This window comes from Vibrio spartinae, assembly GCF_024347135.1.
GTDB classification, from domain to species: domain Bacteria; phylum Pseudomonadota; class Gammaproteobacteria; order Enterobacterales; family Vibrionaceae; genus Vibrio; species Vibrio spartinae.
On the sequence record NZ_AP024908.1, the window covers coordinates 346030 to 403700 of the forward strand.

At 46.3% G+C, this 57671-nt stretch carries 42 protein-coding genes and 3 pseudogenes (2 of these 45 only partly in view); 30 read left to right on the forward strand and 15 right to left on the reverse strand.

From position 1 onward, the window contains the following. On the forward strand, window positions 1-276 hold the 3' portion of the coding sequence (locus OCU60_RS19405; protein ID WP_074371319.1) for a hypothetical protein. The gene continues 207 nt to the left of window position 1, outside the view; 276 of the gene's 483 nt are visible here — the last part of the coding sequence; the start codon falls outside the window, past its left edge; its stop codon occupies window positions 274-276. Between the two features lie 63 nt (window positions 277-339). Here OCU60_RS19405 and OCU60_RS19410 read toward each other — a convergent pair whose 3' ends face one another. After that, entirely contained in the window at window positions 340-477 is a 138-nt protein-coding gene (locus OCU60_RS19410) for a hypothetical protein (protein ID WP_159439433.1), read from the reverse strand. A gap of 201 nt (window positions 478-678) precedes the next feature. Between OCU60_RS19410 and OCU60_RS19415 the strand changes: the two genes are divergently transcribed. The 3 genes from OCU60_RS19415 to OCU60_RS19425 are packed head-to-tail and all read left to right on the forward strand — an operon-like array spanning window position 679 to window position 2388. Further along, complete coding sequence (locus tag OCU60_RS19415) at window positions 679-1176, forward strand: type VI secretion system PAAR protein (protein ID WP_074371320.1); 498 nt, start codon at window positions 679-681, stop codon at window positions 1174-1176. Further along, window positions 1176-1979, forward strand: a complete 804-nt coding sequence (locus OCU60_RS19420; RefSeq protein WP_074371321.1) for a polymorphic toxin type 44 domain-containing protein — start codon at window positions 1176-1178, stop codon at window positions 1977-1979. The genes OCU60_RS19415 and OCU60_RS19420 overlap by 1 nt, the downstream gene beginning before the upstream one ends. Further along, a complete protein-coding gene (locus OCU60_RS19425) occupies window positions 1969-2388 on the forward strand; it encodes a hypothetical protein (RefSeq protein WP_074371322.1) in 420 nt (139 codons plus the stop codon). The genes OCU60_RS19420 and OCU60_RS19425 overlap by 11 nt, the downstream gene beginning before the upstream one ends. Window positions 2389-2578: 190 nt before the next feature. Here OCU60_RS19425 and OCU60_RS19430 read toward each other — a convergent pair whose 3' ends face one another. Together OCU60_RS19430 and OCU60_RS19435 are read right to left on the reverse strand one after the other, a co-directional pair. Continuing rightward, a complete protein-coding gene (locus OCU60_RS19430) occupies window positions 2579-5617 on the reverse strand; it encodes an AAA family ATPase (protein ID WP_074371323.1) in 3039 nt (1012 codons plus the stop codon). A 9-nt stretch (window positions 5618-5626) separates the two neighbouring features. Next, window positions 5627-6760 carry an exonuclease SbcCD subunit D gene (locus OCU60_RS19435; RefSeq protein ID WP_074371324.1) on the reverse strand — a complete coding sequence of 378 codons (1134 nt, stop codon included), beginning with the start codon at window positions 6758-6760 and terminating at the stop codon, window positions 5627-5629. Window positions 6761-7266: 506 nt separating this feature from the next. Here OCU60_RS19435 and OCU60_RS19440 point away from each other — a divergent pair. The 4 genes from OCU60_RS19440 to OCU60_RS19455 all read left to right on the forward strand — a co-directional run bounded on the left by OCU60_RS19440 (window position 7267) and on the right by OCU60_RS19455 (window position 17824). Beyond that, window positions 7267-9525 (forward strand): two-partner secretion domain-containing protein, encoded by a 2259-nt coding sequence (locus OCU60_RS19440; protein ID WP_074371325.1) that lies wholly within the window; start codon window positions 7267-7269, stop codon window positions 9523-9525. A gap of 70 nt (window positions 9526-9595) precedes the next feature. After that, complete coding sequence (locus OCU60_RS19445; protein ID WP_159439434.1) at window positions 9596-12430, forward strand: DUF637 domain-containing protein; 2835 nt, start codon at window positions 9596-9598, stop codon at window positions 12428-12430. A 221-nt stretch (window positions 12431-12651) separates the two neighbouring features. Next, on the forward strand, window positions 12652-17394 hold the full coding sequence (locus tag OCU60_RS19450; protein WP_159439435.1) for an RHS repeat-associated core domain-containing protein: 4743 nt from the start codon (window positions 12652-12654) through the stop codon (window positions 17392-17394). Further along, window positions 17387-17824, forward strand: a complete 438-nt coding sequence (locus OCU60_RS19455; RefSeq protein WP_083602558.1) for a hypothetical protein — start codon at window positions 17387-17389, stop codon at window positions 17822-17824. The genes OCU60_RS19450 and OCU60_RS19455 overlap by 8 nt, the downstream gene beginning before the upstream one ends. A gap of 97 nt (window positions 17825-17921) precedes the next feature. On the opposite strand, the gene OCU60_RS19460 is transcribed toward OCU60_RS19455, so the two are convergent. The 6 genes from OCU60_RS19460 to OCU60_RS19485 all read right to left on the reverse strand — a co-directional run bounded on the left by OCU60_RS19460 (window position 17922) and on the right by OCU60_RS19485 (window position 26794). Beyond that, window positions 17922-19130 (reverse strand): IS256 family transposase, encoded by a 1209-nt coding sequence (locus tag OCU60_RS19460; protein ID WP_261854759.1) that lies wholly within the window; start codon window positions 19128-19130, stop codon window positions 17922-17924. A 231-nt stretch (window positions 19131-19361) separates the two neighbouring features. Continuing rightward, a complete protein-coding gene (locus OCU60_RS19465; protein WP_074373012.1) occupies window positions 19362-21182 on the reverse strand; it encodes a DUF3732 domain-containing protein in 1821 nt (606 codons plus the stop codon). Beyond that, window positions 21179-21622 (reverse strand): three component ABC system middle component, encoded by a 444-nt coding sequence (locus tag OCU60_RS19470; protein ID WP_074373013.1) that lies wholly within the window; start codon window positions 21620-21622, stop codon window positions 21179-21181. The genes OCU60_RS19465 and OCU60_RS19470 overlap by 4 nt, the downstream gene beginning before the upstream one ends. Next, entirely contained in the window at window positions 21619-22821 is a 1203-nt protein-coding gene (locus OCU60_RS19475; RefSeq protein ID WP_074373014.1) for a hypothetical protein, read from the reverse strand. The genes OCU60_RS19470 and OCU60_RS19475 overlap by 4 nt, the downstream gene beginning before the upstream one ends. A 381-nt stretch (window positions 22822-23202) precedes the next feature. Continuing rightward, window positions 23203-24081: a HEPN domain-containing protein gene (locus tag OCU60_RS19480; RefSeq protein WP_074373015.1), complete on the reverse strand. Its 879-nt coding sequence runs from the start codon at window positions 24079-24081 to the stop codon at window positions 23203-23205. A gap of 355 nt (window positions 24082-24436) precedes the next feature. Beyond that, entirely contained in the window at window positions 24437-26794 is a 2358-nt protein-coding gene (locus OCU60_RS19485) for a glycoside hydrolase family 3 N-terminal domain-containing protein (protein ID WP_074373016.1), read from the reverse strand. A gap of 528 nt (window positions 26795-27322) precedes the next feature. On the opposite strand from OCU60_RS19485, the gene OCU60_RS19490 reads away from it, so the two are divergent. Both OCU60_RS19490 and OCU60_RS19495 read left to right on the forward strand, forming a co-directional pair. After that, window positions 27323-28495, forward strand: coding sequence for a carbohydrate-binding protein (locus OCU60_RS19490; protein ID WP_083602641.1), 1173 nt, complete (start codon window positions 27323-27325; stop codon window positions 28493-28495). 107 nt (window positions 28496-28602) lie between these two features. Next, window positions 28603-30804, forward strand: a complete 2202-nt coding sequence (locus OCU60_RS19495; protein ID WP_074373017.1) for an RICIN domain-containing protein — start codon at window positions 28603-28605, stop codon at window positions 30802-30804. Window positions 30805-30853: 49 nt separating this feature from the next. On the opposite strand, the pseudogene OCU60_RS23090 reads toward OCU60_RS19495, so the two are convergent. The 3 genes and pseudogenes from OCU60_RS23090 to OCU60_RS19510 form a co-directional block, all read right to left on the reverse strand. Beyond that, a pseudogene (locus OCU60_RS23090) lies at window positions 30854-30988 on the reverse strand (IS5/IS1182 family transposase); the annotation flags it as partial. 126 nt (window positions 30989-31114) lie between these two features. Then, a complete protein-coding gene (puuE, locus tag OCU60_RS19505; protein ID WP_074373018.1) occupies window positions 31115-32029 on the reverse strand; it encodes an allantoinase PuuE in 915 nt (304 codons plus the stop codon). A 24-nt stretch (window positions 32030-32053) separates the two neighbouring features. After that, window positions 32054-32728 carry a GntR family transcriptional regulator gene (locus tag OCU60_RS19510; protein ID WP_074373019.1) on the reverse strand — a complete coding sequence of 225 codons (675 nt, stop codon included), beginning with the start codon at window positions 32726-32728 and terminating at the stop codon, window positions 32054-32056. 407 nt (window positions 32729-33135) lie between these two features. On the opposite strand from OCU60_RS19510, the gene OCU60_RS19515 reads away from it, so the two are divergent. The 13 genes from OCU60_RS19515 (at window position 33136) to OCU60_RS19575 (ending at window position 47644) form a co-directional block, all read left to right on the forward strand. Then, on the forward strand, window positions 33136-34584 hold the full coding sequence (locus tag OCU60_RS19515) for an NCS1 family nucleobase:cation symporter-1 (RefSeq protein WP_228449048.1): 1449 nt from the start codon (window positions 33136-33138) through the stop codon (window positions 34582-34584). A gap of 423 nt (window positions 34585-35007) precedes the next feature. Beyond that, the gene (locus tag OCU60_RS19520) at window positions 35008-36114 is read left to right on the forward strand and encodes an AAA family ATPase (protein WP_074373020.1); all 1107 of its coding nucleotides are present in this window, start codon (window positions 35008-35010) and stop codon (window positions 36112-36114) included. After that, a complete protein-coding gene (locus OCU60_RS19525) occupies window positions 36107-36781 on the forward strand; it encodes a DUF4276 family protein (RefSeq protein WP_074373021.1) in 675 nt (224 codons plus the stop codon). The genes OCU60_RS19520 and OCU60_RS19525 overlap by 8 nt, the downstream gene beginning before the upstream one ends. 379 nt (window positions 36782-37160) lie before the next feature. Further along, window positions 37161-37952: a transporter substrate-binding domain-containing protein gene (locus OCU60_RS19530; RefSeq protein ID WP_074373022.1), complete on the forward strand. Its 792-nt coding sequence runs from the start codon at window positions 37161-37163 to the stop codon at window positions 37950-37952. Between the two features lie 16 nt (window positions 37953-37968). Next, window positions 37969-38637 (forward strand): amino acid ABC transporter permease, encoded by a 669-nt coding sequence (locus OCU60_RS19535; RefSeq protein ID WP_074373023.1) that lies wholly within the window; start codon window positions 37969-37971, stop codon window positions 38635-38637. 12 nt (window positions 38638-38649) lie between these two features. Then, window positions 38650-39291: an amino acid ABC transporter permease gene (locus OCU60_RS19540; protein WP_074373024.1), complete on the forward strand. Its 642-nt coding sequence runs from the start codon at window positions 38650-38652 to the stop codon at window positions 39289-39291. 99 nt (window positions 39292-39390) lie between these two features. Continuing rightward, the gene (locus OCU60_RS19545; protein ID WP_074373025.1) at window positions 39391-40119 is read left to right on the forward strand and encodes an amino acid ABC transporter ATP-binding protein; all 729 of its coding nucleotides are present in this window, start codon (window positions 39391-39393) and stop codon (window positions 40117-40119) included. A 177-nt stretch (window positions 40120-40296) separates the two neighbouring features. Continuing rightward, window positions 40297-41154 (forward strand): MurR/RpiR family transcriptional regulator, encoded by an 858-nt coding sequence (locus OCU60_RS19550; protein ID WP_074373026.1) that lies wholly within the window; start codon window positions 40297-40299, stop codon window positions 41152-41154. Window positions 41155-41286: 132 nt separating this feature from the next. Then, window positions 41287-42291: a bile acid:sodium symporter family protein gene (locus OCU60_RS19555; protein ID WP_074373027.1), complete on the forward strand. Its 1005-nt coding sequence runs from the start codon at window positions 41287-41289 to the stop codon at window positions 42289-42291. A 14-nt stretch (window positions 42292-42305) separates the two neighbouring features. Beyond that, window positions 42306-43511 (forward strand): amidase, encoded by a 1206-nt coding sequence (locus OCU60_RS19560; protein WP_074373028.1) that lies wholly within the window; start codon window positions 42306-42308, stop codon window positions 43509-43511. Then, on the forward strand, window positions 43508-45076 hold the full coding sequence (locus OCU60_RS19565) for a gamma-glutamyltransferase family protein (protein WP_074373029.1): 1569 nt from the start codon (window positions 43508-43510) through the stop codon (window positions 45074-45076). The genes OCU60_RS19560 and OCU60_RS19565 overlap by 4 nt, the downstream gene beginning before the upstream one ends. Before the next feature lie 35 nt (window positions 45077-45111). Beyond that, window positions 45112-46344 carry a pyridoxal-phosphate-dependent aminotransferase family protein gene (locus OCU60_RS19570; protein WP_074373030.1) on the forward strand — a complete coding sequence of 411 codons (1233 nt, stop codon included), beginning with the start codon at window positions 45112-45114 and terminating at the stop codon, window positions 46342-46344. A gap of 61 nt (window positions 46345-46405) precedes the next feature. Next, complete coding sequence (locus OCU60_RS19575) at window positions 46406-47644, forward strand: allantoate amidohydrolase (protein WP_095533303.1); 1239 nt, start codon at window positions 46406-46408, stop codon at window positions 47642-47644. 148 nt (window positions 47645-47792) lie between these two features. On the opposite strand, the gene OCU60_RS19580 is transcribed toward OCU60_RS19575, so the two are convergent. Both OCU60_RS19580 and OCU60_RS19585 read right to left on the reverse strand, forming a co-directional pair. Next, a complete protein-coding gene (locus OCU60_RS19580) occupies window positions 47793-48548 on the reverse strand; it encodes a DUF3307 domain-containing protein (protein ID WP_074373032.1) in 756 nt (251 codons plus the stop codon). Further along, window positions 48541-49191, reverse strand: coding sequence for a hypothetical protein (locus tag OCU60_RS19585; protein WP_074373033.1), 651 nt, complete (start codon window positions 49189-49191; stop codon window positions 48541-48543). Before OCU60_RS19585 ends, OCU60_RS19580 begins: the two co-directional genes overlap by 8 nt. Before the next feature lie 323 nt (window positions 49192-49514). Here OCU60_RS19585 and OCU60_RS19590 point away from each other — a divergent pair, with 323 nt between their 5' ends. The 7 genes and pseudogenes from OCU60_RS19590 (at window position 49515) to OCU60_RS19620 (ending at window position 57432) form a co-directional block, all read left to right on the forward strand. Beyond that, entirely contained in the window at window positions 49515-49856 is a 342-nt protein-coding gene (locus OCU60_RS19590) for a GNAT family N-acetyltransferase (RefSeq protein WP_074373034.1), read from the forward strand. Between the two features lie 105 nt (window positions 49857-49961). Then, window positions 49962-50117: a hypothetical protein gene (locus tag OCU60_RS19595; RefSeq protein ID WP_159439460.1), complete on the forward strand. Its 156-nt coding sequence runs from the start codon at window positions 49962-49964 to the stop codon at window positions 50115-50117. A 438-nt stretch (window positions 50118-50555) separates the two neighbouring features. Continuing rightward, window positions 50556-52127: an ABC transporter substrate-binding protein gene (locus OCU60_RS19600; RefSeq protein WP_074373035.1), complete on the forward strand. Its 1572-nt coding sequence runs from the start codon at window positions 50556-50558 to the stop codon at window positions 52125-52127. Window positions 52128-52187: 60 nt separating this feature from the next. Next, entirely contained in the window at window positions 52188-54296 is a 2109-nt protein-coding gene (locus OCU60_RS19605; protein WP_074373036.1) for a methyl-accepting chemotaxis protein, read from the forward strand. 73 nt (window positions 54297-54369) lie between these two features. Next, a pseudogene (locus tag OCU60_RS19610) lies at window positions 54370-54762 on the forward strand (AAA family ATPase); the annotation flags it as partial. Window positions 54763-55348: 586 nt separating this feature from the next. Then, entirely contained in the window at window positions 55349-56899 is a 1551-nt protein-coding gene (locus OCU60_RS19615; protein ID WP_074373037.1) for an S-type pyocin domain-containing protein, read from the forward strand. A gap of 2 nt (window positions 56900-56901) precedes the next feature. Next, window positions 56902-57432 carry an ankyrin repeat domain-containing protein gene (locus tag OCU60_RS19620; RefSeq protein ID WP_074373038.1) on the forward strand — a complete coding sequence of 177 codons (531 nt, stop codon included), beginning with the start codon at window positions 56902-56904 and terminating at the stop codon, window positions 57430-57432. 122 nt (window positions 57433-57554) lie between these two features. Here the strand turns inward: OCU60_RS19620 and OCU60_RS19625 are convergent. Then, a pseudogene (locus OCU60_RS19625) lies at window positions 57555-57671 on the reverse strand (IS3 family transposase) (its annotated part continues 170 nt past the right edge of the window); the annotation flags it as partial.

The following is a 57671-nucleotide window of genomic DNA, read 5'->3' on the forward strand; positions in this document are numbered from 1 at the left end:
AAAGTAATGGTCGTTTCTATTTTGAGTGAAATGGCTAATGATAAATGTGTCGCAGCAGAGAAAGCTCGCTACAGCCAGGATCTACTGAATTATGTCGCGGAAAGCGGAGATAAAACAAGATTGGATGAATGGCTGAAAATGCAGAAAACATATCGTCCGCAAGCGCTGGAGCCTGCATTTCAGCAACTCGATATGCAGCAGATAGAAAAATTGTCTGCAACACCACCGTTCAATACGCCATTTAATCCGCTGCAACTTATGGGTGTGTATCAGTGAGCCCTAATGGCACTCAAATGTACCATAGGGCAATCATGATCCGGCTGATGTTCACCCCAGCGCTTAACCCCGAATGGTGACGGTCGATCCGGTCAATGCAGGTTCGACGTCAATCCGCAGCGCCATTTGCTCTTTCAGATCCGCAACGTGGGAGATGATGCTGATCATCCGCCCGGTTTGTTGGCGCTCTACCAGTGGCAATGATATGACACGATCAGTCCCAGCTTTGATCTGTTCAGATTGAACCGGATAGTGACTTAATCATGAAATGAATGAATAAGTGATAAAAGTTTCTGACATCATCTCTCAAAAAATAAAACCAGTCGCATACTCAGATTGTTGCGTTATGTTCAATATGATATTTAAAAATATCATTCATAGTTATTGGGTCCAATAAAAGTTATGGCTAAAGCTGTTCGTGTCGGAGACACCGGAACTGCTCATGATGGATTTCCACCAACACCTGTCACTTCCGGCTCTCCCGATGTTTCTATTGATGGTATTCCCGCTGCTCGGGTCGGGGATCCACTCGAGTCACATTCCAAACCAAAGCATCCTCCCCACGCACGAAAAATATCATCGGGTTCTTCTACTGTGATGATTAACAATAAACCAGCAGCGATTACAGGCGGTTCGGTGAATTGTGGTGGGGTAACAATGGGCGGTGGTACGGTTAATATTGGTGATGAGGTCCCACAACCACAACTGATGAAAAAACTGCATGATCGTGCCTTTATTATTAAAGATGAAACGGGACAACCGCTTCGGGATGTGGAATATCGTATTGTTGTTGATGGCGAAACGGTTGCTCAGGGAAAAACCGATCACAGTGGACAATTACCGATCACAGATACAGGTACTCAACCGAAAAAAGTCCAAATATTTATTAAGGAAATATAATGTCAGATACATCGGGTTGGGTACTGAAAAAAGAAGTTGTTTCAACCTCTGCCTCTACGCATGATCCCGTGTCTATTTTGTTACCGTGTCAACATTCAAATGGTGCTTTACTGGTTGCTGAATATATTATTGGTGAAATGAAAACGAATATTCAGAGTAAGACTTGTGAAACGATTCGATATCTGTTGGATTATAAGTATGAACGGCTGCAAGAGTGGCGGCAATTACCGTGGTATAAACAACTGTTTGTACCTGTGCCAAGGCCTGATTTGATCACGGCAAGCGCATTGTGGCTCGAAAAAGTATATAAAGGGCATTCGTGGGATCATAAGCCATTAATTCGTGATAACCCAAGTTTAAAAGCTGTTGCGGTACATCGTAAATTATGGACATTAGCGAAAATACGAGCATATCGGCAAAATAAAAATCCTAATGATAAACCACCGACTGACTCTAAAAGTTATTGGCATAAATATAAAAGACATGATTATTTTTATGATATTTGGTCCAATGTGCATTATGGCTATGTCGGTTTGGCTTGCGGTTTTAGCCAAGAGCTTTTGTTACGAGGTGCAGGCGGAGCTCAGTTCCTCGATAATATGACGACCTCGGGCGATGCTCCGGATGATGTGGTTGCTGTGAAGGTCGGCTTCGAACTATATCAGGATTACGGAGATTCGTTAGCAACATTGACCCCATCAGATTTAATGAAACGGTTGGAGCAAGCGAGTTTTTCTGACGCAGCGCGTGACATTCATTTATGTTTTCACCCACACAGAAAAGAATTAGAAAATGAAAGCTAGTCCAGTCAAAATAATTCGAATGATTCTTTTATTGATATGCATCGGTTTTGTCGTTGCTTTTTTCTTTCCGAAACGGATGTACATTCATTACAACAACCCAGATAAACCAATCCAGGTTTGGCTATATCAGTATGACGATACATCAGAAATAAAAGATGTTTCACAAGGGCCAGTGATGTTTGTCATTAAACGGCCATGGCTAGCGACTTTTTTCTCACCGGATATTTTGGCCTCAGTCAGTTGGTCTTACAAAAATCAGCGTTCAGTGATTGATGCGCTGGATATGATAGCCGAAGAAGGGCAGCCTGATTTACACCATGTGTGTCGATTGGATCTCTATCTTGACGGCCATGCAAAACTGCTTCGTTATGAAGAGACCGACTTCCTGTTTTTGAATTTCTGTTGGTGAGTTTTTGTAGATAAAACGGGAAGCGTTGCTCTCTTTTGACGGATAAAGAGAGCAGCGTTTGGGCGTGTGTTTACCATGCGTTTGTAAAGCATGAACGTGTATCAGTGAGCCCTAATGGCACTCAAATGTACCATAGGGCAATCATGGACCATTAGGGCAATCATGATCCGGCTGATGTTCACCCCAGCGCTTAACCCCGAATGGTGACGGTCGATCCGGTCAATGCAGGTTCGACGTCAATCCGCAGCGCCATTTGCTCTTTCAGATCCGCAACGTGGGAGATGATACCGATCATCCGCCCGGTTTGTTGGAGATCCACCAGTGTCTGTATCGCCAGATCGAGCGACTCCGGATCTAAACTCCCGAAACCTTCATCAATGAATAATGTTTCCAGCCGGATGCCACCACTGTAGGACTGCACGACATCAGACAAGCCCAAAGCGAGCGCCAGCGCCGCCATAAAAGACTCCCCCCCGGACAGCGTTGCCACATCGCGGTTTTTACCGGTGTAACCATCTTCCACCACCAAATCGAGCCCCCGGCCGGCAATGCCTTTGAACCCCTCTGTTTTCCGCACCAGCGTATAGCGACCTTTGCTCATGATACTCAGTCGCTGAGAGGCCTGAATCAGGACGTCATCGAGTAATACTCCCAGCACAAAGCGGTGCAGACTAATCCGGCTCCCCGTTTTGCCGCTGGCAACATCATAGAGGGTGCCGTAGACCTGATACGCTTGTTCCAGTTTGGCGTTTTGCGCATGTAGCTGAGCAATATCCTGGCGCACTTTTTCCACCCGTTTGAAGGTTGAATAGATGGTGTCGAGCTGCTGGCGTGCGTCGGTATAGGTTTGTTGTGTCTGCGTCAGGGTCGCATCCAGTGCTGCTAAGTCCGGTCTTTGGGCATCTTTCAAGGTTGCCGTTAAGTCAGCCAGCGTCTGTTCCAAGCGGGTTTGTGTCTGTTTGAACTCATCCAGCTCTTGTTGCCAGCGCTGGATCTCCTGCTCGGTGCGTTGACTGTCGAGGTAGTGTTGTTCATCGTTAAAATGACTTGCCGCTAATGCTTGGTGCCATTCGGTTTCTGCCACAGTCAATTGTGTTTTGGCCTGTTGCAGTAACTCCTGATTGGTAGTGATCTGGCTGTTAAGGTTCGCATGGGTCAGTGTTGCTTGTTGCAGTTCCGTCTGTGCGGTCGTGAATGTTTGATTGAGCGTGTCGATTTGCTGCTGTGTTGCCGCAATTTCTTGGTTCACCTTGGTGACGCTGTCACGTTTGGGGTCGATTGATTCACTGAGCTGACGTAACTGTTCCTGACTGGTACTCAGCCGTGAATCGTTGGCAACGATTTGTTGTTGGAGTTCGGTTAGTTTGCGATCTCCGGCTTCACAGCGTTGATTGAGCGTTGTGACAGCTTGCGTCATTTGTTCCAGATTGAGAGTGGATAAATATTGCAGGCGGTCATGTTTGGCCTGTAAATCTTGCTGGAGCTGTGCCGGTTGCATCGAGGCTTGCTCGCCGAGTTGTGTGGTTAACTCATTCAGGCGCTGCTCGGTTTGGGTAATCAGTGTCTGGTGTTGGTCCAGTTGCGCTGAGCATTGATGAGCGTGTTGCCATGCCTGTTGCTGTTCAGTGCGGGCTTGCTGGATGTGCGCTTTGGTCACTTCTGTCTCGGTCAAAACCGCAGGGGACGGATGATCACAACTGCCGCAGACCGGACACGCCTCTCCGGGGTGAAGTTTCTGGGCGAGAATGGCCGCTTGCGCACTGTGCCACTGCATTTCTAACCGGTCGGCTTGTTGCTGGGCCGCTGTAAAATCTTGCTGGGCTTGTTCGACCGCTGCTGTCTTTTGCGGCGTCTGTTCCAGCGCTTGCTGATGCTGTTTTCTGAGCGTTTCCAGTTGATTGAGATCCGTCGCTAAACGCTGCATTCGGGCAATGTCAGCGTCAATCACTGGTTTTTCAGCCACTTCAGTTTGCGCTTTCTCGAATGCTTGGCGGGCTTGTTCCGCTTCGCGGAGCAATTTTTCTTTATGAGCAATATATTGGGTCTGGGTGGTCTCAAGCTTCTGCTTCTGGCTGATATGTTCCGCGATTTTTGCTTCGAGTGCTTGCTTTTCAGCCAGTTTGGTTGTGAGGCTGTCTAACTGATAGACCGTCTTGGTCAGTTCAGGGAGCAGCTTGGCTTGTTCCGTTGCGGCATCGAGTGCGACCTGTTTGCGCTGTTGTTCCGTCTGCGCGGTGTCGCGGGCCTTTTCCTGAGTGATGATTTTCTGCTGAAACTCGTCTGCCTGCTTGGCTGCATTGACCCGATTGACATAAGGCAGCTGGATTTTGGCTGCATTGCGCGCAGTATCCAATTGTTGTTGCTTGGTGGCCATATGCGCACTTTGTTCAAGATGCGTGTTCAGCGCCGATTGTGCTTGGCTGAAGCGATCAAAACCCTGATTGAGTGCTTGGGCTTTCTGAATCTCGGATTTGAGTTGATTGAGTGCCGACAGGGCGTTCTGCTCTTGATGACGCGCCGCTTCGAGTTGTCGGGCAAACGCTGTCTGTTGTTCGTCAAGTGCCTGTTCAGAGGTGACGCCGGCAACCTGTAAAGCCCCGCGAATCTGATTATCAAATTCGTTTTTAGCCTGGCTGATATCACTGGCCTTATCTTTGAGTGCAAATTCGATTTTCTTGTAGATATCGGTTTGAAACAGTTGGCCGAAAATGGCTTCCCGATCTTTAGAGCTGGCCAGTAATAGCTCGCGGAATTGGCCTTGTGGCAGCACCATCACCTGACGAAACTGGGTATCGTTGAGGCCAATCAAAGCCGTCACGTCGGTTTTGACCTGTGCGGTCTTGGCTGTGATGAGTTTCTCTGCGTCAGTGATGTCGTACAGCGCTGCGCTGTGTTTACGAACGGTCGTCCCTTCGCCGCGACTTTTGGGCACTTGTTGTTCCGGGCTGCGGGTGACCCGGTAGATTTTATCATGCAGGGCAAAAGTCAGGATGATTTCAGTCGGGGTGTCCGCACTGGCGAGATCACTGCGCATTTGGCTGCCCTGACGTTCATTGCCGGTGGTTTCGCCATACAGCGCAAAGCAGATCGCATCCAAAATCGATGTTTTTCCTGAACCGGTCGGGCCATTAATCAGAAACAGCGGATGACGCCCCAGTCGCGTAAAGTCAATTTGTGCGGTATGCGCAAAAGGGCCAAAGGCCTGCATTGTCAGTTTTAATGGTGTCATGCGTGTCTCTTACTGCCGGGTGAGTTGGTTGATAATGTCGCTGATAGCACGCTCTTGTTCTGCCGATAAGTCGCAGTCTTGCACTTCAACAAAGAAATCACGGAACATGTCAATCTCGCTGCGGGACAATCTGGCTGAGGCCATGTCCTGTTCTACGCCAATTAACATGCCCGGTTTTTCTAAATGCAGCACATTAGGATAGACCGCGCGTAGTTTCTCCATCGGATTGAGAATGGCGTGTTTGTCCATCAGCCGGACCAGCAGATAATCGAGATGTTTCGGATCGGTCTTGCCCTGTTCGAGAATGGTGTTCAGTTCACCTTCGAGGATGCGCATTTCATGCGGTGCAGTAAGTTCGACCGGTTCGGCAGACACAAAACCGTCCTGATTCAATTCAACGAGTGTAAATCCTTTCTTATGATGCTGCTCACTGAAGCTGTACTTCATTAAAGAGCCGGAGTAGCGAATGTGCGCGGCACCTTTTTGTTGAGGCTGATGCAGGTGGCCGAGGGCGACATAATCGAAATCGATAAAATGTTCATGACTGACCCGATCTGAGCCCCCGATAGAGAGCAGCCTTTCTGACTCGGATTCAATCGCCCCATCGACAAAACAGTGACTGATGAGCACCTGTTTTTGGGTGGGGGAGGCGTGCTCGCGCACTTTTTGGGCCAATAATTGATGGGCTTCATCATGCGTTGACACTGAGGTTTGCAAGGCTGCGCGAACGGTTTCAGGATCACTGTAAGGCATGCCATAGAAGGCCACTTCACCGGCGGACTGACTCCGCAGGATGACCGGTTCCAGCATCTGTTCAAAATCACTGATAATGTGTAATCCGGCATTTTTCATCTGTTCAGCCCCGAAGCCGAGCCGTTCGGCACCATCATGATTCCCCGGGATGAGAACCATGGGGGTATTGAGGGTGCCACAAATCTGATGGATGACTTGATTCAACAGTTCGATGGCAATTGTTGGCGGCACGGAACGATCATAGATATCACCGGCAACAATGACTGCATCAACCGGGTTTTCTTCAATAAAAGCAACCAACTGTGCCAATACGGCTCTTTGATCGGCAATCAGTGAAACGCTGTGAAACTGGCGGCCAAGGTGCCAGTCTGAAGTATGGATAAATTTCATGGGTGTTGATTTCTTGATGTGTGGGCCAGAGCGGCATTGATAAAGTCCCGAAGATCAAAGACTAGCTTATCTGAGCTTGGCTGCAAAGGGAATGGTGGCGAGACATCGTTGTTGAACTTTGACGTCTGAGTCGTAAATCGAGATATATGATTGCATGGCCTCATGTGATATGAGCGTGATTTATATATCATTAAGATAAATATAATTACACAGTGATGATTCTATTTTGAATATATGAATGCCAGCGCTGCTTAATGAGATTTTGATCCTGCCGAAAAGGTTATTTTGTACAAAATTTTACCGGAAATGTTTATTTGTCGAAGTGCATATCAGTGATATGATTTGCTCACTGAAATTGACATTCTCATGACATCAAAGCAGTTAATTTTCTCGGGGTTTATCGTGATTTGATAAACATTTTCATTTAAATGTAGAAATATCTCTCAATCGTAGGTATCACATTGGCTAATATAAATAGGAAACTGAACGTCGGATATAGGGCTTCGGTGAAGTACGTATGGCTCATTATTGGTCTCTCTTTGATTTCAATCTGTCACTCGGCTGTGGCAGCGATCAATGCAAAAGATGAAGGCAGTCGTGCTGATCAAACGTCTGTATTGAATCAAACCGGTCAATATTACGTCCGAATTGCGAAGGCAAATGAGCAAGGATTATCGGTTAATAATTTTAGTTCGTTTGATGCGCAAGGAAAAAATATCGTCTTGCTCAACTCACGCGTGATGAATCCGAAAATCGGCAACGCTCCGGCTCAGACAATTGTGTTGATCGTCGATCAGCATCAACGAGCAAATATTCAATCGATTCGGGTTGAAGGACATGCGGCAGACGTGGTATTGGCTGCCCCCGGAGGGATCCAGTGTCAGGGTTGTTCTATCACGAACACCGAGCGGGCGACGCTCGCGACCGGTATTGCTCAGATAGAGAATGGCGAACTGACCGGCATTGATGTGAGCGGTGGCCGTGTCATGATTGGTGGGGCCGGGCTGACAGCAACGGATTTATCATTATTGGATATTGCCGCAGGTCAGGTACTGGTCGATGGCCCGTTACGCACCAATATGAAAGGCAGTCTTTCGACACGCAATCATCAAGAAGTGAAAGAAATTGATGCGGGCGGTAATTTAGAAGTCTCGAACGGTGACGTGCAAATTATTGTGGGTAAAAACCACTTCCGTTATACCGATCGCCGGTCTGATGCGCATTATCAACAGTTTAATCGTAAATCTTATCAAAACGCATCAAACGCCTTAGAGATCACTGAAAAAGGCCATATTTCAGTCGGGAATCTTCACCTCGAATCAACCTATGATTTCGGGACTATTTTAGTGGATGGTTTAATTCGGGCTCGGGGCAACTGGACTTATGTCGGGCGATATAATGAACAGAGTATTATTCCTTTAGAGTCAGTATCGATTAAATCCAATGGCAATATCAAATTATCTGAGCAGATTATTGCTGCCAATAAAGTCGATATTGAATCAACCCGAGCCATTCATATTGCCGCGCTGCCTGCCGGTAATAATTATCTGCTCGACAGTATTCAGGGTGCAGAAATCAAAGTTGTTGCGGTCGGTGATATTAACAACCTCGGCGCGATTTCCGGGGATTCTGTTTATTTTACCGGACAGAATATTGTCAACGAGGGTGATATTGAAGCGACTCGCGATCTTTACCTGAATGGCCAGACTGGGGTAAGAAACCAATATGGCGGTATTATTCTGGGAGAGAATATTGAGTTAACGTCTCAGCAGGATGTGATTAACGGTCAGTATTATCCGTTCAAGCCGGCTAAAATATGTGCAATGCTCCGCATCGTGAATCGCTCTCCTTCGATTGAAGTCGGTGGAAAATTAGCAGTCCCTCCATTTAAAGGGTGTGGCAAAGTCGCAGCAAAATCTTTGAGCGCTTATATTTTAGGGCAGAATATCAAGGTGATTGCGCAGAATTTTACCAATGCCAACCCTTATGAAGTCTCAAAAAACAGCTATACCGATCCCGAACTGACTTTAGATTTGGCTCAGAGTGAGCAAGTGGTTGTGTCTGCGGAATCGATCATGGACATCCGAGTGAATGAACGGTTCTGGAATATGTCTGCCGTTGTTGAATCGTGGACGGGTAATGTCATTGTACAGGCACCGATTATCGATAATGAACGTTACCATATTTGGGCTGACACGCATGTGCAAGTAGTCGGTAACCCGAATGGGACTCACACCAATCAAAGTATTCAGTATCTGAAGGTGCTGTCACCACCGGCAAGACTGAATGTCGGTCAGGATCTGATTCTAAACAGCGACATGCTCAATAACGAGCACAGTAGTGTTGAAGTGAAGCGCGATGTGACCGGCTCGGTCAATAAAATCTGGATGGAAGGGCTGAAAATCCGGGACATCTTTAAAAAGACGACCGTCACGCAACATTCAAAACGTTACTGTAGTAAGCGCATCTTCGGTCACTGTATCAAACATAAGAGAAAGCATTGGACGACGTCTAGCGTTGCACTGACGAAGAATAGTAAAACTGCTGAGTATCCATTCATCTTCTTGGTTGACGGACATATTCATGAGGGCTTCGGCAACGAATACAGCATGTTACAGAATATCACCTTTGGACCTGAAGCTTCTGCTTATGCGCCTAAGCCAATGGACCAGCCTGCGAAGCCCGGCAAACCTGGCAAATTCGTTCCGATTACGGCCGGCGATGTAATCTTCTTTGTCAAAAATCCTGATTATCAAGGAGATTAATCATGATCTATCGTCGTGTATTCGTAAATATCCGTGTAATTGAATGACTCAGAATCAGGTGAAAAAAATTATGAAAAAAACTCAAATACCGTCGTGGCAGCGCCTGACTTCTTCTGCGCTGTTGCCGATTATTTTTACGCATTTTTCTTTCCCTGCTTATGCTGCGGGACAACAGAATATTGCGCTGAACTCGATTACCAATGCGGTGTCCAGTTCAGCACGTTATGAACTGAAAAATCAAGTTCAGGACTATTTGTACGCCGGGGCCATTGAACAAAATGAACTGGCTATTTTTGATGGGTTCGGATTCTTCTTTGAGCAAATTAAAGCCAGCTACCCAGAGATGTTGTCAGCGTATCATGGCAAAAATACAACCTTGAATGATCTGCCGGTGCGCTTCGGGACGCCTTATGTTGAGCGTGGTGTGATTCGTCAACAGATTATCCAGTTGTTGAATAAAAGCTGGATTACGGCCCCCGGTTATTCGAGCTATAACGAACAAACCCAAAAACTGTATGAGAATGCGGTCAGTTATGCGCGATCTCACGCGAAGAAACTGGGACAAACGTTAACTGCCGCTGAAATTACTCAGATTCCGGCAGATATGGTGTGGCCTGAAATCCGCGTGATTAATGGTCGTGACTACATTGTGCCGTTTGTGTACTTAACGCCAGCCACGATTAACAACCAGAAAATCTCTGAGTCAACACTGGCCGCCGGTTCCGCCGACATCAAAACCGATACGTTTGTAGTCAATGATGCCAATGTTCGTTTTACACATCATGCCTTACTGGATATTACGAATGACTTCATTAATACCAAAGGCAGGGTCTCTGGTGGTGAACTGACCATTCGTACCGGTCGTGAACTGCAAAACTTATCCGGTACGATTACCGGTGATGATGTCTCACTCATCGCCAACAAATTGGTGAACGACACGCTGGTGACTCGTTTTGACTACGGTCACGGCTACTCTGAGCATTTTGATCAGGTTGGTTCCATTGTGTCGTTAGGGGATTTGAATATCCGCACTGCCGCTGATGTCGTCAGTCACGGCGGACAGTTCTCAGCGCAGGGCGATTTACGGATCCAGTCGCAAGGCAACGTGATTCTTGTGCCGCAGACGGCGAAAAGCGAGCGGGCGGAATCGGGGAGTCATTGGTCTGACAGTGAATCGTCACTGGTCAACTTGCAAACGCATCTTTCTGCCGTTGATACGTTGTCATTGATCTCCGGTGGAGAGGTGTATATTGAAGGCGGTGTGCTGGAAAGTCAGGGATTATTAGAAGTTCTGGCTGCCCATGGGATTACACTGAAAAGTGCTACGGATATGGAGACCTTTGACCGCCGTTTTGAAGCTGACAGCGGTGGCTTGTTTGGCAGTAAAGAGAGTGAATCAGAGAGTAAGACCGAGTCTAAAATCGTCAAAACCTTGTTGAAAGCCGGCCAAAGTATGGTGCTGCATACGATTCAAGGGGACGTGTCGTTAGAAGCGGTCACGGTTGATAGTCAGGGGCTGACTAAAATCATTTCTGATTATGGCTCTGTTGATTTCAAACTGGCAAAACTGCTTGAAAGTTATAGCTATGCGAAGTCTTACGACGGAGCTCTTGCTTTCCGACATCAGGGCAATGGCTACCAGCGTGAAGTCGCTTACTATTCGGAGTTCATCAATTCCGGCGGCATCATGCTCAATGCTTATAGTGGGGTGCGTATTCAGTACGCCGGGGATAAGCACGATCTGGACACAACTCTGGCAACCTTGGCACAGACACCTGAATTGTCGTGGATGCTCAATGTACGCAATGATCCGTCGATCAATGTGGACTGGCAGCAAGTTCAGTTGGTGATGGAAGACTGGGATTACGATCAGTCTGGCCTGACACCCGCAGCCATGGCGATTATTGCGGTGGCAATGGCGGTTGCGACCAGTGGTGCCGGTATGGCGGTGATTGGTGGCGAAGGACCACTGTATACGGCCATTAATGTCGGCTTCAAATCTTTGGTTTCACAGGCAACGAATGGCCTGATGGCGAATAACTTTGATATCAAAGCAACCTTGAAATCTCTGTCGTCTAAAAAAGCGTTAATTTCATTGGCAACTGCGATGGTGACGGCCGGTGTCTTGAAAAGTGTTGATACACATCTGTTTGCTGAAGGCACCGATGCTGCAAATGCGATTAAAGATGCAACTACGATAGATATTGCGAGTAACAGTATTGAAGCACAGATCATTCGTTCCGTTGTCAATTCAACAGTGAGTATCGGCATTAATACAACGGTTCAGGGCGGCGATCTGAGTGATTTCGGGCAGGCATTTTCGACCAGCTTTGCATCGTCGATGGTCTCCATTATCGGTAGCTCTTTGTCGGAAAAAATCAGTGATGCTGCGGGCCATAAAGGGGTGACAGAAACCAACCCGAGCGGTACACCACAGATCAGTGCAGCGGCCAAGTATATTGCTTATGCGTCGTTAGGATGTGGGATTGGTACTTTCAAATCCTCCATCGGGGGTAGTCAAGTGTCGGATATGGCCATGGGATGTGCAGCGGGCGCGTCAGGCAGCGTGATCGGTGAATATGTCACGGATAAATATAGCGACGTGATTCTAAAACGGGAGCGCCAAGTCGAAGGGTGGACCAAAGACCTTTTAGGCAATGGGCTGCTTTGTCCGAAGCGTATCAAGAAGCTGATTAAAACGTTGCGAAAACAAGCGATCAATGTACCGCGTTATGCGGCTTCAGTGGCAGTCTATGCCTTTGGTCATAAGGGCATCATCACCAATAACGCCGATAATGTTGTACAACAGAACGCGCTGTATCTGCTGAATTTCGCGTTTGATGAAGATAAAGCGACTGACGATAGTAGCAGTAGTGACGACGATGACGATTCTTGTCTGATCTAGTTACATCTGCTGTGATTTGGTGCGGTTAAGCCTCCGAATCTTTGACAGTCACATCATATCAACACAGCCGGGATTAACCTCCCGGCTTTTTTTATGGTGATGCCCGGCTGTGATTTGATATTGGAATCATGATCGACTTTCTTATTGTTGAATATGCATTCATGCGCACTTTGCGACACAATGAACGAATTCCCACACTTCTTTCATACTTTTATCAGCCTATGAGCAACAACAAAAAAGCCGACCTACTCTCGAGTGCAGAAGCGGCAACCCAGAATTTTTCAACCGACAACGTCCTTGATGGTGGGTGTGTCGAGTGTGGCTGTGAAGTATTTATCCGCTATCATTATGATGATAATAAGCCCATACCAGAAGCAGATTTTGTACTGACTGACAGCAATAAAACTGAGATTTCAGGTAAAACCGACAAGCAGGGCATGTGCAAAGTCCAGAACATGGGCTGTGGCGGGTTTGAGCTTCTGCTCGGTGAAGGCAGTGATGAGTTTGAACCCAAAGAAGCGGCAGAAAATAACCCGGTGATTCAATCCAACCCTGAATATGCCGCCAAAGCCGGAGAATATTTTGCCCTGTATACCCTGCTGAGTAAAAAGGGGTATCTGACTTATGATGAAGATGATAGCTCTGACAGCTTTGTGGACGTTGACCGGAAATTGTTTACCTGGATCGATAGTGACTACAAAGAGGCTTATGATCGCTTCTGGGCGCTGGATAAAGAGATCAACCATGGCTCGCTCGAACTGAGAAAAGCGGTCAACAAAATTCACCACAGTCTGGCCGGAGAAATGGCCGGCATGGCGCAGGACAATACGGCCATCTTGCTGTTTTGTGAAATTGCACTCGGCTTTGTCCCGGTGGTGGGGCAGGCGATGGACTTGTATGACTTAGGTTGCTGGGGCTGGGACACTTGTACCAAAGATGAATTGGGCTTCTGGCACTGGGCGACGGGTGCCTTGGTGGTGATTGGTTTTGTGCCGGGGCTGGGGGATGCAACCAAGAAAACCGGCAAAACCATTATCAATGCACTGGAAAAAGCAGACTCGCGCACCATCCAAAAGGCGATGAAGATGCTGCGCAGCCTGTCGAACGGCAATCTGGTCAAGTACCTGAAGAAGTTCGGTGGCTTACTGTCTGAGTACGCCAACAAAGCCAAAAAATTACTCAATGACATTATTGACGGGCTGACCAAAGCGATTAAGAACAGCAAAAGTTGGGCGGTCAAACTGCTGAGCAACTCATTTGAGATGCTGGTCAAGGCAATGAAGTCATTGGAAAAGAAAATCGACGAAATGGTCGGTAAAATCAGTGCCAAAGTTGATGAATTTATCGGCAAAGTCGTGACCCGCAAAACCGGCACACCCCATCCGAAAAAGACCGTGGTCGATGCAGATAATCTCAATGCCGGAAAAGAGCGGGTACCGTCAAACAAACATCCTGCACCGGATGATTCGAGCCCGAAGCAGACTGGCGGTTGCGGTAAAGCGGGGGAAGGTCCGTCGAATCAGTGCACCCGAAAAGGTGAGCCAATCGACCTCAATACAGGGAAAGTGTACGAGGCGCGGCAGGATTTTGTACTGGCAGGCATGTTATCGCTGGAGCACCAGCGTTATTACCACTCCACTGGGTTGAGAGAGACCGGCCTGATGGGCAGTTTGTGGCGCAGTAGTTGGGATATGTCGCTGACCATCGAGGGGATGTTCGCCACCTTTACCGATACCGACTATACCCAGTGTATATTCGCGCTTCCTGAGCCGAATGAAGCAACGACCTCTTTACTCAAACCTCAGTGGCGGTTGACTCGGGGAGAGCAGGCGGAATTACTTCTCCGGCATAAAGATGGTCTGACTTATCATTTTGGTCATGCGATTGGCACAACCTTGCGTCTGTCCCAAATGTCTGATGCTTACGGCAATACCATTCGGTTTGCTTATGAGCGTCGCACGCTCAAATGGATCATTCTCAGTGATGAACGGCTGATTGAGGTCAAAACCGAGCGTAACCGTATTACACAACTGACCTTGTGCGATGCTGACCGAGTGCCATTGCGTGAGCTGGCCCGCTATGACTACGACAAATCCGGCAGACTGCTTTCAGTGCGGGGAGAAGCAGGACGTAATTTCGATTACCAGTACAGTAAAGAAGGTTATTTAACTCGCTGGCAGGATTTGGCGCATACCTGGGTTGAACACGATTATGATGCGCAGGGACGGGCAATTGCCAGCCGCTGTGCTGACGGGTTATGGACCGACCAAATTCGCTACGATGATGATAACCATATTCACTACTACAAGAGCGCTTTTGGTGGCATTGAAGCACACCATTTGGATGAGCATAATCGACCATCTGTCATCATTGATGCGGCAGGGCATCGGGTAGAGAAACAGTGGCAGGACGATTTACTGATTGGCGAAACCAATGCATTGGGGGAGACAACAGCCTACAGCTATGATGCATGGGGCAATGTCACCGCAGTGACTTTGCCGGATTGTACAGTACACAGCTATGGTTACAACGAGCAGGGCTGGCTGACAAGTTACACTGACCCGCTCGGTGCCAGTTGGTTGTATGAACATAACCCTCAGGGCGATGTGATTCAGATTGCTGACCCGGAAGGTCGGGTCTGGCAAATGACTTATACCGAGCACGGCTTGCGTGATTCCGTGACCGAGCCGGACGGCAGCGTGACCCGCTATACCTACAATGAACGCGGTCTGCTGATGAGGCTGGATCCGGCAACTGGCTATGGTATGACCTACCATTATGACCGCTTTGACCGACTGGTGAAACGGGTCAGTGATAAACGGGATAGTCAGGGGTATCTCACCCGTCAGTGGCATTACCATGAATCAAACTCTTTTCCCGATAAAGTTATCTACGAAGACGGCACAGAAGCGCATTTTAGCTACGATATTGAAGGTAATCTGATTTCGGTTACCGATGCACTCGGTCAAACCCAGCGCTTTGAATATGGCGCCTTCGATAAGCTTAAAGCTGTCACCGACCCGCTGGGTGCAACCACGCAGTATCACTACAATGTCGAAGCCGAATTTGCCGGTGTGACCAACAGTCACGGCCAGCAGTGGTTGTACGGATTTGACCAACTGGGGCAGGTTGCCAGTGAGCGTCACTACGACGGCCGTTCTGAAACCTACGCCTATGACCCGGCCGGGCGATTGGTGCAGCGCAGCAAACCGGACGGTCATACCTTCCGCTATCAGTACGATGTGTGCGGACGCCTGCGCCAGAGTGAAAGCTTCGATAATCAGGACAATGCGACCGGGAAAAGCTGGTATGAATATGATGCGGCTTCACGGCTGAGCTATGCAGAAAACGGTGATGCGTGGATTGCACTCACCTATAGCCCGGCAGGGCAATTATTGAATGAAAATATCAACGGCACTGAACTGACCCACCAGTACGATGCAGCCGGGCGGCGCATCCAGTTTAGCGGCACACAGACTGAGCGTAGTTATCAATGGCAGCAGCAACGACTATCTGAGTTGCAAGTCGGTCACCACAATCCGCTGAAGTTTGCTTATCTGCCGGGCGGTGAGGAGCAGTCTCGCCAGACGGATACCGGATTTAATCTGCAACATCAGTGGAGTGCGACCGGATTATTGCTCGGGCAGCAACTGGGCAATCAATCGCTGCGCCGGTATCGCTATGATGCCTTGGATCGATTAACGGGGATTGAGGATAGCCATCGCGGCAGTGCCGAATTCACTCTTAACCCGAACAGTCAGATTACCGCAGTACGCCAGCGTAAATCGTGGGAGACCAAAGCCGGGTTCGTCCACCTGTTCGGATATGACAGCGAGCTGAATCTCAATGAAGAAGGTTTCGGCAGTGAATACGGTGGCAATGTGGTGTCGCTGGCCGACGAGCGGATAAAACGCCAGCAGCGCGACTATGATAAAGCCGGGCGTGTGACTGAAGTTGGCCGCTTTCAATATCGTTACGACGAATGTGGCCGGGTCATCGAGAAAAGCGAATCGAAAGACGGCTTCCGCCCGCAAAGCACGACATTGATCTGGAATGACGAAGACCGCCTGACTCATATTGAGCTGCCGGACGGGCGACGTTACCGCTACCGTTATGACCCGTTCGGGCGACGCATCGCCAAAGAGTGCCTGCAAACCCAACAGCAGACCCATTACCTGTGGGACGGCAGCACGCTGGTACAGCAGAGCCAAATCACCGCCGACGGCACGGCGCTGACTAGCACCGAATATCTGTACGAGCCGGGAACTTTCCGCCCGATGGCGCAGGTGACCACCCGCCACAACAGCAACCGCCAAGACCTGCACTATATCGTTACTGACCATGCCGGGACGCCGCAAGAGTTAGTCCGAGAAGACGGTGAAATCGAATGGCGCGGTGAACAGGCACTGTGGGGCAAATACCAGCAGCAACAGTTTAACCTCAAAATTCAACGCGGTTATCTGGAAGATGTTGCCAACGAAGCCCTGACCTGTGACCTGCGTTATCAGGGACAGATCGAAGATCGGGAATCCGGGCTTTACTACAACCTCAATCGTTACTACGATGCAGACAGTGGCCAGTATCTCAGCTCAGACCCGATAGGATTTGCAGGAGGGTTGCGGCCGCAGGGATATGTGCATAACCCGATGGAATGGGTGGATCCGCTGGGGTTTAATGCATGGCAAATAGACGGTGATAGAACTAGTAAAATATTACAAGGCGGTCCTTTCAAAGAGAAATACTATCAGGATGGTAAAACTAAATTGTGGTGGTCAAAGGATGTTACTGGTCATGGTGGCTCAGCTTATAAGGTGTATGAGCAAAAAGGTGACTCTTTAGAGTGGATCGCTGATGCTGATGCTGATGGGCAATTTTTAGATAACAAACATAAAGGTAATACAGGGAAAAGTATTCCTATGAAAAAGATGAAAAGTATTTCAATTAATAAGAAAAAATGTGGGTAACAAACTTATGATACATAGCGCGAAAGAGTTTATTAGGTTAAGAGGTAGTAGTGAACCAGATGATTACATGAGGGCTGGTACTGAAGAAGCGCCTCTTGATGTTTGGATGGAAGTTATTGAAAAAAATAAAGATATGCGTGTGTGGGTCGCTAGGAATAGGGCTATTCCTACTGAAATAATAAGGAAGTTAGCCTATGATAATGATGATCTGGTAAGACATGCTATAGCGTCAAAATATCCTTTAGAGGAGGAGCTTTATATTCTTTTCTCAAAAGATCCAGATGAGGGAGTTAGAAATAGAATAGCGTGTAATAAAAGAACACCGAGTTATATATTAAAGGAAATGGCTGATAGTGATTCATCAGATTATATAAAAGAAAATGCTCTTGAAAAATATAATGAGCGCTTGAGAAAAGAACACTCCAAATAGATGGAGACTGTTCTGTGTCATGTCCATTTTATAATAGGCAAAGGGGCGAATTAGCCCCCGAAGTGAGACTGTTCATTATTCTGTGTCACGCCCATTTTTATAAATCCAGATATGGAGTGAGTCGGCCTTCAAAGTGGATGCTGAGCTGAGACAGTGTCAGGTTCCAGTTCTGCACCGGATGTGTCCACTTTTCACTGGCTTTCAACATACCTGCATACAACAGCTTGAGCAAGCTGGTTTCATTAGCAAAACCGCCCTTGGTTTTGGTCAGTTTGCGGAACTGACGATGTACCGCCTCAACCGCATTGGTGGTGTAAATGGCTCTGCGAACCTGCTCGGGATATTTGAAATACACCGATAAGTTCTCCCATTTATTGCGCCATGACTGAATCACCAGCGGGTATTGTGGTCCCCATTTGGCTTCCAGCTCATCCAGCTCATGTTCGGCAGCTTTAAGGGTTGCCGCTTTATAAACACATTTTAAATCCGCCATAAACGCTTTCTGATTTTTGCTGGCGACATACTTCATCGAGTTACGGATTTGATGGATAACACAGAGTTGGACTTCAGTCTGCGGGTAAATGGTTTCAATCGCCTGAGGGAACCCTTTGAGGCCATCGACACAAGCAATACAAATATCTTTGACACCGCGATTTTGTAAGTCGGTCAGGACACTGAGCCAGTAATGCGCGCCTTCGGCATCAGAAAGATAAATCCCCAGCAGCTCTTTTTTTCCTTCGATATTGAGTGCAAGGATGGTGTAAATGGCTTTGGAAACAAAGCGACCGTTTTCCTTGATTTTGTAGTGAACGGCATCGAGCCAGACGACCGGATAGACGGGGTCTAAATCCCGCTCCTGCCATGCTCTGAGTTCAGGGATAAGACGGTCGGTGATGGCGTTAATCGTGCCATTGGAAACGCTGATACCATACATATCCAGCAGATATTCCCGGATATGTTGATAGCTGTTGCCAAGGGCAAAGAGGGAGAGGACATTACATTCCATCTCATCGGTCAGTCGGGTCTGGTGCTTCTTGACAGTTTGCGGGTCAAAAGAGCCATTTCGGTCACGGGGCGTTTCAAGTTCAAATTCCCCGGATGAGGTTTTAACGGTTTTGCGGGATTTTCCATTTTTGCGATTGTCGGGCTCAGCTTCAAGGTGCTGTTCGATTTCAGCCCCGAGCGCGGCTTCAGAGATTTGCTTAATCAGCGGGGTGAGCAAACCGTCTTTGCCGTTGAGGCCCTGACCGGATTGCAATGCTTTGGCAAAAGCTTGAATATCAATTTCGAATTTATCGTCAGACATAAGGTGTCATTTCCTTTTTGGTTCAGTTTAAAGAAATGACACAGAAATTTGAACACTACCGATGAAACACACAGCCCGGACCGATTTTTTATTGGGCGCTATTATCATTGACACGGCGAATTTCTATTTCCGCGGCATGTGTATGGCTATTAATCACCGAATTTAGTTAACTCATCACGAAAAAATGGCAAGCAGATAGAATTGCCTACCATCTATAATTAAATCAGATATCTAGTTAATCAACCCATAGTCATCAACCAGTTCACGATCAACAAGTTTAAAGTTCGAAAGCTTTAAGTTTAGCCAATGTGCTTCATGGATGTGTTCCATCAAAATGACCTGAATACCTCCCTTATCTTTCATTTTTTCTACGTACATATTAATCTCCCTCAATGCTAGATCTAGACTTGCGATATCATCCTCGTTTTCTAACGTATAGGGAGTGCTTACCTGATCAAAAACTAAGAAATGTGCAAGCCAAGGGACTGAGTTCTCTCTTGCTACTTTATGCAGCGCCATGAAGTAAGACAAATGTAAGTACAAGTAATTAGATGCACTACCGATATCAATCATCTTCTCGATAGCTTCTCCTTCATTGAGAACTAGATTAATAGCACGCTCTTTTTCTAAAAATACAGCTTGGCTATTTTCATACCCTTTGAGTTTCAGTCGACTTAAATGCAGGTTGATATATCTGTTGAGTTTACCCATAACAAATTCACGCTTAGACTCGATATTTTGAACATGACCACTTAAATCTTCAATTTTTTTGTCAATTTCGGAAAGCTTTTCTTTGTAATCAATCGGAATCGAACGTTCCGAGAAAAGCTCTACTTTCACAGATAACTTTCCTTGATACCTATATATATCTTTAGGAGAAGATAGCGACTTGTTAGTAGACTTAAGCTTACTAATCTTTGCCTTTAGATCGTCCAACTCTTTCTGCAAAGCTTTAGCTTTGGAATTTACATCAACATATAACGGTGATTTCTTTCTTGTCTTCCAACTATCTTTTACTGCTGATAATTGTTCTTCTAACGCAAGCAAGAGAGTGCTTGTGTTAGTGCCCGGAAGTGTCTCTCGATACCTATCGAGAATGTATTTAATTGGAAGGATGGAGTCATCACTTTCCTTTAGAAGAGATTGGTACTTGCTAAAATCTTCATTGAACCGTTTAAACTGTTGTAATTTCCGATTTAACTCTAGCTGTTTAGACTCAAGGTCTTTGAGTTGGATATCCGCTTTGCTAAATTCTTCAATATTTGATTCGGCTATCGACTTTAAACTGCTTAGAGTATCTTTAATATATTCACTAGGTTTGTCGAGAAGCCCAAGTGAAATTGCTTCCTGTTCTAGTTGCTCTACATCTTCTTGAAAATGAAGCTGCTTATTCTGCATCACTTCAGAGCGTTGCTCTAAGCTTAATCGGTTCCTTTTGAGCTTCTCAAGGCGTTCAGTTATTATTGCACCTTCGCTATCAACAACACCTAACGCCATACGAAATGTTCGCTCAATACGTTCTATCGTTTTTAGATCTTCAGGTTTGTTATATAAATAACCTGGTGCAACAAGAGCATTTTGATCTTGATAGCAATAGCTCAAAAAACTACGAAATGATACTTTAGAACCTGCCTTTATGGTTCTGCCCCCATAAGGGACTTTCAATTCACCATCCAAGCCGAAAGACTTATCTAGCACTTTTTTTAGCGTATCAACTTTCATATTATTATATGGGATTTCTGGAATTAGGCCTTGATCTGAAAAATATCCTTCCGTAGTTTCACCTATATGGTAGGCAGGCCTCGCAATAGTTATATCACCATTACGTGTCTGTAATCTAAGCCCATACCAAGAGGACTTTTCGTCAATATTATGCTTGGATATACCGTCCGCCTTTGAAGATAGCAAGCAGTAGTCAATAATGTGAAGAATTGATGATTTACCTTTACCTGACTCACCTGTAATAACATTCACTGAGTTAGGATAAAGTTCAAGATTACGGAGTTTACCACTTTTTTGCCAGATTAATATATTTTTTATTTGAATGGTCATATTTTCAATCTCAATAAAGAGTATAATTCTTCAGGTTCTATAGTTAGAATTTTTGACAAGTTTTTTGATGCTAAAATAATTTCATTAACTTTTTTTCCTAAATATTCATCTAAGCTATCTGTATGGTTTGTGTATGTCAGGGTGCCATCTTCAATAGAAAAAAAACCAAGCTCTTTTCCCATTAGGATTGCATTTGTTGTTATTATTAAATAGTCAGTGAACTTTTCATTAAATCCAATGAAATAATCACTTTTCGAAGTTATCAATTCTTGTGCAGATAGAATGGATGTGCTTTTTCGCTTTAGATAATTTCTGATTTTTTTATCAAAAACCAAAGGAATTATTAAGTATGCATTAGCTACATTTAATGAACCAAGATAAGACAGCACTGATTGTATTGCTAACAACCCAGTAGCTTCATTATTTAACACACTATTCATTTAGTTCCACCGTAGATTTTTTCCCAATCTTTTCGCCAACCAATCCAACGAAAATCAGATAACTCCATACCTTTTCCTATCACCATCGGCTTCGCTAAGACGGAGTTAGACACAACCAAATTTGTACCTTCCAAACTATACAAACAATTTCTAGCAAGAACCTTGTGATTTTGCTCATTACTAATATCTTGTCCGTTATAATTCTGTTTATGCAGAGTTCGCCAAGATGAATATAATTCTTCATTTACCGCTTCATCTTCTGTCGTACTAAAATCTCCTTCAGAAATAATTTTCTGAATGAACATAGAAGTAGCGGCATATTCCATTGCATATTCAATAATATCATCACTATCTATGTTTATATCTTCTAGCTGTTTGGCAAATACTCCATTTCTAGGATTTATATTATTTATATTTTTAAACCTATGATAGCTCGAAAAATCAATTTTTCTGTCTTGAGATAGTTTAATAATTCGGTCGAACTGAAATTCTTTTCTAAATATATCAAAGTCAATTTTTATTTTATTTCCATCTTTAATTAATTCATATTTCTTTTTCCTATAGACACCAATGAGTTGATAAACAACATCTAATGACTTATTTTTGTCAATTGAGAAGTGCTCAACTTTATTTCTCAGTCTTTCAAAAATATCATTAATAGAGAATACAAAGGTAATCTTGCTAAATAGTGTGCCTTTTTGTTCTAGTGTCAAACTGTAAATATGATCAACGTATTTTTTTACAGGGTTGTCTGCTGCACTTTTATTTTTAGTAGATTCTTTTTTATCTATATCATTCTTGATTAAGGTGATCGTATTTTCGATTTTAAATAAATCAATGTCAGTTTTATCTAACTGATCAACAAAACCTTCTCTCATAGTTTTCTTTTTATTTGTGAAAAAGATAAGTTGAATATCATCACCTGAAATTTGTTCAAGAGCCTTGCTCCAGTTGTAAAGGGTTTTCCATAGGTCTAAGTCTCTATTTGTTACAGATTCAGCATCATCAACAGAATGCTTAACTTGGATTAAGGCTTTTCCACCGTGAATTTTCTCGTGATGCACATCATCTAAAACTTCAAGGCCAACAATTTCTCCTTTTTTCATATCAATGAGATATTCGAGACATACAAGATCTTGGTAGTCGAAACCCAGCTGACTTTTATCAGCGGCTACCTGTTCAAAAAAATCATCTGACATCAAAGCCTCAACAGCGTCTATTTATAGGGGTGAGTATATCTATCACACTCTCTGTGCAAAAATATAATCGCTTTAAACATACTATTAAAGATGCATATTACCTATAAAAAAATCTATAAAAGCTGAGTTCTATCAACAAAGTGTTGTCGTTGCCCCGACTAAAACGGACAGTTTAAATCACCACTTTAAGCGCTCGGTACTCTCTCGGTGACATCATTTTCAATCCGCTGTGTGAATGATAGATTCTGCGAGCTTAACAAGTACCGTTGTTGCATCCGGGCAGTCGTTCATCCGTTTACCGAAGATATTCAGTGACAGCCCCACGTTGTCCCAAATAGCTAGTCCCAATTACCCAGACCCAAGCACCCTAAGTTCAAGCCACTAGGGTGCGATCCGCCCCCGACAAACCTGCTCTACCATCTCCCGCAATTTATCCACTTCACTTTGTAAATATGTCAGCTCTTCTGCGGTGATCTCAAAATGCTCAGAATAACGAGCATCAATGTAGGCGCGTTTGAGGCGCTGGAAGCTACGGCGGTGGAATTTGTTGTCCATCGGGAATAGATCGGCAAAGGCCGGATCTTGCTGGGCACACATCGAGCGCAGGCTTTCAATATTATGGGTTTTCGGCAGATAGTTGGTACACACCAATAGGGTGCAGGCGAACAGGCGTTCGGCTGCTTGGTGTAATTGAAATGCTGAATTACTAAGCCAGTTTTTAACTAAAAGATCTTGGGAAATACTGAAAAACTGGATCGCATTTTCAAACCAAATTGAATAATGCTTACTGGCAATTGCCACTCGCTCTGACTCACTTAAATTCCCCGGCATGGGCAGTTCCCGTTTATCGGCGCTGAACAGTTCAATGCCCTGTTCTCGAATATCTTTAAAGAAGTAGTGACCTTGCTGGAGCTGCTGATGGATTTCATTGAGCGTGTGGACGATCAAGCCGAGTGGGGCAGAGGTGACGCGACGCGCGATCTGCTCTTCGGCGCTGTGCCACACCGCGTACTCTTCGACCAATGCCGAGCGGTTGACGATCACCAGAATATCGTAGTCGCTGATATAACCGTTGGGTCGGTCGCTAACCCATGTGCCTTTGGCATAGCTGCCGAACAGGATAATTTTAAGGATCCGAAACTCAGCCTTACTGCCATTTTTGTTGCGTAAGAAATCATCCAGCGTATCGCGTAATACGGTGGTGATGGTGTGAAGTTCTTGTTGCTTCCGCTCCGGGAGGTGGTCGAGTGCTGTTTTCATCGCGGTTATCCTACTATGAGCCGTGGGTAAAACAAACCGTTACCGCGTCGGGCGGGGTTGTTTTTGCTGATGAGTTTTTGCTGAACATTGCCAGTTTTATCATGATGATACCTTGCTGTGATTCAATGCTGGTATCGTGAGCGATTTTGTTGGCAGTGGCGAGGCACGCAGAACCACTTTGCGACACAATTCAGGAAAACTCATACTTTTCTAATGCTTGTGAGGGATATATTGCGCGGGCACTGTACAGTAACAACATCGGCTTTAACCTGCGCCAATCATCACGAAGGGGGATCAGCATGTCATGCTGATCCCCCTTCTTCTTGCTGTCAAATGTCCGAAGCCAGAATATGGCTTATTCTACCGTGACATCACAGACCATGTGCCATGCTTGCGGCAGCACTTTTTTACCGCCGCTGACGTGGATGGTATGACGCGATTCAATCGCTTGTGAAGAACGACCAATCATCAGCTCAAACTCGCCGCCTTCGACAACGCGCTGGTTGGACGTGTCGGTAAAATTCAGCATATCCACCGGTAAATGGAAGGTGACGGTTTTCTGTTCTCCGGCTTTCAGGAAAACCTTTTTAAAGCCTTTCAGCTCTTTGACCGGACGCACCACCGAACAGACTTTATCCCGCACATATAATTGCACAACCTCTGCGCCGTCACGTTCACCGCTGTTGGTAATCATCACCGAAAGTGCGACTGACTCATCAAAATCATATTCGGTTTTGGCAAGTGTCGCGTGAGTGTAGTCGAAGTGGGTGTAACTGAGCCCAAAGCCGAAGTTGAACTGGGAACCGAAGTGGAATGCGATCGGTGTGCCGGAGCTTTTCAGCTTATGGTTGTAGAAGTAGGGGACAGCACCGATATTTTTCGGGATCGACACCGTCAGGCGACCACTTGGGTTGATCACGCCCGTCAGCATATCTGCGATGGCGTCGGCACCGCCTTGTCCCGGCTCCCAACCATAGACAATCGCAGCGGCTTCGTCTTCAGCGCGTCCCAAATGGTATGGCCGGCCACCGGTTACGAGAACCACGACGGGTTTACCGCGATCCAATGCTGCATCGAGCAGTTGTTGCTGGACGCCCGGCAGGTTGAGCGAGTCCGCATCCGAGCCTTCGCCGATAGTTCCGGTTTGGAACAACCCAGCCAGATCGCCGACGCAGACAACCGCGACATCAGCGTCATCAATGATCGAGACTGACGATGCAATTGCAGATGTATCCAGACTGACGGGTGAGACTTTGTCTTGTGTCACCGCGATATCCACATCACCGGGGAATACCGGTGCGCCGCTTTCACGCTTGGTGAGAATGTCACACCCTTTTTGATAACCCACGAGATTAACCCGTTCCGCTAAGGCTGCTTTGATCGATTTAGCCACTCGTTCGCTGGCATTGACACCGGCCCAAATGAGATGGACGGGGAAGCTATAACCAGAAAGCAGCGCCAAAGGATCATCGGCAGTCGGGCCAATCAGGGCGACTTTGCTCTGGTTAGACAGCGGGAGATGACCGTCATTTTTCAGCAATACAATTGATTCCGCCGCTGCTTGGTAAGCCAGTTTTTCACTCACTTCATTATGCAGTGCTTCGGTCGGAACCGGGGTATAAGGGTTTTCAAACAAACCGAGTTCAAATTTGACGGATAAAATACGGGCAACGATTTCGTTAATTTTTTCTTCTGTAATCAAACCGCGTTCGATGGCTTGGGTGAGGTAAATTGCACAGGTGTCGTCCGGTAATTCAACATCAAGCCCGGCGTTAAAGGATTGTGCTGCCGCATCGACGCGGTCTGTCGCGGTGGCGTGATGTTCGCTCAGCAGTTCAACACCGCCGTAGTCAGCCACGACTAAGCCGTCAAAGCCCCATTGGTGGCGCAGAATTTCAGTTAACAAGTGGGCTGAGCTATGACAAGGTTCCCCATCAATATCGTGATAAGCCGGCATGACAGAACCGGCTTTGCCGAGTTTGACCGCCATTTCAAATGGCAACAGAAAGGTATCATTGAGCGTTTTAAAACCGAGATTGACTGGCGCATGATTCCGCGCGCCTTCACTGGCAGAGTGACCGACATAGTGTTTCAGGGTGGCAATGAAATCCCGGTCTTTGCCTTGTAATCCTTTGACATAGCTGGTGGCCATGATGCCGACTAGGTAAGGGTCTTCGGCTAAAGTCTCTTCGGTACGCCCCCAGCGCACATCGCGAGATACATCCAACACGGGGGACAACCCTTGTTTGGCGCCGATTGCTCTTGCCTGACGGCTGATGTCTTGTGCGACCTGTTCGATCAACTCCGGGTGCCACGTATGACCATAATTGATCGACGCGGGATACAGGGTGGCATCTTTGGCCATCAGACCGACGAGACATTCCTCATGAGCAATCGCAGGGATACCCAATCGGGTTTGTTCGACAAGATATTTTTGGAGTTGATTGAGTGCTTTGACGCCAGTCACGGGATCAACAATATGCGTGCCGAGAGGACGCGTGATCTGTCCCAGACCATGCATGAGCTTTTCTTTGACGGAACGCGAAACCGTCTGATTCGAGAATTCCAGTTCACGTTCTTGGTGATCGCCCTGTTCGTCGAGTATCAGCCATTGTGCGCCTAACTGCGCGATTTTTTCTTCGATTGTCATCTGTGACAGTAGGTCATGAACACGTTCAGACGTTGTGTAGCTCGCATCTTGGTATATTGACATAGAGAAGTTCCTATCATTAAAAACGCCATTAAGACTCCGCCCATTCTGACTGAGTCTTGCAAAGCTGCATTTATTCAAATTCACGATGAGGTTACGTTATTTTGTAAATGTGATTCAAATACAGAAAACAGGACAGACACCGATATTGTTCGAGCACAATACTACTGGTATTGAAGCTCACTGAATGTCGATACGATCATGATATTTCTATAATAAATGGTCTCTGCCAGTGCGTGACCGATGTGCTTGAAAGTAGATCATGAGCGGGATGACACAAGGTGATTTATTCAGGGTGTGATGAGAAGCAGCGCTCGATTTCATCAGCGGTGGTTGACATGGCGATGTTCTGTTAATTGATAAAATACGTTTATTTTTGTGATCATTTTGCGGTGATATTCATTGAATAAATGTCAAAATTTGAGGGAATACGCAAATAAGTGAATATCCATATTGTTATGCTTCCTAGAGTTTTAATGATTGTGATGCTGATGGCTTGATTTGATGACGATAGGTTGATTAAGGATAAAGATGAAAATGAAATTAAATACTGCATTGAGCTTAATTGGGTGTGCTTTGTTTTCACACTCAGCAATGAGTGCTGACTGGCAGCTTGTCTGGCAGGATGAATTTACCAATCGCATTAGCCCTGATTGGGTATTTGAGACTGGTAATAACAACGGCTGGGGAAATCAGGAGTTGCAATATTACCAACGGCAAAATGCCACGGTTGAACAAGGGAATTTGGTGATTACCGCCAAACGTGAAGATGTTAATGGCTTCCGATATACATCATCGCGGATGAAAACTCAGGGATTGGCGTCATTCCGCTACGGTCGTGTCGAAGCGCGTATCCGTTTACCGAATGGCAGCGGTCTGTGGCCTGCATTCTGGATGTTGGGCAGTAATATTGATCGTGTTGACTGGCCTCGCTGCGGTGAACTGGACATTATGGAACACATCAATGCAGAGAACCAAATCTACGGTACGGCTCATTGGGAAGAGAATGGTCATGCGAGCTACTCCAGCCCGAGCTATAACCTCGACGTCAGCCAATATCATAATTACGCAATTGAGTGGAATGAAAACGAAATTCGCTGGTATGTCGATGGCAATATGTACCATGTGATGAGCATTGCCAATAATGCCGGTGGCACCGAAGAATTACATAACGATTTCTTCTTACTTCTGAATATGGCCGTCGGGGGACAGTGGCCCGGATTCAATATTGATGAGAGCAAGCTCCCTGCGAAGATGTATGTCGATTATGTCCGGGTTTACCGCGATGCTGATCGGCCTTCCGATGAGCCGTCAAACGATTTTCCAAAACAGATTGAAGCGGAAGATTACACCAATATGAACGGGGTCGGCACCGGCCCGAGTCACGATGTCGGTGGTGGTGACAGCGTCGGTTGGATCGACACCGGTGACTGGATGTCTTACGACAATATCAACATTCCGACCTCAGGCGACTATCGTATTGACTACCGGGTTTCTAGCTTAAACGGGGGCGGACGCTTGTCACTGGATCATTCGTCAGGCTCAACCGTATTAGGTTATTTAGACATTGGTGCGACCGGTGGCTGGGACAAATGGACAACCTTATCTCATACCGTGCATATCAATGCCGGTACTTATAACTTTGGCATCTATGCACAACAGGGAGGCTTTAACCTGAACTGGTGGCGGATCACCAAGTTATAACGAGGACTTATCAGGAATGAAATCCCCTGACAAGACAGGTTTCACTGGTTGAGTTATACACGCGATCTGGATAATTAGGGAATAACCATATTATTGGGAGAATTAAAGTGTTTAATGATCTGAATTTTCGATGTCTGTCGAGGCAGTTGTTACTCTGCTTATCGATAGCTGTTCTCACTGCCGTCAGTCATCTCAGTTTCGCTGCTCCGACATCGTTTACCAATCCGATTTATAATAATGGGGCTGATCCGTGGCTGCTGTTTTATGACGGCAACTACTATTCTGTGACAACAACGTGGAGCTCTCAGCTTTCAATGCGTAAGTCACCGACATTAGCTGGGCTGAAAGATGCCACACCAGTCAATGTATGGTCCGAAACCGACCCAAATAGCTGCTGTAATTTCTGGGCTCTTGAGTTTCACCATTTAAATGGACCGAACGGATGGCGTTGGTACATGCTGTATACATCGGGTCAGGACGGTAGTTATGATTATCAGCATAATTCCGTCTTGGAAAGTGTCGGCGATGATCCAATGGGACCGTATCAGTATAAAGGTTCACCATTAGGTCGTACATATAACATTGATGGTAGTTATATTACCATCAATAACCAGCTCTACTTTATGTACTCGCAGTGGAGGGGGAGTTCCCAGCTGTTGTATATTGCTCGTATGAGTAACCCTTGGACAATCAGTGGTCAGCCGGTCGTGTTGAGTGAGCCGGTGTATAGCTGGGAACGTATTGGCAACAATGTCAATGAAGGCCCGGAACCTTTGATTCACAATGGACGCGTATATGTGGTTTACTCGGCAAGCTACTGTAATACTCCGGGATATTCTCTGGGACTATTAGAGTTGACGGGCAGTGATCCGATGGATAGGAACGCATGGACCAAGCGGAATCAACCGATATTTAAATCCGCCAATGGTGTCTACGGTCCGGGACATAACGGGTTCTTTAAATCTCCCGATGGTACGGAAGACTGGCTGGTTTATCACGGCAACGCCAGTGCCAATGATGGATGCAGTGTTTCACGCTCGATGCGTGCACAAGCGTTTACATGGCATCCGGACGGTTCACCTAATCTAGGACGTCCAGTTGCTGCCGGTCAACCCATCAATGTTCCGTCCGGTGAAAACGGTCCGCTGACTGCTAAACCACAAGCACCAGTGATGAGCCTCAATCATTATGCAGGTTCTGGGGCGAACTTAGCGCTGAAAAGTAGTACTCCTGTGATTGTGGATCAACTTCTCCCCGGTAATGTCCGTTTTGTAAATGATAGTGGACGGTTTTTAAGTGATGCGTCGTGCAATGGCTCACAAGGTTTCTTCCCTTGGGAAAATAAAAACTGTCAACGTTGGACATTTAGTGCTGCGTCCGATGGCTTGCTTAACATCAAAAACCGTGCTTCTGGCCAGTTATACCGCGCTTGCAACGGTAATGACTGTGATCGGTGGGGATTATCTCCGGTTAATGAAGTGGCGATTGTCAGTGGTCAAAGTGGTCGGGTGTTAACCGCGACGAATACCTCTACCGAGCAACGTGCCTGGGCTGGTGCCGCCAGTCAGAAATGGCGTCTGCAACCTCAGCAAGACGGTTCAGTCACGATGAGTCCGGCCAGTCGCTCTGATTGTCTGAATGTCAATGGTAGCAATATTGTCTTTGGGGCGTGTACCGGTAATAGCAGTCGTTGGTATCTGCATCCGAGAAACGAAGGTGGATATCGTCTGGTTGCCAAAGGCAACAATATGGTGATGGATGTCAGCAATTGTGCACTTGGTGATGGTACATCTATTGGTGTGTACAATGATTTAAACAATAGCTGTCAACGCTTCTACTTGCGTGATGTCGGGGATAGTTCAGGTGTGGTGAATAGCATTATCAGCGGTACTTACCGGATTACGCCGGTACACAGTAATAAAGCGTTGGATGTGATGAACTGTGGAACCGAAAATGGCACTAATGTGCGTCAATGGCGTTGGTTGAATAATGACTGTCAGCGGTTTGAGATCACTAATGTCGATGGTATCTGGCACCGTATTTCACCATTGAACGCATCGAATCTGGCTCTGGATGTGTACAACAGTGATACCAACAGTAACGCCAATATTCTCATTTATTCTTATTATAATCGTGCAAACCAGCAGTTCCGTTTTCAGGCGGCTGGTTCTGGCAAATGGCGAATTGTCAACCGCAACAGCGGCCTGTGCCTGAGTGTCGTCGGAGCATCCACCAGTGACGGTGCGAATCTGGTTCAGGAGGCTTGTATTCCGGGAGCTCAGAATCAACAATTTGGTTTAAACCGCTAGGGGCTGTTGATCTTCGCTGTACACAGCCATACATCGGCAGCGATATCATAGTAAACGCCAGTGAGGTCATACTGGCGTAATTTCTTGCCAACTTATCATATCTCGTTGATATTGAAAGAACGTGCTTAATTCTTGCGCAAGCATTCTCTACCAAATGTCGATACTTATACAGGCACCTATCAACGCTTTCTTTGTCGATATATTGACCATGGTTTCGCTTTGGTATGACGGTTTCACCACCTTTTGAGTTTACGTATGTTCTCAATGCTTCGCTGTCATAACCTTTATCTGCGATGTGAAGACCATTGTATTAAAGGGCCGGCGGATGGGTCTCAATCCAATGTCGGGCAATGGCTTCTCGTTTTGCGATCCAGACGTGCTCGTGGGACTGAACATAATCGAGGAACTTCTTCAGCGCCATAAATCGGCTCGGTTTCCCCAGAATCCGACAATGCATCCCAATCGACATCATTTTGGGGCTTTCTTTGCCTTCTGCATATAAGCAATCAAAATGATCTTTCAGATACTGGAAGAATTCATCTCCGTGACTGAAACCATAAGGGGACGCAAAGCGCATATCATTGGTATCAAGGGTGTAAGGGATCACCAGATGTGGGTCAGCCTGACCTGCAACCGGTGTCCAGAATGGCAGATCGTCTCCGTAATAATCAGAGTCATAGAGCAAGCCGTCCTGTTCTGCTACGAGCTGACGCGTGTTCGGTGAGTCGCGCCCGGTGTACCAGCCAACCGGACGTTTGCCTGTCAGGTTTTCAATAATATCCAGCGCTTCCTGCATGTGCTGACGTTCCTGCTCGATCGGCATACTCTGATAATGAATCCATTTCAGGCCATGGCAGACAATCTCATGATCCGCCTCGACAATCGCTTGAGTCACTGCCGGGTTACGTTGGAGTGCGGTTGCAATGCCGAAAATCGTCAATGGCAGGTCGCGTTGATGAAATTCATTCAGGATCCGCCAGACGCCGACCCGGGAGCCATATTCATAAAGAGATTCCATACTCATGTGGCGTTCGGGATAAGGCTCGGCCCCAAATATATCAGAGAGAAATGTCTCGGCATGGTCATCCCCGTGCAGCACGCAGTTTTCCCCGCCTTCTTCGTAGTTCAACACAAATTGCAGCGCGATACGCGCTTGTCCCGGCCACTGGGCATTTGGCACGGCGCGGCCATAGCCGATATAATCGCGGGGATTGTTCTCTTCCATGTGTTATTCCTTCCTTGATGACAATTATTTTTCTGTTCCGGCAAAAATCTGCTGAAAATCAATCACAGTTTTCTGGTTTTGTTCGAGTCTCAACGAGGCTCGGATATGATGGAGATGGTGGGTCATCCACTGTTGCGCGGCGTGCGTCTCTTGCTGGTTGAGCAGCGTAATCAGTTCGGCATGATCGCCACAGTCACAGCTAACGCTTTGCTGTGAGCCGAATGCAGCGATGACCAGCGACGAGCGATAGCAGAGTTGTTCGATAAAATCGGCCAGTACCGAATTACCGGCTTGTTTGGCAAGCTCGTAATGGAAGCGGGCGGTGAGCTGAATTGAATCGGAGAGATGCCCATAGCGTTCGGCTTCTTTTTCCTCATTGATCATCTGGGTAAACCGCTCGGATTGCTGCGCAGTCCAATGTTTCTGTAGCTCAGGAATCAGCAAGGGTTCGAGCAGGATTCGGCTACTCAGTACCTCTTCCGCTTCCTGCGGTGTCGGGCGATTCACATGCGCGCCTTTATTCGGTTCGATCACCACAAACCGTTCTAATGCCAAACGTTGCAACACTTTGCGAATCCCGGTTCGGCTGACGCCGAATGCTTCAGAGAGCCGATCCTCCGGCAGGCGCACGCCCGGTGCGAGTTGATGCTCAACAATCGCTTTGAGCATTTTCTGATAAATTTTTTCATCATTCGACATCGGTGTTTTCTCGTTAGGTGCTTTTTCGTTAGGTGCTTTCTCGTTAAGAGCTTTCTTGTTAAGTGCTTTCTCGTTATATGACAGATTCGTTTTATAACAGATTCTTTGAACGACATACTTTGTATACAGTTTATGTCGGTAAGCGATATACAGGCAATATATATACCACGGAAACAGACAATTGTTCAGGATGTTTTGCTTATCGGGTCTCTGTCCGCGACTTGCGCGGTGGTTGAGTTCCGAATCGGATACTGATGCACCATCAGGCTGCAAAATTGCATGGAATCAGTGCAATCCACCGCGCGAGTTGCGCCACCAAGCGCCCTACAATACGGCTTTACCATGTTATTTCAGGTTGGCACACAAATTGTATTTATTATTGTATACAATCTTGACATGGAGAGTCGATGATGAAAACGACACAACTACCAACCAGCCCTCGGCTGTGTAATGAAGATCTGGCCCCTGAAACGGAACAAAAGTGGGGTTGGTATAGTATTTTTGCGTTCTGGATGTCTGATGTTCACAGCGTCGGTGGCTACGTTTTTGCCGCGAGCCTATTTGCGCTCGGGCTCAATGGTATTCAGGTGTTTATCAGTTTACTGGCCGGTATATCCATCGTGATGGTCTTTGCGAACCTGATGGGTAAACCGGGTCAGCAATCCGGAGCACCGTTTCCGGTGATTGCCCGGATGTCATTCGGGGTCTTCGGGGCGAATATTCCTGCGGTGATTCGCGGGTTAATTGCTGTGGTCTGGTACGGGATTCAAACCTTCTTAGCTTCAAGCTCCTTTATTATTTTACTGTTGTACTTCTTCCCTCAGTTAAGCAGTTTGGCGGACAAAAGCTTTGTCGGATTATCCTATCTCGGCTGGATTGGCTTCAGTGCGATGTGGTTGATGCAAGTGATTGTTTTTATGTTCGGCATGACGATGATCCGCAAAGTGATCGACTGGTCAGGGCCGGCGATTTATGTGGCGATGTTTGCACTGTGTCTGTACATGATTAACCGTGCCGGATGGGACAACATCAGCTTTAACCTGAGCAGTCATAACCTCGGCGGATGGGATGCGATCACCCAGATGATTATTGCCATTGCACTGGTTGCTGGTTATTTCGCAGGACCGACCCTCAACTTCAGTGACTTTTCGCGTTATTGCAGTAGTTATCAAAAGCTGAAGTTTGGTAACTGGCTCGGTCTGCCACTGAACTTTATTCTGTTCTCGCTGTTCAGTGTGGTGATTGTGTCTGCATCCATTCCGGTCTTTGGTGAAATGATTACCGACCCGGTTGAAACAGTCAAACGACTCGATTCCGGGCTGATTACCGTGTTGGGGGCTCTGACATTCATTTTTGCAACCGTGGGGATCAATATCGTCGCCAACTTCGTGGCACCGGCATTTGATTTCTCGAACGTGTCACCGCAGAAAATCAGTTTCAAACTCGGTGGCTTTATCGCTGCGTTCGGTTCGGTTCTGCTGACACCGTGGAACCTGTTTAACAACCCGGAAGTGATTCACTACACGGTCGATATTCTGGCTGCGATGATCGGCCCGCTGTACGGCATTATTCTGGTCGACTACTTCCTGATTAAGAAAGGTCAGATTGATGTCCCATCGTTATATACCGAATCCCCGCAAGGGCAATACTGGTATGAAAATGGTGTGAACAAAAAAAGCATCTATGCCCTTGTAATTGCTGGCTTCGTGGCTGTCTGTGCTACATTTTGGGTCACTGAACTTGCCAACTATGCGCTGTTTATCGGGGGTGGGGTTGCCGCATCGACTTATCGCTTCCTGATGGAATCGGAGCGGGTGCGTGTCGGCGGCTTAAAGCTGGCGAAACAAAAGTCTTAATAGAGAGAGCATCATTGCTTTAGGGTGTAAAACTTCCGGTTCGTCTTTGGTTGAGCAAAGGCGAACCGATTTCTATCATCAATAGGATCAATCAATTCACAACATCGCAGCCCAATCAAATTTTCAATCAATTGTGAATCTACACGCAAAAAAATGACACCGAAGTGTTAGTAAAGGATGAGATTTAACCATACCAGTCGTGTGTTATTATCCCGCTTCTCGGCGATAGATGAATCTCCGTATACTTTATACTTGCTGACAGAGTCCAGTAATTTTCCTGAGGGGGAGCATGTAGGGAGTGTAACAATCATTGATGAGAGTAAGGATGTACTGTTAGAATCATCGTTTATCCTATAATTTATAGCAAACCATCCCAAGAACCATTGTGAATGAATTCAAGGCGTTACTTGTGGGAGATATACGATGAGCAGCTCTTTAGATAAAATAACAATTAAAGGTTTCAAGTCTATTCAGGCTCTGGAAGATTTTGAGCTTAATGCGCTCAATATCATTGTCGGAGCGAATGGGGCAGGTAAAAGTAATTTTGTTGCCTTTTTTAAGTTATTAAGCGCTCTCATTGATGGCAAATTGAATCGTTTTGTACGGGATAGCGGAGGAGCCAGTGATTTATTTTTTTGTGGTCCCAAGGTCACCAAAAAAATTGAGTTTGCGACTCATTTTGGCTCTCGGGGATTCCGCTTTAATTTAGTTGCAACACCCAGTAATGATGCAGCAATTGAAGATGAAGCCAGATATTACAAATATAGCAAAACTGGCTGGTGGAACTTAGGTGATAGTTCCGGAGGCACTTCTAAAATGGTTTCAGAGGTGGAACAGAATACACCTGATGCGAAATTCTCAAAACCTGTCTACGATGCCATTGCTTCCTGGAAGATTTATCACTTTCACGATACAAGCTCGACTGCACCGATGCGCGGTGAAGAAATCATTCAAGACAATAAAATATTACGCTGGGATGCATCCAATATTGGTGCATTTTTGTTGAAACTGAAAAGTGATTATCCAAGTGCATATAAAGATATTGTTAACGCAATTAAATTAGTCACCCCTTTTTTTGATGAATTTCTCATTGAGCCGTTTAAGCGTGGTGAAAAAGAAGTGGTGAACTTAACTTGGTTACAAAAGGGTTCCGATTACCCGATGCAGCCATATCATCTTTCAGATGGTTCTATTCGTTTTATCTGTCTGGCAACCGCTTTATTGCAACCAAATCCGCCTGCTACCATGATTATTGATGAGCCTGAACTTGGGCTACATCCTGCGGCAATCTCTATACTCGCTGAATTAATCAAAGCTGCGTCTGAGCGAACTCAAGTGGTTGTGGCAACGCAGTCTCCTGAACTGATTAATTACTTTTCAATTGAAGATATCATTGTTGCAAATCGACAAGGTGGCGCATCGACATTTAATCGTTTGCAAGCAGAAGATTATCAGGAATGGCTCGAAGACTACTCAGTCGGTGAACTGTGGAATAAAAATGTCATTGCTGGAGGTCCCGTCAATGAATAATTACATCGAGGTGGTCGCGATCGTTGAGGGAAGAACCGAGCAAGTGTTTGTCGAGCGTGTTCTGGCACCTTATCTTTCCTATAAAAACATCTCGATTAGAGCGACTCAGATCTCTAAATCCGGTCAAAAGGGTGGTGATGTTAAGTTTAGCCGTGCTGAAAGGGACATTGGCCGTTTTTTGAAGCAAAGACCTGATATCTATGTAACTCAGTTTTTTGATTATTACGGCTTAAAAGAATGGCCTGATTTAGATTCGATTACGACTCAAGACCATACTGAAATAGCTCAATTGTTAAATGAAGCTGCACGAGGACAAATTGTAAACCGCTATGGTAATTATCGAGCAGACAGTCGATTTATTCCTTACATGGCGATGCATGAATTTGAGGCTTTATTGTTTAGTGATGAAGCTATTTTGGCCGATGAACTTGGCGTGGGTGTTGAAAACATTACAGCCATATTGACCGAGTGCAAAGAACCGGAAAAAATTAACAATAGTCGAGAAACTGCACCGTCAAAAAGGCTGGCTCAGTTAAAAGGCGCTGGAAAATTCAAGAAAGCAATCGATGGTATCAGTATTGCGGATCGAATTGGTGTCGAGACAATGCGTCAGCGATGCCCACTATTTAATGAGTGGTTAAATCAACTGGAATCAAAGTTGGGATGAGTTCTGCTGAAGTGCCTGGTCTCGTCCACATGGATGAGCGACGTACGACCTTGGTGAATCTTTTTATATTTCGCCTCTAAATCCATTCCTATTCTGTAAATAAGAGCATCCCTGTTATCCCGATCCTCAACAACGTTATCGCGCTCTTTGCTTCCTGATGGGGTGTGCCGCCCTGACATAATTCCCCCCCTGCACCGTATTGGTTCACCGGCTGCCTAAGAATGGCTCAATGATGGGCTGTGCTTGAGCGCTATATTGATAATTCACAATTAATCATCAATTAAATCAATTAGATATATTGTTATATCTAACATGGCACAATCGTTGCAAATTTTGGTTTGATTGTTTCAATCGTTTCATGACAAGATAAGGGACTCAAATGAAATTACTTCGATTGTTTGTTATAGCAGTGGCTTCGGTCATGTTGATGGGATACACACTGACCGCGTCAGCCGATCAACTGGAAACTATTCAGAAACGTGGGGTATTAAAGGTGGCGGTGCCTCAGGATTTTCCACCGTTTGGTTCTGTCGGAACAGACATGCAGCCACAGGGATACGATATTGATATGGCGGCCTACATTGCCAAGCAGATGAAGGTCAAATTGAAATTGGTGCCGGTCACCAGTGCGAACCGGATCCCGTATCTGCAAACACAAAAAGTGGATTTAGTGATTTCAAGTATGGGGAAAAACCCACAACGTGAAAAAGCAATCGACTTCAGTGAAGCATATGCACCGTTTTATCTGGGCGTATTCGGAACTGCTGATGAGCAAGTGAGCGCTGCGGATGATTTGGCGAATAAAACCATCGGTGTGACTCGTGGCTCAGTGGAAGACCTTGAGTTAAGCAAACTGGCGCCGGCATCGGCAACGATTAAACGGTTTGAAGACAACAATGCCACTCTGTCGGCTTTCTTGTCCGGGCAGATCAGTCTGATAGCCACTGGGAATTTGGTGGTCACCGAAATTGCGACCCGCTACCCGAATAAAGCACCTCAGACGAAGTTTTTACTGAAAAATTCACCGTGTTATGTCGGGGTGATGAAAGGTGAGCAATCATTGGTCAGCGAAGTCAATCGCTTGATCGAACAAGCGAAAGCCAATGGTGTACTTGAGCAGTTGTCACAAAAATGGCTCAAAGCGCCCTTTCCGAAAAACTTAGGCGCTTAAGCTCTGGGGGAACAGCATGAGTTATCAGCTAGACTATGCCGGATTAGCGCCATACCTGCCACAGTTCGTGGCAGGTGTCTGGACGACGGTGCAATTGACGGTGATTTCAACTGTCGTAGGGCTGGTGGTTGGCACGTTGTGTGCCGCAGGCAGAACCGGACGCCAACCCGGGGTGCGCTTGCTGTGTGCCAGTTATATTGAAGTCACTCGCAACACCCCGTTTATTGTGCAGCTCTTTTTCATTTTCTTTGGTTTACCGGCACTCGGCCTCAAGCTTACTGCATGGGAGGCGGGTGTGATTGCCATGGTCTTCAACCTCGGCGCATACAGTGCCGAGATTATCCGGGCCGGTATTGGTGCTGTGCCTTATGGGCAATGGGAGGCGGGTAAAACGTTGGGGCTGACCCGACGTCAAATCTTCATCCACATTGTTTTGCCACCCGCATACCAACGGGTTTATCCGGCGTTGGTCAGTCAATGCATTATTGTGATGCTCGGTTCGGCGGTGGTGTCGCAAATATCGGTCGAAGACCTGACCTTTGCTGCAAACTTTGTGCAATCCCGTAGTTTTCTGAGTTTTGAATCCTACACATTAACCGCGGTGATTTATCTGGTACTGGCGATTTTGATGCGCCAAGGATTCGCTTATTTCCGCCACCTTGCGTTTAAAAACCCATCGTTATAGGAGACATTCAGGATGATGCAGTTTACCGATTGGGATATCTTCCGTAACCTCCTGCTGGCGGCGCGCTGGACGTTATTGTTGTCTGTGTATGCCTTTATCGGCGGTGGTCTGGTCGGATTGGGGCTGACCTTATTACGCAGTACGCGCAACCCGTTGTTTACCCGTTTGATTCAGCTCTATGTTGAACTGTTTCAAGGGACACCGTTATTGATGCAGCTCTTTCTGGCTTTCTTTGGCCTGTCGCTGCTCGGTATCGAAGTCAGTGCATGGTCGGCAGCGATTCTGGCGTTAACGTTATTCAGCAGTGCGTTTTTCCATGATATCTGGCGGGGATGTATTGAATCCTTACCCAAAGGTCAGTGGGAAGCCTGTCGGACGCTGGGGCTGACTTATCTGCAAACGATGCGACATGTGATTTTCCCGCAAGCAATGCGCATTGCGATTGCCCCGACAGTGGGGTTCTCGGTGCAAATTGTCAAAGGGACTGCCTTGGCATCGATTATTGGTTTCGTCGAATTAACCAAAGCCGGCACCATGCTCAACAATGCAACATTTCAGCCGTTTAAAGTGTTTGCCATGGTGGCGCTGCTCTATTTTGCAATTTGCTTTCCTTTATCGATGTTTGCCCGTTATCTCGAATCACGCAAGGTTTGAGGTGTATTGGTATGAAAAGCGCACAGCCTTGCCAGAAGAACAGGCAATCAGAACCACTGAAATCAGGACGATTTACTCACAGCTCGGAGGCGAAGCATTATGTCACTCATTAGTGTTGATCAGGTTCATAAGTTTTATGGTGAAAACCATGTATTGAAAGGGGTAGACCTGAAAATTCAAGCCGGAGAAGTGATCTCGATTATCGGCCGGAGTGGCTCAGGAAAAAGCACGTTGCTGCGGTGTATGAACGGTCTGGAAACCTATCAGGAAGGCGCGATCATCGTCGATCAGCAAGCCGTAGAAAATGATGAATATAAACTGCGTTTATTGAGTCAGAGTGTTGGCATGGTCTTTCAGAGCTTCAATCTGTTTCCTCACAAAACCGTTGGTGAAAATGTCATGCTGGCACCGAAACTGGTGCAGAAAAAAACGACCGCAGCCTGTCAGCAAATTGCTCGCGAATTACTGGAAAAAGTCGGACTGGGCGATAAATTTGACGCCTATCCGGGCAATCTTTCCGGCGGCCAGCAACAGCGCGTGGCGATTGCTCGTTCACTGGCGATGTCCCCGAAAGTCCTGTTATGTGATGAAATTACATCAGCGTTGGATCCTGAACTTGTCGGTGAAGTGCTGAAAGTGCTTGAACAACTCAAAGCGGAAGGGATGACGCTGATTTTAGTCACCCATGAAATGAATTTCGCCCGGGATGTCGGGGATCGGGTCGTGTTTATGAACGAAGGTAAAGTGTGGGAAACCGGGCCGAGTGAAGCGGTGTTCGCTAATCCGCAAACTGCGGAGCTGAGAAGTTTTCTCTCTGCGGTACTTTAATGTTTTCTGGGTTAATACCAGTTGATTTACACCGATTGATTTACACCGATTGATTCACACATTCGGGATAACGCACTTGAGTCAACGCATATGGGTTAACCCTTGATAAAAACCAGATTGCTGTATAGCGCGCGTCAGCATTCACCATCAATTGCCTGTAAGGAGAGAACATCAGCTATGAATGACCAAACCCATGATGTCAGTCAACCCGTTCATCAGTCATCGGCAAACTGTCCGCTCAGTGAACGGATCACCCGGCATTATGCCAGTCTGACAGACAATAACCGGCGTCTGGCGGATTACCTGCAATTGAACCCGGAAAAGGTGCTGATGTTATCCACCAGCGAGATTGCTGAAGCGTGCCAGGTCTCGAAAACCAGTGTCAGTCGTTTTATCCGCAAACTGGGCTATGAAGACCACCTTGCTTTACGTCAGGAGTTGATGATTGAGCGGGATAATGGTCAGCCGGTGATGATGACGACACTGGATGACTCTGAATTCAATCATGAGTTGCGGGCTCTCGAAAAACTCTGGGAACAACTGACTCAGCAGGATCATTACGCATTAATTGAGAAACTGGCGACGGCAAAACGGATCAAAATTATCGGCTATCGCAACAGTTACCCGCTGGCGATGCATTTTCGTCAGCAGCTCATGCAGTGTCGGACACAGGTTGAGTTATTGCCGTTACCCGGTCAGACGATTGGTGAAGATCTGGCATCCATTGAGGACGATGATTTTACGATTGTGATCGGTATCCGTCGGCGGGTGGCAAATTTTGAGAAAATAATGTCTTTTCTGGCATCGCGGGAGAGCTTACTGATTACCGATCAGTCCGGGCAGAAATATGCGCAGCAAGCTGGGCACTACTTTATCTGTTATATGAATAATGAGCTGCCGTTAGACAGCTATACGGTGCCGATGAGCTTGATTTCACATCTGGTCAATCAAACGTTTTTACACTTAAAGAGCAAATCGACGCAGGTCAGTCGAAAAATCAGTATGAACTATGCTCAGCTCAACGAATTAGAGTAAGTCAGATTGGCACATGCAAGACGATGAATATGATAGTTAGTAACGTAATCGCTAGTAACGTAATCGTTAGTAACACAATGAATAGTAAGCAACACAACAGCAAGCAACACACAAGCATGGGTATAAACAAGAATGAGTATCATCAATAAATTAAAAAAAGAGTGGTTTCTGGTTGGTATGGTGGCCGCCATCTTGCTGGCGACTGTTTCTGAGCAGGTGGGGCGTTCCGGTGGGTTGATTCATCTCGACAAACTGACCGGGATCGGCGTCGCGATTGTCTTCTTCTTACACGGGTTAGGGCTGTCTCCGCAGAAAATTAAGCAAGGCGTGAGCAACTGGAAACTGCACGTGTATATACAGTTGGCGACTTACCTGTTTTATCCGTTACTGTGGGTTATTTTAGGGAATGGCATGCTGGCATGGATGCCGACGTCGCTTGCTTTTGGTTTCTGCTATCTGTTTGTGTTGCCCAGTACCATTTCTTCCTCGGTTGCGATGACCAGTGTTGGTAAAGGCAATGTCCCGGGGGCAATTTTTAATGCATCACTTTCCAGTATTCTCGGTGTTTTTCTCACCCCGTTGATGATTCAGTTCTTTATGGGCATGAAAGGGGTGCAGTTAGATCTGATGAGCTCGGTACTCTCTATCGCCAAACTGTTGTTAATCCCGATGATTGTCGGACAACTTGCCAGACCGCTGTTACTGAATTTTATCGAACGACATAAGTCTGTGGTCAACAAAGTGGATAAGTACGTTATTCTACTGATTGTCTATAATGCGTTTTGTGACTCGGTCGCAAATGGCATCTGGCAGAACTTCTCGGTCGGGATGTTAGCTACCGCCATTGGCATCTGTTGTATTGTGCTGTTGGTGATGGTTCATTCGATTCAATGGGGCGCGCAGCGTTGTCAGTTTTCGCGGGCAGATGAAGTAGCTGCGGTGTTTTGTGGTACCAAGAAAACGCTGGCGGCAGGGGTGCCGATGGCAACGGTTATTTTTGGTACCGACCCGAACCTTGGCATGATTTTGCTACCGATAATGCTTTATCACCCGATTCAGATTTTCTACTGTGCAATTCTTGCGAATCGGTATGCCAAACGTTATCAGCCAGCCAGTGAGGCTGCTGCTAACTCGTAAGCGGAGAAACAGATATGGGACAACATCAGGTCAGAGACCAACGTATTTATTGTCAGCAAGGGCCCGATTACCTTGCGGCAACGGATGATGGGGCATTATCCGGTTTGAGCTTTGTGTTTAAAGATTTGTTTGATGTCGCAGGCTATACCACCGGAGCCGGGAATCCCGCATGGCTGGAAAGCCATGCCTCGGCCAATGCGACTTCACCGATTATCGAAACCTTACTCAGTGCAGGGGCAACTTGTCATGGCCGGGTTCAGACCGATGAGCTGGCTTATAGCCTGAACGGACAAAACATCCATTACGGGACGCCCGAGAACCCGGCCGCGCCCGATTGTATTCCCGGTGGTTCATCGAGTGGCAGCGCGGTGGCCGTCGCTCAGGGGGATGTGGATTTCTCTATCGGGACAGACACCGGCGGTTCGGTGCGGATTCCCGCCAGTTATTGTGGCTTGTTCGGCTTACGTCCCACATTGGGAAAGTTTGATCTCGCCAATTGCTTCGAACTCGCCAAAAGCTTTGATACCGCAGGTATTTTTGCGCGGGATTTGTCCGTTCTGACGTCGGTTTATTGTGAGCTATCCGCAGAGACGCTCCCGGATACGGTTGATCCGGTTCCGACCCTCTATCTTGACCGTTTTATGGCTCAGCACCTGAATGAAGATCGCTATCAGCGGGTTCATGACCGTTGCCGTTGGGCCGGGATTGCGCTCGAAGAGAAAGATTTTATGACACAGTCCGAGTGGACGCTGGATGCACTGAGTCTGCTGTTTCGCAGCATTCAGGGCTATGAAATTATCCAGAAACATGGTCGTTGGCTGACGGAGCATGAGCGCTCGCTCGATCCTGCCATTTTAGAACGGGTCAAATGGGCGAGAACGGTCGAAGATAAAACTTATCAGCAAGGGAAGCTCCGCCAGAAAGCCTTCCGCATGTGGTTATATGCCCAGTTAGATGAACACGGTGGCGTCTGGCTACTACCAACCACACCTGCGGGGCCGCCATCACTGGCGATTACCCCGCAAGCCATGGCGGATTACCGGACTGAGTTGATGGGATTGACCGCCATTGCCGGATTAGCCGGGTTCCCCCAGTTACATTTGCCATTTCACGGGATGCATGATGGCCCTTGCGGGATGTCGTTACTAGGGCTACCGAATGAAGAGCCGCGATTATTGGCGATTGCAGCAAGACTGATGGCCGGAGAAAACAGTCAATGAAATATCAGACAGCATTTACCGCGCCCCATTATCGGGCCGCGGAAGTCGGGCAGAAAATTCTCGATGAGGGCGGTACCGCCAGTGAAGCGATGGTGGCTGCGGCTGCGATGGTGACCGTGCAGTATCCGCACATGAATAGCATCGGTGGTGACAGCTTTTGGTTAATTTGCCATCCGGGACAACAACCGATTGCCATTGATGCCTGTGGCGCGGCTGCATTGCATCTCGATCCGGCTGAATACCGTGCGCAAGGGGATGAATTACCCGCGAGTGGTGGCGCGGCTGCGATCACCATGGCCGGCGCGCTCTCCGGCTGGCATCAGGCCTTAGCGCTCAATCACCGCCAGCATACCTTGCCACAACTGTTGCAACCGGCAATTACCGCTGCGCGGGAAGGCATTGAAGTGACACAGAGTCTGGTCAATGCGAGCGAAAAAACGGTCGCGATGCTGGCGGATATCCCGTCATTTGCTCAGCACTATTTGCCAGGCGGCAAGACGCTTGAGATCGGGCAGATGCTGCGTAATCCGACATTGGCTACGACGTTTGAGCGGCTTGCAACAGCAGGATTGGATGATTTTTATCGCGGTGAGATTGCCAGGCAGGCCGCGGCGGATCTGGCGGCATTAGGCAGCCCGATCACGCTTGACGATTTCCATCACCATCAAGCCCGGGTGATGGCACCGTTATCGGTACAGACCGGTAAGGGCAGACTGTATAACTTCGGCGCGCCGACACAAGGTGTGGCTTCGCTGCTGATTTTAGCGATTTATGATCGTTTGGTCGCGCAGGCTGACAGTGAGATCGATCACATTCATCTATTGGTCGAAGCAACCAAACAGGCGTTTATTCTGCGCGATCAATACGTGACCGATGACGCTGACTTGTCGGTATCGCTTCAGCAACTGCTGACGGAGCAGAGCGTCACTGAGTGTGCGGCTCGTATTACTCTTGAGCAGGCTCAACCGTGGCCGCATATCGCCAAACCCGGTGATACGGTCTGGATGGGAGCGACTGACCAATACGGCACGATGGTGAGTTTTATTCAGAGTGTGTACTGGGAGTTCGGCAGTGGTGCTGTGTTGCCGAATCTGGGATTTGTCTGGAACAACCGGGCGAAAAGCTTTTCTCTCGATGCCACACATCACAATGTGCTGAAGCCGGGCAAAAAGCCATTCCACACCTTAAACCCGGCTTATGCTGCGCTGAACGATGGTCAACGGATCGTCTATGGCACCATGGGCGGAGAAGGGCAACCCCAGACCCAAGCCTGTCTGTTCAGCCGTTACGTGTATCAAGGCTATACGCTGGATGAAGCGATTGCCATGCCGCGCTGGTTACTGGGGCGTACTTGGGGTGACGATACGCATCAGCTGCGGCTTGAGCAGAGTTTATATCTGGCGTATCAGGATACATTACGCGAACGTGGTCATCAGATTACGCAAGTGAAAGATCAAAATGAACTTATGGGCCATGCTGGCGCAATCACGTTAGATGAGGGCGGCCGAGCCACCCCGGCAACGGATCCGCGCAGCGATGGCGATGCTTTGGTCGGTCCGTTTTAAGCCGACAATTTGAATCAGATTTTATGGAGAGATGTATGGAAACCAATCCGCTATTTGAAACCCTCAATCCGCCACAACGGATGCTGATGGGACCGGGGCCGATAAACGCTTATCCCCGGGTTCATCAGGCGATCTCATCAGCGTTGATCGGGCAATACGATCCGGTGATGACTGGCTATATGAATCAGGTACAAGCCCTTTATCGCAACGTGTTTGAGACACAGAATCCGCAGACATTTCTCGTTGACGGCACTGCCCGTGCCGGTATCGAGGCGGTGTTGGTGTCGGTGTTGCAACCGGGGGATAAAGTGTTGATTCCGGTCATTGGACGATTCGGCCATCTGTTGTGTGAAATTGCGCATCGGGTTGGTGCGACAGTGCAGACGATTGATATTGAATGGGGAGAGGTGTGTCCGCCGGAAAAAGTTGAAGCGGCCATTCGTGAATTCCAGCCGAAAATGTTGGCAACCGTACAGGGTGATACATCAACCACCATGAACCAACCATTAGCTGAGATCGGGGAAATCTGTCAGCGTCACGGGGTGCTGTTTTACTGTGATGCGACTGCATCGATTGCCGGGAATACGCTCAATGTGGATGAATGGCATCTTGATGCGGTTTCTGCCGGACTGCAAAAATGTTTGGGCGGCCCGTCGGGTAGCGCGCCGGTGACACTCAGTGAGCGTTGTGTTGCGGTGATTAACCGCCGCAAGCGAGTCGAGGCCGGTATTCGTACCGAAGCACATCAGGATGGTGAAGATACCCCGATTCTGTCGAACTATTTTGATTTAGCGATGGTGATGGACTACTGGGGGCCGGAACGACTCAACCATCACACGGAAGCGACCAGCATGTTGTACGCTGCCCGCGAATGTGCCCGGCTCTATCTGGAAGAGGGAGCCGCACAAGTGATCGCCCGTCACCAACAAGCCGGACGGGCAATGGCGGTTGGCCTTGAAGCGATGGGCTTAACCCTGTTTGGCAATCAACAATACAAAATGAACAACGTGGTCGGCGTCTATATCCCAGAGCAAATCAATGGTGAGCAGGCCCGCCAAGAATTGTTGCATCGTTTCGGCATTGAAATCGGCACCTCATTCGGGCCGCTCCACGGCAAAATCTGGCGGATTGGCACCATGGGTTATAACGCCCGTCAAGAATGTGTATTGATGACACTGGCAGCACTTGAATCTGTATTACTCAAAGCCAAAGTCCCCGTTGCAGCCGGTCAGGCCGTTGCGGCAGCAATGGATGTCTTCGGTGCCTGATTCAGGTCATCGTCAAAGCAAGGAAGAGTCATAAAATATGAGGCAATCAGAAGGAGCGCGTATGCAGGCAGCACCCCGGGCAACACAGGTGATGGAAAGAATTCAGACCTTAGCCTCATTCAGCGCAATGCCAAATGGCATTCTACGGGCTTATCTGACTGAAGAGCACCGCCAAGCGCATCACCAACTGGCGCAGTGGATGACTCAGACGGGTCTGGAAACGTGGCAGGATGAAGTAGGGAATCAGTGGGGCAGAAAAGTCTCGGCACATCCCAGTATGCCGACGCTGATCATCGGTTCGCACAGTGATACGGTAGCCAATGCCGGTGGTTATGACGGCCCGTTGGGAATTCTGCTGGCGATTGAAGCGTTAGATGCACTCAAAGACGTTGACTTACCGTTTCATGTCGATGTGGTGGCGTTTGCCGATGAAGAAGGCACCCGTTTCCAAACCACGCTGCTGGGGTCCAGCCCGGTTGCCGGGATGTGGAATCCGGCATTGTTAGAGCGTCAGGATAAGGACGGGGTCAGTATTGGCGAGGCGATGAATCGGTTCGGACTTGATCCTGATCAGGTGGTCAACGCGGCCCGAAAACCGGAAGAGACACTCGCCTATCTGGAGGTCCATATCGAACAGGGACCATTGCTGGAAAGCCTTGATCTGCCGGTTGGTGTGGTCACTGCCATTGCCGGCGCGAAACGGTTTCTCATCGATGTGTCTGGCGTTGCCGGTCATGCGGGAACTGTCCCGCTGCCGTTACGCCATGATGCGTTATGCGGCACCGCTGAGATGATTGCCTGCATTGAAGCATTTGCCACCGAGCATGAAATCGTCGCGACTGTCGGCAAGTGTGAGATACGCTCCGCTGCCGTCAATGTGATTCCCGGACAGGTGCAGTTCTCACTGGATATTCGGAGCCAGTCTCAACAAAAACTGGATCACTGTGCGCCATTGCTGATGGCACAATTAGCAGCCATTGCTGACAAGCGTGGTTTAACCATGACCCACGAACAGATCTATCAGGCACAGGCGGTTCCATGTAGTGATCGGTTACAACTGGTCTGGGCAGATGTGGTCGAATCAGCAACCGGGAAGGATGTCTGTTATCTTGCCAGTGGTGCCGGTCATGATGCTATGGTGATGGCAAACCTTGCCGAGATGGGGATGTTGTTTGTCCGCTGTGAGAAAGGCATCAGCCATAATCCGCGAGAAAATGTAGAGACTCAGGATGTGGCCGTGGCGCTGGAGTGCTTGATCAACATGATCTGCGCTCTTGCGCCATCTTGTGCCGGTATTTAACCACAAGCCAAGATCCTTCTTCGCCCGGACAAAGAAACACCGTCCGGGCATTTTTTTGTGTTGTACTTGGCTGAGTGAGTTGTTCAGCTTGTGGTCATCTCGGTTTACAGTGAGCGGTTCACGGTCATCCGTATAAAGCGGTGTGAACTCATTTCATTTTGATATCAAAGCCGAGTGAGACCAAAGTGCCGACCAGAGTGGCGATCACCACTGATAACAAGGAACCAATCAAAACATATTCGGTGAGGCTGCGACTGTCTGATTTGTTCAGTTCGCCGAATCTGAAAATTGATTTGGCAGTAAAGACAAAACCGACCGCAGCGTAACTCCCGACCAGCGTAAACGTCAGGATCAATATTCGCTCTAAATAACCGATCAACTCTCCCCCGGCGACAAGACCATTCATCTGCGGATGATTGGCAGTCACGGTAATGGAATACTTGTTTAAGATGCTGCCAATCACCACCGATGTCGGTTTGAGAATGAGAACATACGCCAAGGCGATCAGCATTCCGTCTGAGAACTTGTCATACCCGAGTATCGTGTCAATCGTGATATCCGTTGTCATATGAAAGGCAAGGAGCGCAAAGACCAGAACATGCAGGCTTTGATCCACCACAATATGCGTTAATTGATGTTCATGTCGCGTGGCTTGCCACAGGTCGATAGCCCAATGACTGAGTACCACAATCGCGATCAAGCAAGCTGTTGAGGGCCAATCCATCCCGAGCACCAAGGCCGGTACGGACAGCGCAACCCCCTGCAATAATGCATGGATATACAGTTCCGGGGCGCGATAAGTGGATTTTTGCTTGGCTGCTCGCCATCGTCCGGGCTGGAGGTAAAAATCACCGATCAGATGAATCAGCAAAAACGCGATGAAAACCGTCAGAAAATCAGACATTTTGGGGCCCTGCCACTTGGTTGATAAATTGTTGATTGAGTGTACTGATGAGTGGCCAGCCCGATGCTTTGAGTGATTTACTGACGGTCGCTGTAGCGACATCGAGCTGCGTCGCTAACTCACTAATCGATAAATCCTGAGCCGTTTGTAGCATGGGTAGCATCACTTCACACTGGCGTGCGGTTAGGTCGGTCAACTGTCGGTCGAGGTATTGAAAGAGTAAGTCAAACTGGGTATTGAGTTCGGCTCGGTCAGAACTGAAAATCAGCCGGTGGTTTTTTAATGACTTGAGCCCGCGCCCGGACAGGACAAATGCTTCTCCCATGGATTCTGAGACGGATTCACGCAGATCGGCATGCGTTGCGATGGCAAAGCTGATTCGGCTATCAAAGGCTTTGCCAAGCGCTTTAATCCCGAGCCGATAAATCAGGGTATAGCGCAGTGTGTTTTCAATATCATGCACCACACTCTGAAATTCATCCCCCCGGATGATACTGTGCGCATTGGATGCGTTTTCGGTACTCATCCATATTTGAATTTCTTTGATGCGTGCCAGTAGCTGCTCAAACTGGTCTGTACTTAGTTTGGTTGAATGAATAATATCACCGCTGATCACTGCAATTGCTTTATTAGTCACCGCCACAGAAAACTCCTCTCCGTTCCTCTGGGTTAATTTAGCTGTTTATAGCTAATGATGCAAATTTAGCTCTTTATGGCTAATTATGAAAATTTAGTGGTTGGCGGCTAAAGTGAGGCTTGGTGTTCGCAAGGCGTAAGCACTATTTCGTATAAAGTTACGAGGTTGCTAAACATACACAGCTAACGCTTCAGACGGATTCGCAACGCGTGGCATTTTTACCATGCGCTAAGTTTAGTGATTCAAGTGGTGTGCAGAAACATTGAATTGCGTTGATCACCACTTAAACTGGCATTATATATCTTGGTCAATTGAGGGAATTTACAAGGATGTACTTAAAAGAAGCAGAAGCTCATGAGCTAGATGCTATTTATGCCATGGGTTTTGATACGTGGCATGACGGTATGTTTAGTCTCAAAGATGACTGCTTTGGCTTGGGTTCAGTCGCGACGTATCAAAGCTTGCGTGGGAAAGGTTATGCATCCCATTTGGTCAATCTGGTGAAAGCCGAATTGTTCGTGAATCACAACTGCAAAATCTTATTCTTACATAGTGATATTGCCCATCAATTTTATAGTCGGCTTGATTTTGTGAGTATTGAGGGGGCTGATTGTATGTATATTTCAAGTAACTCTTCTGAGTTTGATGGTTCAATACCGACATATTTCTAGTTCAAAGTTCTACATATAACAAGATAATTAATTGGACTCCCGCTCTAATCGCTGACTAACCTTTGAGTCAGGCATCAGGCCAACCCCATTTCTACCCGATGAGTCATGGTAATTCGACAAAACCAAAAGACCGATAAAAATGATGCGCTTGCTATTGTTCAAGCGATTCTTCGCTTGCGCGAACAATTGTATCAAGCAGAAAAGTATCAAGCAGAAAACAGCGCTGAAAAATCAATCGGGTGGCTGACTCAGAGAATTTAACTTTTCGGTTGGTCGAGGTGAAAGTAAGTTGATTTAGACATTAGAATTGATGCTTGAAGATGCAGAAACTGGGTCGAGTTTTTCGTTGGCATACTTTAAATTACGGGCTCAGTCATACTTTGCTTACAAAAGCAATATATTGTTTTTGCACTCCCCCAAACAACTGCTATGCTTTTTTTAACGTAAATAAAAATAGATAAAAACACATGATATATCTGAAGTATTGACTCCAGTTATTGCCGTATAGGTACGTTAAGTCAGTAATGAGCTTAGGAATGTGATGATGCGAGAAAGTGAACAGAACGACGCATCTTCTTAAACATCGTAATAGATTAACAAATCGGACTTTTTGTCTGATTCAGTCTTTATTAATAATACTAGGTGAATAAGAAATATAATTCGTCATTCGCTCTATATTGCTGAATTTTGGAGAAATATATGTGTAGTTTATTTTTACGCAGCACATTCTCATTACTGTCTGTGTTTTTGATTTTATCGTTTTTACCGACGGCTGGTGCGGCACCAGTGAAAGGTTCACATGTTAAAATATATGTTTCAAGCCTTCCTTATCTTTACACATCTCATGCTGTAAATGGCGCACTTTTAAGACCCGCTAACAACGAACGTGGTTGGGAATACTATATGGCCACATCTCATTCGCAAATTAGCGATACTGTCTATGAATTTAAGCTACGTCAAGGTGTTCAGTTTCAAGATGGGACGCCATTTAATGCAGATGCAGTCATTGAAAATATGGAGTACTTTAAAAAGAAACCTTTTTTGTTTAGCAAAATCAATACCGTATATGACCATACGGAAAAGATTGACGATTATACAGTAAGGTTCTATTTAAAAGAAAAGTATGGAACATTCCTGAATGATGTCATCTGGATTCAATTTTATACCACAAAATATCTCAAAAAATTTGGCTGGAATGGTAAAGCAACCTGCCCGAATTTGGCTGAAGCCGGTCCTTATGGATTAGGGCCTTATATTCTGAGTGAAGGTTATATAGAAGGTGATAGAAAAACAGATAAAGCAGTATTAATTGCTAACCCTTACTACTATGATAAAGATTTAGTAAAAGTAGAAAAATTCACTATCTACACAAAGTTAGATCCCAAGGTTGCACTATATGATGTCATGGAATCGGAAGGCCACTTGGATATTATGCCAATCGACTTTTCTGATGTTAAATTAGTCAGCTCTTCTCCTTACGCTAAACTAATTACAGGGCCATCAACAGATAATATTGCCATACATATCAATATGGTGAATGGTAACGAAAAACTAAAAGATAGAAAAGTTCGTCTTGCTCTGAATAGAGCAATCGATCAGCAACAGTTATTACATCATGCATTTTCTGATTATGGTCAAATAAAGCCTACGTTAGCTTCACCCAATTTTCCAGGTGTTAAAGATGCTGTAAAAAATCTGAAGGCCTATTCAGAAATTGAATCACCAAAAGAAATACGGCAGGAATTAAAGCGCATTGTCGGTGGGCTAAAACTTAAAGTGCTGACACAACAGAAGTTCATGTTTCTTTGGCGTTCAATCGATCGAGATTTACGCAAAGTTGGTGTAAAACTTGATTTTGAAATTGTTGATGAAACGACTATTTTTGGACAAGTTCTGTCTACTAATGCGGGTAAGAATACAAAATCGTGGGATTTGATTGTGTGGGGCGATGATGATTGGTACTTCAATCATCCATGGGCTGCAACCTTTGTTTATCAGCCCAATAGTGTCTGGAGTACGATGCCAGCGGATCCTCTGATGGGTCAATATATTGATGAAATGTTTAAAGCAGCCGCCAACACGCCGCAATTCAGTGAAGTTATGACAAAAATGATTCATCATGTCTATAAAAATGCTTATATGCTTGTTGTACCGGCTCCAAACAAGGTTGTTGCAGTCAATAAGAAGGTTTCTTACACCCCATTACCAATGGCTTCTCTTCCACTATGGGAAATTGAGGTGAGTGATGATCACTGGTCACTAAAAAAATAATGAAGATACGTGGCCACTTGCTCCAATATTTGAAAAATTTATTTTTGTCGAGATTTTAATATGAAACTAAAACTTAGAAGTCAATTGTTACTTATTTTTTCTTTAATAGGGATATTACCTGTTGCAATTGTTGCGACCATTTCATTAATGAAATCGACTGCGGCACTGGAAAGTAACGCATTGGATCAGCTAATAAGTTCACGAGATGTTAAGGCGAACCAAATAGAAAGCTATCTTGATAGTGCAGAAAAAGATATTTCTATCCTATCAAATAGCAGAGATGTATATGAGTTGTTTCGTGCCTTACAAGTGTATCAAGAGTTAGAAGAAATTGTTTCTGAAAATGATAAGTTTGGCGTTGACAACATAGACTATAAAGCAATTTGGAAAGAAAGAAGTGAAAATCTATTAAAATATGTCGATGTCCTGGGCTATCGTGACCTTTTATTATTATCTGCTGATAAGGGGCATATTATTTATAGTGTGAAAAAAGGTGAGGAACTTGGTTCAAATGTGAAAAAGAACTTCGATGAAAAAAATCCAGTCTCAGTTTTATGGAGAAAAGTTTTAGACACAAAAGGTGTGACATTTCAAGATTTTACACCCTATAGCTATCGGGATAATAGTCCGAGATTCTTTGTTGGCGCGCCTGTGTTTAATTTACGTGGTGATACAATCGCTGTCGTGATTTTAGAGCTTTCCGGAGGCGTCATTAATGACATTATGTCTCAGCGTTCAGGGCTCGGAGAAACAGGTGAAACTTACCTCGTTGGTAAAGACAATTTAATGCGTTCCGACTCTTATTTGGATAGCGCACATCATTCTGTTGTGAATGCATTTGCCAATCCAAAAAATAATAAAGCAGAAAGTATCGCAGTTAACGCTGCATTGTCGGGTGAAACAGGCTCAAAATTAATCGACAGTTATTTAGGGCGTGAAGTGTTGTCTGCCTATGCACCATTAAAATTTGAGGGTGCGACATGGGCGATTGTGGCAGAAAAATCACGTGGGGAAGCTTTCGCATCGGTGAGTGCAATAAAATGGGCAGTCATGTTTTCAATGTTGATTACAGCCGTCATTATCATTGCAATCGGTATTGTATTGAGTCGCTCGATTACCAATCCTATTCTTAAAATGATCGACATTGTTAATCAATTGGCAAGTGGTAATGTTCGTAAGAGAGCAAACATAAAACGCTCAGATGAACTTGGAGATATGGCATCGTCGTTAGATAACTTTGCAGAAAAGCTGGAAACGGTTTTTGTGAGTAGTTTGGAAAAAATATCAGAAGGTGATTTGACGAGTAATTTAACGTCTAACGGCCAACAAGATGTTATCACTAATGCACTGATTAAAACCAATGCTGATCTGAAAAGTATTGTTACTGATATTTCAGGTTATACCAATAGCATCGTTGAGCAGAGCAATAAGGTCATGCTTTCCAGCGAAACAATATTGTCGAATACGGCAAGTTCTGAACAATCAATACAGTCGATTTCCGCGGCGATAGTTGAGGTTAACGAGCAGGTCAAGATTACTGCTAACACAGCGAAAGAAGCTGATGAATTGAGTCAGAAAGCGAAGCAGTCGGCTTCACTTGGGAGTGACCTTGTTAGCAAAACCGTGTCAGCGATGAATGATATCAGAGAGGCGAGCAGTAATATTTCTTCTATTCTTTCTGCGATAGAAGACATTGCAAATCAAACCAATCTGTTAGCCTTAAATGCGGCGATTGAGGCCGCCAGAGCCGGTGAAACAGGCAGAGGTTTTGCTGTGGTTGCAGATGAAGTGCGAGCTTTGGCAGCACAAAGTACAAAAGCGGCAAATGAAACAGCTAAGTTAATTGCAGTCGTGGTTGAAAAAACGCAAGTCGGTGCAGACATTTCTGGAAGCTCGTCTGAGAGCCTTAAAGAAATCGTTGACTCTATTGAAGTGGTATGTGACTTGATGGGTAATATTGCGGTTGCTTCCGAAGAGCAGGCTCGAACCATTGATGATACGAGTAGCAACTTAAATCGTATCGCTGATAAAAATGTTGAAACAACATCAGAAGCCAAAGAGGGCGCCGGGACTTCTCAGAAACTAACGGAGATGTCGTCTGGACTGAAAGGTATTGTGGAGAAATTTACCCTCGGTTCCGAATCCTCTCATTCTGGCCGTCGGTTGTAAGTGTCTTGCTTAAAAAATGAGACTATAACTAATTTTGTGCGTTTTCGGTACGTTATTGCCTTTCACTCAATTGATACCTTGGGTCGATAAGGGCGCAGTTCGAAACGAGATGGTTCTCGAAGAAATCAATAACTATGCGTGTTTTGGCAACATGGTGACGACCTTTTATGATCGCAGTATGATTGATTCATACGGGTACAGTCAGCTTGAAAATATACCCGTTTCGGATTTTTTATTAAATCAGTGTCGTGAATTGGTCTATCACCGAAAGGTTTTTATCTTCCCACCGTGGGAATCAATCTATGAAAATGACATCGAGCGGAAGCAAGACTTTCATGAAGCGGTAGCGACTTATCATGAGATGGTTGATGCCTACAAAAATTTTGGTTATGACTTAGTTGAAGTCCCAAAGGTTTCAGTTAAAGCAAGAGCCGAGTTTATCTTAAACACCTTGGATAACGGCTAGCACGATATCGAAAAACTCGGTAAACGAAATTGCGCGCCAGTGATTCTTGCCAAGATGCAAGCGTCACCAGAAAATCTTTGTTGTGTGGCTGAGTTGCGTGTTGTCCGGAAAAGCCTAACCATTCATCCGTGAATGATTTTCTTGGTTGGGTGGTTGATTTGAATAAAGTGAAACATTGAATCAACAAAGCTCAATTGATCGATGCTCTCAGGGTGAAAAATCAGGACGATTTTTCAGGATTGCCTGAGCAGGATGCGAATCAATCCGACCCTGATTCGGTGCGCTGAACTCAAAAAGATGCTTTTGGTTACTTTTGACATCTATCAAAAGTAACTGGGGCGCTTTCGGAGATGCTAATGAAATCGAGGAAAGTCATTGCGTCCCAAACCACAACCTAATGATAATAAGCAGAATTTCCCCCGTCTTCCCCGTTACCCCCATTCCAAAAATTACTTTTCCCCATCAGAAAGCTAAATTCAAATATGACTTATAAACTCTATTGAGTATAATCATTGACTCATATAAAACTGTATTATCAATAAGCTTTCATCCACAAAAAAGAATCACAGCATAGTCAACAACGTCAATGAACGATCAAACCACTCAAATTTACAACCTGATGAGATATGAATTTGCTCAAGTTGAAGGAGACTTCACTTCCCTACGCGAGTCAGATGTGAAATCTGTCATACCTGCCGGAATGCGCTTTGCTGATTTTCTCGAACAGCTTCGCAGCGGCCATCAAGTCTTACTGACGGATGTACCGTCGATTCCTTTGCTGATTCGGGATCGGGATGAGTGGGGCAATCAATACTGGCGAGTCAATCCCGAGGTTGAGCCTCAGCTCGACTGGCTGGCGTACAAGGCTTATACCGCGCGGGTTGAATTGGTCAATCATGGCATTGGTTCGACTTATTCCGGCAGTGTCAACGCCTCTGTGTATACCGAGCCTTATGTTGAACGCAATCAAGTGAAACTCACTTTAGCAGAGCGGTTGGCAAGGCAGCGTCAGGAACGATTACGAGAGTTGGATAAAATCCCATTGCCTTCATCCGCATGGCAGAACGCATTTAACAAACCGCCAGTCAAACCCTCCCGTTTTGCCAAATCTGCCCTTGTACCGAAAGGAACCTGTGATATCGGTACACAAAGAGAGCCGCTTTCTGCGCTGGGGGATTATGCGGCTTATACACTTGCTGTCGGGCTGGGGATTAGTGCTGCTTCTGAAGAAGCTTTTTTAACGCGTATTGGTGGTGCAGCACTGGCAGAGCTGCCGAACCTGACGATGAAAATTGTCGGTCGGGTGGGTATTCTGGCCGCATTTCTGCCCAGCCAGTTTGGTGACGGCACGCTGTACAATGAAAATGACCTGCTTGACAAAACCACGGTTGAAACCAATATCCGCTTAGGGTTCAATGCTGATAATCGGATTTACGGCTATCACGTCAATGGGGTGAATATTCCCAAACGTGAAGTGACTCGGGTCGGGGATAAATTCGTCGTTGCGTTAGAGCCGGATGTCACCATTGAATGGGTGCCGATCAGCGGTGATTTTGGCGGTAAACCGATCCTTGTCAATCCCATTCCTGACCTGCAAACTTACAATATCTGGGTGTATCCGGAGGCTGAGCAAGGTCAAGAATTTGATAACACCTACATCACGCCAATTGCTGATGCAGATTTACAAGACTATATTCTGACCTTTCCGGCAGATACCGGACTCCCACCACTGTATGTGGTATATAGTCATCAAGTGCGTCAACCGAATGGTCAGTATGGTGCGAGTAAATACCCCAAACCGGAGCTAAACCGAACATCTCTTCGGGCTGAGACCAAAAGACAGATTGAAGCCAATGCAAGAAAACTGAATGGTCAGTTTGTTGATAATAATGGTCGTGAGATCACTGACTGGCATTACGGACATAGGAAAGGCTTAGAAAATCGACGGATACTCAGAGCCGCTGATGAGATGGAAATGACGCAGGAAGAATTGAATGATTTTGTGAATTCACACCCTGACTATTTTCAGATTGAAGACGCCAGAACTAACCTTAGTCATGCAAACGAAAAACCGGGCAGCGATGACCTAGAAAAAATTCTTGAAGATATGGACAAATTTTTAGAGAAGAGACGATAAAAATGAAATATACGGAAAGACCGGAATATAAGCTTTTTAAGGCATTAAGGAATGGGCAAATACGACAAGCTGAAACATTAATTAAAGACGGTGCAGACATTCACAGAATATCAGAATCGGAAAAATGGAGTTACTTGCATAAAATCCTGATGTCAACATCTACAAACCCAGAGGAAAGCCCCCCGATTGAGTCTGTCCAATATCTCATTGACCAAGGGCTGGATGTCAACGCAATTGATAGCTATGGCTATACGCCACTGATCTATGCTGTACGACAACAAAATATTGAAGGAATGCGGCTGTTACTGGAAAATGGTGCGGATGAGTTAATTGAACATCGAGCAAGTGATGATTCAACACCTTTGAATATGGTGTTTGATAGCAAACCCTATCAGTATGAAATTATGAAGCTATTGCTTGATTTCGGTGCTGATCCTGATACTAAAACAGAAAAGGGGAAATCAGTCCGAGAGCTTGTTAACTTACTCGATGACATGGATCCTAAGATTATTGAATTAGTCAGTCATTACTAAATAAAGCCCAATCATAAGTAAAGCTATTGTTTAAAACGGAACCCATTCAGAGCCGCATGATGTTGTGGCTCTTTTTGTATCAGCCCTTTTCCTGCAAAATCAGGGCGGGTTCTCCCCCGTTTTCACGGACGGTTTAGTAAAGACGTAACTGACGATCTTGTTTCGCTAGTCTATGTCGCATTCTCGGGTTATGGAACCGTTCAATGTAATCAAAAATATTTGCCCTAGCTTCGTCTCTC

Bases quoted from the DNA above. Each gene is read 5' to 3' on its own strand.
- OCU60_RS19545 (WP_074373025.1), top strand. From the start codon at position 39,391: ATGTCACTCATTAGTGTTGATCAGGTTCATAAGTTTTATGGTGAAAAC.
- OCU60_RS19595 (WP_159439460.1), top strand. From the start codon at position 49,962: ATGGTAATTCGACAAAACCAAAAGACCGATAAAAATGATGCGCTTGCT.
- OCU60_RS19575 (WP_095533303.1), top strand. From the start codon at position 46,406: ATGCAGGCAGCACCCCGGGCAACACAGGTGATGGAAAGAATTCAGACC.
- OCU60_RS19450 (WP_159439435.1), top strand. From the start codon at position 12,652: ATGAGCAACAACAAAAAAGCCGACCTACTCTCGAGTGCAGAAGCGGCA.
- OCU60_RS19490 (WP_083602641.1), top strand. From the start codon at position 27,323: ATGAAAATGAAATTAAATACTGCATTGAGCTTAATTGGGTGTGCTTTG.
- OCU60_RS19520 (WP_074373020.1), top strand. From the start codon at position 35,008: ATGAGCAGCTCTTTAGATAAAATAACAATTAAAGGTTTCAAGTCTATT.
- OCU60_RS19460 (WP_261854759.1), bottom strand. From the start codon at position 19,130: ATGTCTGACGATAAATTCGAAATTGATATTCAAGCTTTTGCCAAAGCA.
- OCU60_RS19550 (WP_074373026.1), top strand. From the start codon at position 40,297: ATGAATGACCAAACCCATGATGTCAGTCAACCCGTTCATCAGTCATCG.
- OCU60_RS19415 (WP_074371320.1), top strand. From the start codon at position 679: ATGGCTAAAGCTGTTCGTGTCGGAGACACCGGAACTGCTCATGATGGA.
- OCU60_RS19540 (WP_074373024.1), top strand. From the start codon at position 38,650: ATGATGCAGTTTACCGATTGGGATATCTTCCGTAACCTCCTGCTGGCG.
- OCU60_RS19555 (WP_074373027.1), top strand. From the start codon at position 41,287: ATGAGTATCATCAATAAATTAAAAAAAGAGTGGTTTCTGGTTGGTATG.
- OCU60_RS19425 (WP_074371322.1), top strand. From the start codon at position 1,969: ATGAAAGCTAGTCCAGTCAAAATAATTCGAATGATTCTTTTATTGATA.
- OCU60_RS19590 (WP_074373034.1), top strand. From the start codon at position 49,515: ATGTACTTAAAAGAAGCAGAAGCTCATGAGCTAGATGCTATTTATGCC.
- OCU60_RS19470 (WP_074373013.1), bottom strand. From the start codon at position 21,622: ATGAATAGTGTGTTAAATAATGAAGCTACTGGGTTGTTAGCAATACAA.
- OCU60_RS19465 (WP_074373012.1), bottom strand. From the start codon at position 21,182: ATGACCATTCAAATAAAAAATATATTAATCTGGCAAAAAAGTGGTAAA.
- OCU60_RS19570 (WP_074373030.1), top strand. From the start codon at position 45,112: ATGGAAACCAATCCGCTATTTGAAACCCTCAATCCGCCACAACGGATG.
- OCU60_RS19515 (WP_228449048.1), top strand. From the start codon at position 33,136: ATGATGAAAACGACACAACTACCAACCAGCCCTCGGCTGTGTAATGAA.
- puuE (WP_074373018.1), bottom strand. From the start codon at position 32,029: ATGGAAGAGAACAATCCCCGCGATTATATCGGCTATGGCCGCGCCGTG.
- OCU60_RS19580 (WP_074373032.1), bottom strand. From the start codon at position 48,548: ATGTCTGATTTTCTGACGGTTTTCATCGCGTTTTTGCTGATTCATCTG.
- OCU60_RS19530 (WP_074373022.1), top strand. From the start codon at position 37,161: ATGAAATTACTTCGATTGTTTGTTATAGCAGTGGCTTCGGTCATGTTG.
- OCU60_RS19445 (WP_159439434.1), top strand. From the start codon at position 9,596: ATGAAAAAAACTCAAATACCGTCGTGGCAGCGCCTGACTTCTTCTGCG.
- OCU60_RS19475 (WP_074373014.1), bottom strand. From the start codon at position 22,821: ATGTCAGATGATTTTTTTGAACAGGTAGCCGCTGATAAAAGTCAGCTG.
- OCU60_RS19560 (WP_074373028.1), top strand. From the start codon at position 42,306: ATGGGACAACATCAGGTCAGAGACCAACGTATTTATTGTCAGCAAGGG.
- OCU60_RS19485 (WP_074373016.1), bottom strand. From the start codon at position 26,794: ATGTCAATATACCAAGATGCGAGCTACACAACGTCTGAACGTGTTCAT.
- OCU60_RS19430 (WP_074371323.1), bottom strand. From the start codon at position 5,617: ATGACACCATTAAAACTGACAATGCAGGCCTTTGGCCCTTTTGCGCAT.
- OCU60_RS19565 (WP_074373029.1), top strand. From the start codon at position 43,508: ATGAAATATCAGACAGCATTTACCGCGCCCCATTATCGGGCCGCGGAA.
- OCU60_RS19480 (WP_074373015.1), bottom strand. From the start codon at position 24,081: ATGAAAACAGCACTCGACCACCTCCCGGAGCGGAAGCAACAAGAACTT.
- OCU60_RS19510 (WP_074373019.1), bottom strand. From the start codon at position 32,728: ATGTCGAATGATGAAAAAATTTATCAGAAAATGCTCAAAGCGATTGTT.
- OCU60_RS19525 (WP_074373021.1), top strand. From the start codon at position 36,107: ATGAATAATTACATCGAGGTGGTCGCGATCGTTGAGGGAAGAACCGAG.
- OCU60_RS19420 (WP_074371321.1), top strand. From the start codon at position 1,176: ATGTCAGATACATCGGGTTGGGTACTGAAAAAAGAAGTTGTTTCAACC.
- OCU60_RS19600 (WP_074373035.1), top strand. From the start codon at position 50,556: ATGTGTAGTTTATTTTTACGCAGCACATTCTCATTACTGTCTGTGTTT.
- OCU60_RS19435 (WP_074371324.1), bottom strand. From the start codon at position 6,760: ATGAAATTTATCCATACTTCAGACTGGCACCTTGGCCGCCAGTTTCAC.
- OCU60_RS19605 (WP_074373036.1), top strand. From the start codon at position 52,188: ATGAAACTAAAACTTAGAAGTCAATTGTTACTTATTTTTTCTTTAATA.
- OCU60_RS19620 (WP_074373038.1), top strand. From the start codon at position 56,902: ATGAAATATACGGAAAGACCGGAATATAAGCTTTTTAAGGCATTAAGG.
- OCU60_RS19615 (WP_074373037.1), top strand. From the start codon at position 55,349: ATGAACGATCAAACCACTCAAATTTACAACCTGATGAGATATGAATTT.
- OCU60_RS19535 (WP_074373023.1), top strand. From the start codon at position 37,969: ATGAGTTATCAGCTAGACTATGCCGGATTAGCGCCATACCTGCCACAG.